General features: G+C 64.7%; 21 protein-coding genes and 1 pseudogene (1 of these 22 cut by a window edge). 11 read left to right on the top strand and 11 right to left on the bottom strand.

What is annotated here, in order from left to right; translation table 11 throughout:
• Positions 1-200: 200 nt before the first annotated feature.
• The 8 genes from LOY67_RS12360 to LOY67_RS12325 all read left to right on the top strand — a co-directional run bounded on the left by LOY67_RS12360 (position 201) and on the right by LOY67_RS12325 (position 38,608).
• Positions 201-1,178, top strand: coding sequence for a TauD/TfdA family dioxygenase (locus tag LOY67_RS12360; protein WP_265067436.1), 978 nt, complete (start codon positions 201-203; stop codon positions 1,176-1,178).
• Positions 1,179-1,185: 7 nt separating this feature from the next.
• On the top strand, positions 1,186-4,596 hold the full coding sequence (locus LOY67_RS12355) for a condensation domain-containing protein (RefSeq protein ID WP_265067435.1): 3,411 nt from the start codon (positions 1,186-1,188) through the stop codon (positions 4,594-4,596).
• A gap of 17 nt (positions 4,597-4,613) precedes the next feature.
• A complete protein-coding gene (locus LOY67_RS12350) occupies positions 4,614-5,660 on the top strand; it encodes a TauD/TfdA family dioxygenase (RefSeq protein ID WP_265067434.1) in 1,047 nt (348 codons plus the stop codon).
• 111 nt (positions 5,661-5,771) lie between these two features.
• Positions 5,772-8,834, top strand: coding sequence for a non-ribosomal peptide synthetase (locus LOY67_RS12345; protein WP_265067433.1), 3,063 nt, complete (start codon positions 5,772-5,774; stop codon positions 8,832-8,834).
• Between the two features lie 58 nt (positions 8,835-8,892).
• On the top strand, positions 8,893-22,842 hold the full coding sequence (locus LOY67_RS12340) for a non-ribosomal peptide synthase/polyketide synthase (protein WP_265067432.1): 13,950 nt from the start codon (positions 8,893-8,895) through the stop codon (positions 22,840-22,842).
• 91 nt (positions 22,843-22,933) lie between these two features.
• The gene (locus tag LOY67_RS12335; protein WP_265067431.1) at positions 22,934-33,136 is read left to right on the top strand and encodes a non-ribosomal peptide synthetase; all 10,203 of its coding nucleotides are present in this window, start codon (positions 22,934-22,936) and stop codon (positions 33,134-33,136) included.
• The gene (locus LOY67_RS12330) at positions 33,133-36,960 is read left to right on the top strand and encodes a non-ribosomal peptide synthetase (RefSeq protein ID WP_265067430.1); all 3,828 of its coding nucleotides are present in this window, start codon (positions 33,133-33,135) and stop codon (positions 36,958-36,960) included. Before LOY67_RS12335 ends, LOY67_RS12330 begins: the two co-directional genes overlap by 4 nt.
• 1 nt (position 36,961) lies before the next feature.
• Positions 36,962-38,608, top strand: a complete 1,647-nt coding sequence (locus LOY67_RS12325) for a cyclic peptide export ABC transporter (RefSeq protein WP_265067429.1) — start codon at positions 36,962-36,964, stop codon at positions 38,606-38,608.
• 147 nt (positions 38,609-38,755) lie between these two features.
• Here the strand turns inward: LOY67_RS12325 and fhuF are convergent, their stop codons facing one another.
• The gene (gene fhuF / locus LOY67_RS12320; protein WP_265067428.1) at positions 38,756-39,445 is read right to left on the bottom strand and encodes a siderophore-iron reductase FhuF; all 690 of its coding nucleotides are present in this window, start codon (positions 39,443-39,445) and stop codon (positions 38,756-38,758) included.
• A gap of 194 nt (positions 39,446-39,639) precedes the next feature.
• Between fhuF and LOY67_RS12315 the strand changes: the two genes are divergently transcribed.
• Positions 39,640-41,355: an ABC transporter ATP-binding protein/permease gene (locus LOY67_RS12315; protein WP_265067427.1), complete on the top strand. Its 1,716-nt coding sequence runs from the start codon at positions 39,640-39,642 to the stop codon at positions 41,353-41,355.
• 161 nt (positions 41,356-41,516) lie between these two features.
• Positions 41,517-41,690, top strand: a pseudogene (locus LOY67_RS12310) (glutathione-dependent formaldehyde dehydrogenase); the annotation flags it as partial.
• A gap of 148 nt (positions 41,691-41,838) precedes the next feature.
• Here LOY67_RS12310 and LOY67_RS12305 read toward each other — a convergent pair.
• From LOY67_RS12305 to LOY67_RS12260, 10 genes are all read right to left on the bottom strand, one after another.
• A complete protein-coding gene (locus LOY67_RS12305; protein WP_265067426.1) occupies positions 41,839-42,999 on the bottom strand; it encodes an alginate O-acetyltransferase AlgX-related protein in 1,161 nt (386 codons plus the stop codon).
• Positions 42,999-44,414 carry an MBOAT family O-acyltransferase gene (locus tag LOY67_RS12300; RefSeq protein WP_265067425.1) on the bottom strand — a complete coding sequence of 472 codons (1,416 nt, stop codon included), beginning with the start codon at positions 44,412-44,414 and terminating at the stop codon, positions 42,999-43,001. Before LOY67_RS12300 ends, LOY67_RS12305 begins: the two co-directional genes overlap by 1 nt.
• 18 nt (positions 44,415-44,432) lie before the next feature.
• Complete coding sequence (locus LOY67_RS12295) at positions 44,433-45,101, bottom strand: alginate O-acetyltransferase AlgF (RefSeq protein ID WP_265067424.1); 669 nt, start codon at positions 45,099-45,101, stop codon at positions 44,433-44,435.
• Positions 45,098-45,766 carry an SGNH/GDSL hydrolase family protein gene (locus tag LOY67_RS12290; protein ID WP_047703416.1) on the bottom strand — a complete coding sequence of 223 codons (669 nt, stop codon included), beginning with the start codon at positions 45,764-45,766 and terminating at the stop codon, positions 45,098-45,100. Before LOY67_RS12290 ends, LOY67_RS12295 begins: the two co-directional genes overlap by 4 nt.
• Positions 45,767-45,781: 15 nt before the next feature.
• A complete protein-coding gene (locus LOY67_RS12285; protein WP_265067423.1) occupies positions 45,782-49,687 on the bottom strand; it encodes a cellulose biosynthesis protein BcsC in 3,906 nt (1,301 codons plus the stop codon).
• A complete protein-coding gene (gene bcsZ / locus LOY67_RS12280; RefSeq protein ID WP_265067757.1) occupies positions 49,663-50,835 on the bottom strand; it encodes a cellulose synthase complex periplasmic endoglucanase BcsZ in 1,173 nt (390 codons plus the stop codon). The genes LOY67_RS12285 and bcsZ overlap by 25 nt, the downstream gene beginning before the upstream one ends.
• Positions 50,836-50,911: 76 nt before the next feature.
• The gene (gene bcsB / locus LOY67_RS12275) at positions 50,912-53,134 is read right to left on the bottom strand and encodes a cellulose biosynthesis cyclic di-GMP-binding regulatory protein BcsB (RefSeq protein ID WP_265067422.1); all 2,223 of its coding nucleotides are present in this window, start codon (positions 53,132-53,134) and stop codon (positions 50,912-50,914) included.
• Complete coding sequence (bcsA, locus tag LOY67_RS12270; protein WP_265067421.1) at positions 53,131-55,353, bottom strand: UDP-forming cellulose synthase catalytic subunit; 2,223 nt, start codon at positions 55,351-55,353, stop codon at positions 53,131-53,133. The genes bcsB and bcsA overlap by 4 nt, the downstream gene beginning before the upstream one ends.
• Complete coding sequence (gene bcsQ / locus LOY67_RS12265; protein WP_265067420.1) at positions 55,350-56,405, bottom strand: cellulose biosynthesis protein BcsQ; 1,056 nt, start codon at positions 56,403-56,405, stop codon at positions 55,350-55,352. Before bcsQ ends, bcsA begins: the two co-directional genes overlap by 4 nt.
• A 361-nt stretch (positions 56,406-56,766) precedes the next feature.
• The gene (locus LOY67_RS12260) at positions 56,767-57,192 is read right to left on the bottom strand and encodes a VOC family protein (protein ID WP_265067419.1); all 426 of its coding nucleotides are present in this window, start codon (positions 57,190-57,192) and stop codon (positions 56,767-56,769) included.
• 104 nt (positions 57,193-57,296) lie between these two features.
• Here LOY67_RS12260 and LOY67_RS12255 point away from each other — a divergent pair, with 104 nt between their 5' ends.
• Positions 57,297-57,671, top strand: partial view of a LysR substrate-binding domain-containing protein gene (locus LOY67_RS12255; RefSeq protein WP_265067418.1) — the beginning only. Its footprint extends 504 nt past the window's final position; 375 of the gene's 879 nt are visible here — the first part of the coding sequence; its start codon is at positions 57,297-57,299; its stop codon lies beyond the right edge, outside the window.

Genomic DNA, 57,671 nt, shown 5'->3' with positions numbered 1-57,671 from the left:
GAATGCTGTTTGGCGCCAGCGGAGCGGAGTCTAATCCAAAAAAAAATTAAATAAATAGTATTGATAATCTATCTCATTTGTACCTAGTATGTCGTCTTGTATTAGATCCAAAACACTACAGACGGGTCCTACATAAGCGTCTATTGCGCCGCTTTCAGGACCTGCAACGGGTCGAAAAAGATAGAAGAGGATGTACACGGATGACCTCAATCGAACACCTGGACAGGCGTTCCGAGCCTTTTTCAATGACTTCCACGGACGGCGGTGAACACTCGTTGCCCGTGTTGGTGCAAGCGGCGCCCGGGCAGTCGATTCACGATCTGGACGCAGCGCTGCGCGACCGCCTGCCCCATGTGCTGAGCACCGTGGGCGGCGTCTTGCTTCGCGGCTTCAACGTGGCGACCCCCATCGATTTCAAGCGCTTCGCCGCCAGCTTCGGCGCGCCGCTGGCCAGCTACGAATTCGGCTCCACGCCACGCAGCAAAGTCTTCGCCGGGGTCTACAGCTCCACGGAATACCCGGCCCATCAGTTCATCCCCCTGCACAACGAGCAGGCCTACACCCGGCCGTGGCCTTCGCGCATCTGGTTCCACTGCATCAAGGCCAGTGAAACCGGCGGCGAGACACCGATTGCCGACAGTCGCCTGATCTACCAGCGCATGCCCGCCGAGATCCGCGAGCTGTTCGCCAGCCGCGAGCTGCTTTATGTACGCAACTACAGCGGTGCCCTGGACCTGCCCTGGGAGAAAGTCTTCAACACCCAGGACCGCGCCCAGGTTGAGCGCTACTGCCAGGACAACGACATAGAGTGGGAATGGAAAGCCGATGGCGACCTGCGCACCCGCCAGCGTTGCGCGGCGGTGCAGCAGCATCCCGAGACCGGCGAGTGGGTCTGGTTCAACCAAGCGCACCTGTTCCATGTGTCGGCCATCGAACCGAGCGTGCGCGCCAGCCTGCTGGCTGCGGTGGGTGAAGAGAACCTGCCGCGCCATGTGTATTTCGGCGACGGCTCGGCCATCCCCGACGACATGCTCGACCGCGTGCGCGAGGTCTATCGCCAGACCGCCGTCAGCTTCCCCTGGCAGCCCGGCGATGTGCTGATGCTCGACAACCGACTGGTCGCACACGGTCGCAATCCTTACACCGGTGACCGCAAGGTCATCGTGGCCATGGCGTGAATTGCAGATGTTTTCATTCAAACAGTGGATCGAAGTGCTGGAAACCAATGCCCGGCGCTTCCCGGAACGTGCTGCCCTGCACTTTTTGCCGGACGGCGTAACGGTCGGCGAAACCCTGACCTTCGCCCAGTTGCACGAACAGTCCCAGTCTCTGGCGGCCGCGTTGCAGTCGCGCTATGCGCCGGGTGATCGCGTGTTGCTGATGCTGCCCAGCAGCCTCGACTACGCCCGGGCGTTCTGCGCCTGCTTATATGCCGGCATGATCGCCGTGCCGTTGTTTCCACCACCGTCGCGCAAACCGCGGCACCTTGAACGCGTGCGTAATGTGGTGGTGGACGCCGAGCCGGCACTGATTCTCGCCCCGGCGGATCATTGCGAAGGCTTGCGGGACCTGGTGGAGGGCCGCGTCGACGTGCTGACCGTCCAGCACCTGGGCACACCACCGGCCAGCCAGTGGCAACGCCCGGCCATCGACGGTTCGACCGTGGCCTTCCTGCAATACACCTCGGGCTCCACCGGTTCGCCCAAAGGCGTCGAGGTGCGTCAGCGCAACCTGATCGCCAACGTCGAGCTGATGCGCCAGGCCTACGGTTTCGATGAACACGGCGCCATGGTCAACTGGCTGCCGCTGTACCACGACATGGGTCTGATCGGCGGCCTGCTGGCGCCGATCTACAGCGGCATGCCCTGCTACCTGATGGCTTCGCAGACCTTCGTCAACGCACCGTCGACCTGGTTGCAGGCGTTGAGTCGCTACCGTGGCACCGTCAGTTTCGCGCCGAATTTCGCCTATGCCCTGTGCAACCGGGTGGTCGGCGACAACCTGATCGCCCAACTGGACCTGAGCGCCTGGAAACACGCGATCAACGGCGCCGAGCCGATCCACCCCGGCACCCTGCAAGCCTTCGCCCAGCGCTTTGCCGCCTGCGGCCTCAATCCGTTGGCGATCAGCCCCGGTTACGGCCAGGCCGAAGCAACGCTGTGTGTCAGTGCCACGCCGGAAGACGCATTGCCGGTGACGCTGCGCCTGGACAAAGCAGTGCTGGAAAGCGGTCGCGTGGCCCTGGCGGCCGCCGATGCCGCCGCCGTCGAATTCGTCGCCTGTGGCTTCCCCCAGGCTTTGCACAGCATTGCCATCGTCGACCCGCAAACCCATGAACGCTGCGCCGCCGATCGTATCGGTGAAGTCTGGCTGAAGGGTCCGAGCAACGCCGAGTCCTATTGGAAAAACCCCGAAGCCACCCGCGAAGCCTTTGAAGCACGCATTGTCGGCTCCACCGAACATTACCTGCGCTCCGGCGACCTGGGTTTCATGCACGAAGGCCAGGTAGTGATCTGCGGGCGGCTCAAGGATCTATTGATCCTCAACGGGCGCAACCTGTATCCCCACGACATCGAATTCGCCATCACCGATGCCGAACCGGGCATCCGCACCGGGCGCATCGCGGCGTTTTCGGAAATGGACCCGGCCCTGGGCCGGGAGAAACTGGTGATCGTCGCCGAGCCGCAGCGCAAGTTCGTCGACCCGGCGCGGCACCCGGCACTGTTTGCCTCGATGCAGAACGCCGTGCGCGAAGCCGCCGACTGTGGCATCGACCAGATCGTGCTGGTGGAAGCCGGCACCATCCCGATGACCACCAGCGGCAAGATCGCCCGCCAAGGCGCGCGCAAGCAACTGGCGGCGGGCACGTTGAGCATCATCGCCCAGAGCGGTGCACAGTTCGCCGCCAGCCGCGAAGCCTTGGACCTCAGCCAGCTCAAGCATCTTGTGCAAGCCTCGGCGCACGACGCCCAGGCCGCTTGCCGGCAATGGCTCGAGCAGACCTTGTACGCTGTGAATCCGTATCTGGCGGCAGACTTCGATCGCAGCCTGATCGGTCAAGGCCTGGACTCCATCAGCGTCGCCGACTTCGCCGCTCGCCTGCACCGGGACCTGGGCTGGAACCTCGACACCCAAAGCCTGTTCGGTGAACAGACCCTGGCGCAATGGGCCCAGGACCTGCTGGATTTCCTCCGTGCGCCATCGACGCCGAACAGCCCTTCGGCCGAGCGTGCGAACGCCAGCGAAAGCCGCCAGTCCTTCGCCCAGCGCCGGCTGTGGTTCCTCCGCCAACTGAACCCGGACGACACCCGCCACAATCTGGTGCTGCACCTGAGCCTGCACGGTCCGTTGGACGTCGAGGGGCTGGCCGGGCGCTTGAACAGCCTCGTCAACCGCCACAGCGTGCTGCGCACGGTCTATCGCGATGGTGTGGACGGCCCGCAACAACAGGTTCTCCCCGCCACGCCGGTGCCGTTGAACTGGCACGGGCAGACCGAGCAGCAAGCACTGCGCGACTGCCTGGCGAGTGAACACGCCACGCCGGTGGATCTGGTCAACGGCCCTCTGCTGCGTGCGCAGTTGCTGAGTCAAGATAACCAACAGCACGACTTGTTGCTGACCCTGCACCACATCGCTTTTGACGGTCGCTCGGCGCAAGTGCTGCTGGCGGAACTGGCCGGCACGGCGGACGCCGGATGGCCGGTGCAATACCTCGATTTCGCCCAATGGGAAGCCACGCACTGGCGCGACCAGCGGATCGCCACCGAACAGGCCTTCTGGCGTGAGCATCTGGCCGGCCTGCCGCAGACGCTCGAACTGGGCGGTAGCGGCCAGACTCCAGGCGAACACAGCCTGGTTTTCAACGTGCCCCAGGCCACCTGCGAGCAGCTTGCAGCGCTGGCCCGCGAACGCGGCATGACCTTGTTCATGCTGTTGCTGGCCAGCTATCAACTGGTGCTCAAGCAACTGGGCGGCCAGCAACGATTCCTGTTGGGCACCGACGTCAGCGGCCGTCCACTGGCGGAGCACAACGACGTCATCGGTTTCTTCGTCAACCAGCTGACGTTGTGCTGCGACCTGCAGGGCGAACCGACATTGGCGGTCTTCCTTGAGCGTGTTCGCGATGAGGCGCGCCTGACCTATGCCCATCAAGGCCTGCCTTTCGACCTGGTGGTCTCGGCCCTGGCGCCGCAGCGCCTGCCCGGTCACTCGCCGCTGTTCCAGGTGAAGCTCAACTATCAGCCGTCACGAGCCACGCCAACCGCCATCGCCGGTGCGCAGTTGCAAGCCCTGGAGGTGGCGCAAGCGCCCGGAGATTTCCACCTGGTGCTCGATCTGGTGCATGGCCCCGAAGGGCTCGACGCGACCCTCAAGTACCGCGGCGAATACTTCGATCAGGACCGCGCCTTGCGCCTGCAACACCTGTGGACGCGCCTGCTGGAAGAAACCCGCCACCTGCTGGACGAGCCGTTGCCGGCGCTGGCCGAGCGCATCGATGCCTGGGACCAGGCCTTCCAGCGCGAGCGCCAACAGGCCCGCACGCTGGCCGGTCGCAGCCAGATGCTGCAAGCCAAACGTCGCTCAATGTCCCTTTAACCGAGTCGGATGCCGTTATGTCTATCGTGCCCCCATCGCCCCGCGCCCTTGGCGCCGTGCGCCGCAAAGCCATGAACGTCTCGGAACAGCAACTGGTCACCGAGCGCCTGCTCAGCCCGGAGCATGCCCTGCCACTGGTAATCGAACCGGCGGTCAGCGGTGTCGATCTGGTCGCCTGGGCCGCTGGCGAACGCGAGTCCCTGGAGAAAAAACTGCTGCAATACGGTGCCCTGCTATTTCGCGGGTTCAACGTGGCGTCCGTCGAACAGTTCGACCAGGTGATCGCCACCCTCTCCCCGGGCGCCCTGGAATATATGTTCCGCGCGTCGCCCCGGACCCGGGTCGGCGGCAACATCTACACCTCGACCGACTACCCGGCCGACCAGATGATTTTCCCCCACAACGAACACTCCTATTCGCCGCGCTTCCCGCTGCGACTGTTCTTCTATTGCCAGCTCCCCTCCGAGACCGGCGGCGAAACCCCGATCGGCTCGACCCGTGCGGTCAAGGCCGGTATCAGCCCGGAGATCGAAGCACGCTTCCGCGACAAAGGCGTGCTGTACGTACGCAACTATGGCGACGGTTTCGGCCTGCCATGGCAGTCCGTATTCCAGTCCGAAGACCGCGGCGAAGTCGAAGCCTACTGCGAAAGCGTCGGCATCGAAGTGGAATGGAAAGACAACAATCGCCTGCGCACCCGCCAACGCGGCCCGGCCGTGGTGCGCCACCCGCGTACCGGTGAAGAGGTCTGGTTCAACCATGCGACCTTCTTCCACATCAGCACCCTGCCGCCGCACATCCGCGATTCGCTGCAGGGCAACTTCAGCGATCTCGACCTGCCCACCAACACCTTTTATGGCGACGGCGAACCCATCGAGCCGCAGGTCCTGGCGGCGCTGCGAGCGGCCTACCTCGACTCGCTGGTGCGCTTCAGCTGGCAACAGGGCGACGTGTTGTTCATCGACAACATGCTCGCGGTCCATGGTCGCGAACCCTTTACCGGCAAGCGCGCAATCATGACCGGCATGGCCGAGGCCCTGCTGTCGAGCGACGTCGCTATTTGATTTCAACGGGCGCACCCGGCGTTCGCGAGCGGCTCCCTTGACGTTCAGTCAGTGAGCCCCGGCGTCGGTGCGGCCCTCCAGATCCAAGCCCCTTTTCCAGTCGAGTTGAACATGAGCGGACTCCAAGGTTTTCGTATCTCGCCGCAACAGGCAGCGCTGTATCCCCACATCAAGGGTGCTGCCGAGCACCCGTTCGGTTGCCACCTGCAATGGTCCCTGTCCGGCCCGACCGACGTCGACGCGCTGAACAGCCGCCTGGGCGCGTTGATGGCCGGCAGTGAAATCCTGCGGACCCGCCTGGTGCCGGTACCAGGCCTGCGCCATCCGGTGCAGGTGATCGACGAGGCCGGTACACTGACGGTGGCCCGGTTGGATCTGCGCCGACACAGCCTCGCCGATCAGGACGCCGAACTGGCACGCCTCGCTGCGCAGCCACGGGACTGGACCACACCGCTGGCCATGACCCTGGTGCAACTGGCGGATGAAGTATCGGTGCTGGACCTGGCCGGCGCCGGCAGCCATTTCGACCTCGCCAGCCTCAGACTGCTAGCCGACGCCCTGCTGCAAGATGCCCAGCCGGATCTGTCCGAAGCCCTGCAATACGCCGACTACGCCGAATGGCGCTGGAACCTGGTGGAAGACGAACCGGACCATCCGGGTGTGAGCTTCTGGAAAACCCTGGACGAGGCCGAGCAGCCCGCCTTGCAGTTGTCCCTCGAAGCGCCCAGCGCTGCCGGCTTCGCGCCCGCCCGTCAAACACTGGCCCTGCCCGCCGACCTCGCCCGGCACCCGGCCCTGACCGCGCAGTTGATGCTCGCCGCCTGGGCTGCGTTGCTCGGTCGACTGGCCGGCCAGCAGCAGGTCCCGCTGACCTTGATCCACGAAAGCCGCGGTCCCGAACTGGACAACGTCCTGGGCGTGTTCGAGCAGTGCCTGCCCCTGAACATCGACCTGGATCCCCAGGCCACCTTGCTCCAGCAAAGCCAACAGTTGGCCGCCTCGGTGGAACGCAGCGCCGGCTGGCAAGACTATTACACCCGGGATCTCACCACGGGCTACGCCTTCGCCTGGCGTTCGGGCGATGCCCGGGAACGCTATGCCGATGCACTGATGAATCCGGTGAAGGCCTGCCTGAACGTGCGCCAATTGCCGGACAGCCTGCACGCCAGCGTCACCTATGATCATCACACCCTGAGCGTCGAAGCCGCACGCAGCCTTGGCGAACAATGGCTGCAACTGCTGCAAGGCGCCCTGGCCGAGCCGCAACAGGCCTGGTCCCACCTGCCGCTCGGCGGACCGTTGCAATCGGCGATTATCGACAACGCGCCAAGCTCGCCCTCCATCGAAGCGCTGACACTGGTGGACTTGATTGCCCGCCAGGTTCGTCAGCAACCGAACGCCATCGCCCTCAGCGACACCGACGGCGACCTGAGCTACGCCCGCCTCGACGCCTGCGCAACCCATCTGGCCCATCAACTGGTGGCCGCCGGCATCAGCCGCGACGTACCGGTCGGCATCCTGTTCCCGCGCAGCAACGCCGCCATCGTCGCCATGCTCGCGGTGTTGAAAGCCGGTGGCGCCTATGTGCCGATTGACCCGAGCTACCCAGCCGATCGTCGCGCCTACATGCTGGCCGACAGCGGCATCGCCCACATTGTGGTCAGTGCCGAACTGGCCGACAGCCTGCCGGTCACCCTGCAACGTTTCGTGCTCGATGACCTGGGCGAAGCAGACGTGAGCGAGCTGCCGCCGCTGCCCCTGCCGGACGCGAACGCCCTCGCCTACCTGATCTACACCTCGGGCTCCACCGGCGCGCCGAAAGCCGTGGAAATCAGCCACGGCGCCCTGAGTTTCTCGACCCAGGTGCGCATGGCCGCCTATGAGGCACCGGTGCGCGCCTACCTGCTGCTGTCGTCGTTTGCCTTCGACAGCTCGGTCGCCGGGATCTTCTGGACCCTGGCCCAAGGTGGCCGGCTGGTACTGCCGGCGCCGGGGGAAGAGCTGGAGATGGCGCGCCTGGCGCAATTGGTTGCCCAGCACAAGGTCAGTCACGGCCTGTCGCTGCCATCGCTCTATCAGGCCCTGCTCGATCAATTGCAGCGCAGTGGCAGCGCCGACAGCCTCGAGTGCTGGATTGTCGCCGGTGAAGCCTGCCCGCCGGCACTGGTCGCGCAACACAGCAAGACCCTGCCCCAGGCCCGCCTGGTGAACGAATACGGCCCTACCGAAGCCACGGTCTGGGCCAGTTACGAGGTGTTGGAGCCGAGCCGCAGCGTCAGCATCGGCCGCCCGATTGCCGGCATGGACCTGCGCCTGCTGAACGAGTTCGACCAGGCCTGCGGCATCGGTGAACCGGGCGAGATCGTTCTCGCCGGGCCGACCCTGGCGCGGGGCTACCGCAACAAACCCGAAGAAACCGCCAAGGCTTTCGTCACCCTGGCCGACGGCACCCGCGCCTACCGCACCGGTGACCTGGCGTGCTGGCTGGCCGACGGACGCCTGGCGTTCCTCGGGCGCAAGGACCACCAGGTCAAAGTGCGCGGCTACCGCATCGAACTCGGCGAAATCGAACGGCAACTGTGCAGCCACAGCGACGTGCGCGAAGCCGCGGTGATCGTCCAGGAACACGCCGCCGGCAAACGCCTGCTCGCCTACGTCCTCGCCGCCCATGGCTATGCGCCGGATTCGGAGGCGATCAAACGCTTCCTCGGCGAGCGCCTGCCGTCGTACATGGTCCCGGCCCGGGTGCTGACCCTGGCGACGTTCCCACGCACGCCCAACGGCAAGCTCGACAGCCGCCAGTTGCCCGACCCGGATCAGTTCGACGAAAGCACCCACGTCGCGCCGCGCAACGCCATGGAAACCACCTTGCAAGCCATCGTCGCCAAGGTCTTGAAGCTGGCGAGCGTGAGCGTCACCGACAACTTCTTCGCCATCGGCGGTGACTCGATCCTGAGCCTGCAAGTGGTGGCCCAGGCCCATGAGCAAGGCATCGCGCTCTCGGCCAAACAAGTCTTCGAACGCCAGACCGTCGCCGCCATGGCTGAGGTCGCGCAACCGCTGGCCGAATCCGCCGCCGAGCCGGTGGCAGACAGTGCCGAGTTCAGCGCCTCGGGCCTGTCCGACGACGAAATGCAAGCGCTGATGGCCGAACTGGACGAGGCCGACCTGTGAGTCGCTGCTCCCACTGCCAAGCCATCACCGTTGCCCCCTTTTACGCAGGACGCTTTCAATGACCACCGAAAAAACCACCGGCAACCCGATCGAAGACGTTTACCCGCTGTCGCCGTTGCAGCAAGGGATGCTCTTCCACTCCCTGCTCCACGAAGACTCCGGCGTCTACCTGATGCAGGACCGCTACCGCATCGGCGGGGCCATCGACGAAGTGGCTTTCCTCGAATCCTGGCGCCAGGTGGTGGCGCTGCACCCGTCCCTGCGCGCCAGTTTCCAATGGAAAAGCCAGAAGCAACCGGTGCAGGTGATTCATCGCGAGGTCAAGGTCCCGCTGGACACCCTCGACCTGCGCGGGCTCGCCGCCCATGAGCAGGAAGCACGCATCCGCAGCCTGCTGGAAGACGAACAGAAAGTCGGCTTCAACCTGTCGAAGCCGCCGCTGATCCGCTTCCGCCTGGTGCGCCTGGCCGATGAATCCTACGAATTCATCCGCAGCTTCCACCACATCCTCATGGACGCCTGGTGCATTTCCCTGGTGACGGTGGACTTCCTCAAAGTCTACGAAGCGCTGTGCAACGACCGCACCCCGGAACTGAAAAGCCCTCGGCCATTCCGCGACTACATCCAATGGCTGCAACGCCAGGATGCGGGCAAGGCCGAGCAATTCTGGCGCGGCCAACTGCAGGGTCTGAATGCGCCGACGCCGCTGACCGTGGACAACGGCGTGGTCCATGATCGCTACACCGACGCGGTGCTGGTGGACGACCAACTGATTCACCTGAGCGAACAGCAGACCCAGGCGCTGGCGGCGTTCTGCCGTAGCCGGCGGATCACCCCGAACACCTTCTTCCAGGGTGTCTGGTCATTGCTGCTCTCACGCTACAGCGGGCAACGGGACGTGGTCTTCGGCGTCACCGTGGCCGGTCGTCCGGCGGACCTGACCGGCGTCGCGGAAATGATCGGCCTGTTCATCAACACCCTGCCGCTGCGGGTGTCGGTGGACCCAGACGCCCCCCTCGGCAGTTGGCTGGGCGCCCTGCAAGGCCTCAACGTCGACATGCGCGACTTTGAGCACACGCCGCTGACCGACATCCAGGGCTGGAGCGACTTCCCCCGGGGCGAAACCCTGTTCGACAGCATCCTGGTGTTCGAGAACGCACCCATCGACGAGCAGATCCTCGAAGGCGGTTTCCAGTTCAGCCTCGAAGGCATGGACCACAGCGTGCACACCCACTACGGCCTGACCGTGGTGATCCTGCCCGGCGAGCAACTGGGCATCCGCGTGTCCTATGACCGCGAACGCTTTGAAGCCGCCACCGTCGAGCGCCTGCTGGGCCATATCGCCAGCCTCGTGGAAGGCATGCTGGCAGCGCCGGACGCGCCGTTGAGCAGTTTTGAGTTGCTGGCCGTCGAGGAGCGTCAACAACTGCTGGGCGACTGGGCGGTCAATCCTCACGATTTCCCGCTGGAGCAAAGCTACGCGCAATTGTTTGCCAGCCAGGTCGCCCAGCGCGGCGGGCAGGTCGCGGCGATCTGTGACGGCAAGTCCCTGACCTACGCCGAGCTGGACCAGCGCTCCACGCGCCTGGCCCACGCCTTGCGCGAAGCCGGCGCCGGCGAAGACCAACTGGTCGCCCTGGCCGCCCCTCGTGGCCTGGCGTTGTTGACCATGATGATTGCCGTGTTCAAGACCGGCGCGGCGATGCTGCCCCTGGAAGTCAATCATCCGCCTGAGCGCCTGCGGGAGATCCTCAGCCTGTCCCGCGCACCGTTGCTGGTCGCCAGTGAAGCTTGCAGCGGCTTGCTCGATCCGTTGCTCAGCGGTCTGGAACAGGCCCCCGTGGCGCTGTTCGCCGAAGCTTGCTGGACATCCGCCAACGACGCGCCGCTGCCACTTCTCGGGCGCCCGGACAACCTCGCCTACGTCCTCTTCACCTCCGGTTCGACCGGTACGCCGAAGGGCGTGATGATCGAGCAACGGGGCATGCTCAACAACATCTTCGGCAAGGTCCCGGCCCTGGGGCTCGGCGCCGAAGACCGGATCCCGCAGACGGCTTCGGTGGCGTTCGACATTTCCGTGTGGCAGTTCCTCGCCGCGCCGGTGCTCGGCGCCACCGTGCACATCCTCCCGGATGAAGTCGCCCATGACCCGCAGCGCCTGCTGCAAGTGCTCGCCAGCGAGCGTCTGAGCGTGCTGGAAATCGTCCCGAGCCTGATGCGCACCCTGCTCGCGCTGTGCCCGTGCGACCTGCAACTGCCGGACCTGCGCTGGGTGCTGCCCACCGGTGAAGCCCTGCCGCCGACCGTGGCCCGAGACTGGTTTGCGCGCTTCCCCGACATCGCCCTGATGAACGCCTACGGACCGGCCGAATGTGCCGACGACGTGGCGTTCCAGCCGATTTTCGAAGCACCAGGAGCCGACGTCAGCCACATGCCCATCGGCCAGCCGACCGCCAATAACCGTCTGTACGTGCTGGACGAGGCCCTGCGTCCGCTGCCCGTGGGTGTGGCTGGGGAAATCTGTGTCGGTGGCGTCGGTGTCGGCCGTGGCTACCTGCACGATCCGCAGCGCACCTTCGAGGCGTTCATCGAGCATCCGCAGCTCGAAGGTCGCCTGTACCGCACCGGTGACCTCGGCCGCTGGCGCGCAGACGGGGTGATCGAATACCTCGGCCGCCGCGACCAGCAGGTGAAGTTGCGCGGCCATCGGATCGAACTGACCGAAATCGAACACCGCCTCGCACAGCACCCGAACGTGCGCGAAGCCGCCGTGCTGCTGCGGGAAAACAGCGTCGGTGAAGCCTGGCTGGTGGCGTACTGGTCGGCCCATGACGACACCCTGGGCAGCGACGGGCTGAGCGAACACCTGCGGGCGCAACTGCCGCCGTACATGGTGCCGGCCGCCTTCGTCTGCCTGGACAGCCTGCCACTGAACAACAACGGCAAGGTCGATCGCAAGACCCTGGCCGCCCGGGAACTGGACTGGCAGGCCGACACCCAACAGAGCATCGCCCCGCGCAACGAACTGGAAGCGGCCACAGCAAAAATCTGGGCCGAGGTCCTGGGGCGCGACTGCGTGGGTGTGGAAGACAACTTCTTCACCCTCGGCGGCCACTCGTTGCTGGCGACTCAGATCGTGGCGCGACTGCGCAGCCATTTCAAACTCGACCTGCCGCTGCGCACGCTGTTCGAACAACCCACGGTGGCCTTGCTGGCGGTGAACATCGCCGCCCGCCAGGCCGACGCTGCCGCGCCACAAGCCGTCGTTCTCAAGGCGCCGAAAGCCCAGCCACGCCCGGCCCTGTTGCCGCTGTCGTTCTCGCAACAGCGCCTGTGGTTCATCGAACAACTGACCCCGGGCACGACGCTGTTCAACATCCCGTTCGCCCTGCACCTCAAGGGCGAACTCAATGTCGAGGCGTTGCATGCCAGCCTGAACGACCTGCTGGCGCGCCATGAAATCCTCCGCACCGGCATCCACAGCACCGATGGCGTGCCTTGCCAACGCATCAGCGCAGCTCTGGACATCGCCTTGCCCTTCGAGGACCTGTCCGGCCTGACCGCCACCGCCCGCGAAGGCGCGCAGTTCACTGCCCTGCAAGACACCTTCGAGCAGCCGTTCGACCTGACCTCCCCGCCATTGCTGCGTGCCCGCCTGCTGCGCCTGGCGCCGGGAGAGCACGTGCTGGGCATCGCCCTGCATCACCTGGTGTCGGACGCCTGGTCGGCCACCATCGCCCTGCGGGAACTGGCCCTGGGCTATGAAGCCCGCTGCAACGGCGCCGCCGCCGAACTGCCGGCGTTGCCGGTGCAATACGCTGACTTCGCCCTCTGGCAGCGCGAACACCTGCAAGGTGCCGAACTCAAGCGCCAACTGGATTACTGGACCACCACCCTGGACCGCCGCGACAGCGAAGGCAGCCCGCTGCTGGCGCTGCCCACCGACCATCCGCGGCCGTCGATGCAGAGCTACCGCGCCGGGATCGTCCAGCGTGAACTCAGCGCCGACCTCAGTGGCCGGGTGCAAGCCTTTGCCAGTCGCCTCGGCACTACCCCGTTCACGGTGCTGTTCGCCGGCTTCGCCGTGCTGATGCACCGCCTGAGCGGCGATGCCACGGTGCTGGTCGGTACCCCGGTGACCCATCGCGAACAACCGGGCACCGAAGGCCTGCTCGGCATTCTGCTGAACAACCTGGCGATCCGCGCCGACTTTGCACCGCAGGCAGATTTCACCGCCCTGGTGCAACAAGTGGCCGAGCGCCTGCGCAGCGGCTTGCAGCACCAGGATCTGCCTTTCGAGCAACTGGTGGACAGCCTGCAACTGCCCCGCAGCCTCAGCCACGCACCGCTGTATCAGGTGATGGTGGCCCAGCAGTTGGCGATGGAGTCGCGGCTGCGCTTCCCTGGGCTCGAGTTCGAAGCGCTGGACACTCCGCTCCGGCATTCGGAATGCGACCTGGACTTGCACGTGTTGTGCCCGGCCAATGCACCGATCCAGCTGGAACTGATGTTCGCCCTGGACCTGTTCGTCGCCGACAGCGCCCGCCAGACCCTGGCCCGCCTGGAGCACCTGCTCGAGCAGATGCTCACCGAACCGCAACGCCCGGTGGCCGCCCTGCCGCTGCTGATGGACGCGGAATGGCAGCGCACGGTGGTGGAATGGAACCGTACCGAAATGGCGGTGCCCACGGACCTGACCTTCGCCCAGCTGTTCGAACAACAGGCCGAGCGCACCCCCGAGCGCGACGCACTGTGCTTCGAGGGCCGCCACCTGAGCTACGCCGAGCTGAACCGGCGGGCCAACCAGGTGGCGCATTACCTGCGCAGCCGTGGCGTGGTCGCCAATCGTCCGGTGGCGCTGTGTGTCGAGCGTTCGCTGGAGCTGTTGGTCGGCCTGCTGGGGATCCTCAAGGCCGGCGGCGCCTATGTGCCGCTGGACCCGACCTACCCGGTGGATCGCCTCGCCTACATGCTCGAAGACGCGCAACCGGCGTTGTTCCTCGGCCAACAGGGCCTGCTGGAACAGTTGGGCGCCGACCTGCCTCGCCTGCGCCTGGACAGCGACGCGGCGCTGTTCGCCGATCAGCCGGACGCCAACCTGCCTGCGCTCGCCGGGCCGCAAGACCTGGCCTACATCATGTACACCTCCGGCTCGACCGGTAAGCCCAAGGGCACCCTGGTCACCAACGGTTCGGTGGTCAACCTGGCCTGGGCGCGGATTCATGGCCTGTACCGTCGCTACACCGACCAACCGCTGCGCACCAGCTTCAACTACTCGTTCGCCTTCGACAGCTCGGTGGCCGAACTCATCCTGTTGCTCGACGGCCACAGCCTGTACCTGACCCCGGAAGACGTGCGCTACGACCCGCAGGCATTGGCGCAGTTCTTCGCCGAAACCCGCCTGGACGCCTTCGAGTGCACCCCGGCGCAACTCAAGGCGTTGCTGGAAAGCGACGGCGTGCGCCGTGGCGAGGTGTACCTGCCGCGCTTCGTGCTGTTCGGTGGCGATGCGGTGGACGCGCAGTTGTGGCAACGCCTGCCGTCGATTGCCGGCAGCCGCTTCTTCAACACCTACGGCCCGACCGAATGCACGGTGGATGCCACCGGTTGCGCGGTCGATGACTTCCCGGCCCGCCCCATCATCGGACGGCCGATTGCCAACGTGCGCACCTACGTCCTCGACGGGTTCCTCAACCCGCTGCCGGTGGGCGTTCCGGGGGAACTGCACATCGGCGGTGCCGGAGTGACCCTGGGCTACCTCAACCGTGCCGAGCAGACCGCCAAGGTGTTCATCGAGGACCCATTCTCGCCGCTGGAAGGCGCGCGGATGTACAAATCCGGCGACCTGGTGCGCTGGCTGCCCGACGGCCAGCTCGAATACCTCGGGCGCATGGACCATCAGGTGAAGATCCGTGGCTTCCGCGTCGAACTGGGGGAAATCGAAAGCCTGATCGGCGCCCAGCCCGGCGTGCGCCAGGCGGTGGTGCTGGCCCGGGAAGACGTGCCCGGCGACAAGCGCCTGGTGGCCTACGTGACCTGCGACGGTCAGGCCGATGTCAACGCTTGGCGCAAGACCATCGGCGCCGCCCTGCCCGATTACATGGTGCCTTCGGCGTTCGTGCTGCTCGATGAACTGCCGCTGACCGACAACGGCAAACTCAACCGCAAGGCCCTGCCGGCCCCGGACATCCAAGCCGCGCCGGACGCCCTCGACCCACCACGCAGCAGCGCCGAACGACAACTCGCCGCGCTGTGGTCGGAGTTGCTGAAGGTGCCGTCGACGCAGATCGGCCGCGACAGCCATTTCTTCTACCTCGGCGGTCATTCGCTGTTGGCGGCGGCGCTGTTTGCCCGCCTGCGCCAACAGTTCGCCACGGTGCCGCCGCTGCGGTCCGTGTTCGAACACCCGACCCTGGAGGCCCTGGCCGCACTGCTGGGCGATCCGCTGCAAGCCCCCGCCGCGACCTTCGTCCCGGCGCCACGCCCGGCGCGCCTGCCGTTGTCGTTCGAACAACAACGCCTGTGGTTCCTCGAACAACTGAGTGCCGGTGGTGGCGAATACAACGTGGTCAGCGCCGTGCAACTGGACGGTGAGCTCGATACCCGGGCCCTGCAAGCGGCCCTGGACAGCGTGGTCCAACGTCACGAAATCCTGCGCAGCCGCATTGTGCGCGAGGGTGACGGCGAGTTGGCACTGGTCATCGAGCCGCAAATCAACATCACCTTGGCGCCGACAGCCCTGGAAGCCACCAGCGACGAACACTGGCAGCAACTGACCGACGACGCCATCCACGCAGAAACCGGGCGCCGTTTCGATCTCGCCGTCGAAGTGCCTGTGCGTGCCACGCTGATACAGCGCAGCGGCCGCGCCCAGTCGTTGCTGTTGCTCACCGTGCACCATTGCGCCACCGACGACGCCTCCAGCCAGAACCTGCTGGATGAACTCGGCCGCTGCTACAGCGCTCACTGCCAGGGCGCGACGGCCAAACTGCCGGAACTGGTCCTGCAATACCCCGACTACGCCCTCTGGCAGCGCGAGCCGGGGCAACAGACCGCGTTCAGCAGCCAGTTGGACTACTGGCGTGGACAGCTGGAAGACGGCGACTACCTGCTGGACCTGCCCACCGAACAGGGCCGCCCCAACCACCTCGCCCCGGCTGCCGGCGCGGTGCAATTGCAGTTGCCGCCGGCCCTGGTGGGACGCCTGCGGCAGTTCGCCCAGCAACGCGGTGCCACCCTGTACATGTTGATGCTCAGTGCCGCGCAATTGCTGCTGGGTCGCTACGCCAACCAGCGTGACGTGCGGGTCGGCAGCCCGGTGGCCCAACGTCCGTTCGCCGAGTTGCAGCCGCTGATCGGTTGCTTCGTCAACACCGTGGTGATGCGCGCCGACCTTGATCCGAACCTGGATTTCGAAGGCCTGCTGAATCAGGTCCGCAACCGCGTACTGGACGCCCAGCAGCATCAGGACGTGCCGTTCGACCAGGTTGTCGACTACCTCAAGCCGGCCCGCAGCCTCGGCCAGACGCCGTTGTTCCAGGTGCTGTTCGCCATGCAGAACGCCGATGCGTCCTGCCAGTACTGGCCGCAATTGCAAGTCAGCGAACGTGCCGTGAGCGCCCAGGCCACCAAGTACGATCTGAACTGGGAAGTGCATGACGGCGAGGTGCTGTCGGTGTTGCTGGAATACCGCGCCGCGCTGTTCAGCGAAACCACCGCTCGGCGTTGGTTGGAACAATGGCAGCAACTGCTTGAGGCCATGCTCGACGCGCCACAGACCCGCCTCGCGGACTGGTCTCCATTGGCCGCGACCGAGCGTCAGCGCCAACTGGTCGAGTGGAACGCCACCGAACGTCATTACAGCGGCCCCACCGACCTGCATACGGCCCTGAGCCAACAAGCTGCCCTCAGCCCCAACGCCCCGGCGCTGGTGTTCGAAGGCCAGCGCCTGAGCTACGCCGAGCTGGATAACCGGGCGCAAACCGTTGCCCGTGCCCTGCGTGCGGCCGGCATCGGCGCCGATGCCATCGTGCCGGTGTGCATGCAGCGCTCTGTCGACATGGTGGTCGCCCTGCTCGGCATCGTCCATGCCGGCGCCGCCTGGCTGCCGCTGGATCCGGAACTGCCCGCCGCGCGCCTGGCCTTCCTGATCGAAGACGCCGACGCCAAGGTCACCTTGACCCAGACCCAGTGGCTGTCGCGCCTGCCAGCCGACCATCAAGCCTGGACCCTCGACACCCTGCCCCCGGCACCGGCGTTCGACCCGATCAGCGTCAGTGCCAGCAACCTGGCCTACGTGCTCTACACCTCCGGCTCCACCGGCCAACCGAAAGGCGTGATGAACGAACACGGCGCCTTGATGAACCGCCTGTATTGGATGCAGGACGCGTTCCCGATTGGTCCGAACGACCGTGTGTTGCAGAAAACCCCGTACAGCTTCGACGTGTCGGTGTGGGAGTTCTTCTGGCCGCTGATCACCGGCGCCACCTTGGTGGTAGCGCGTCCCGACGGTCATCGTGATCCGGCGTACCTCAGCCAGCTGATCCAGCAGGAGCAGGTCACGACGTTGCACTTCGTACCGTCGATGCTCCGTGCCTTTGTCGACGAGCCGAGTCTGGTCGACTGCCGCAGCCTGCGCCAAGTGTTTGCCAGCGGCGAGGCGCTGCCGGTGGATCTGGTACGGCGCTTCATGGGCCAACACCCGGCGGCGCTGGTCAACCTGTACGGCCCGACCGAAGCGGCCATCGACGTGTCGGTATGGCGCTGCTCGGCGGACGATATGATCGTGCCCATCGGCAAACCCATCGCCAACCTGCGCCTGTACATCCTCGACGAAACCATGCAACCGCTGCCTATCGGCAGCATCGGTGAGCTGTACATCGGCGGTGTCGGCGTCGCTCGCGGCTACCTCAAGCGTCCGGATTTGACCGAGGAACGCTTCCTCGCCAGCCCGTTCATCGACGGTGATCGCCTGTACCGCACCGGCGACCGTTGCCGCTTCCTGGCCGATGGCAACATCGAATACCTCGGACGTCTCGATCATCAGGTGAAACTGCGCGGCCAACGCATCGAACTTGGTGAAATCGACGCCGAGCTGCTGGCCCAGAGCGGCGTTCGCGACGCCGCGACCCTGCTGCTGGAGCAACGCTTGGTGAGCTTCTGGTGCGGTGATGCCGACGAGGCTTCCATTCGTAGCGCATTGAGCGACAACCTGCCCTCGCACATGCTGCCGAGCTTCTTTGTCCAGCTCGACAGCCTGCCTCTGAACAGCAACGGCAAACTCGACCGCAAGGCCCTGGCCGCCACCCCGCTGCCGGAAAACCACAGCGACCGGTCGTACACCGCGCCGCGCACCGCCACAGAAAGCACGCTCTGCGAGTTGTTCAGCGAAGTGCTGGAATGCCCGTCGGTTGGCATCGAAGCTCACTTCTTCCAGCTCGGCGGCCATTCCTTGTTGGCGACTCGACTGGTCAGCCGGGTCCGGGAACGCCTGGGGGTTTCCCTGCCATTGGCGCTGGTGTTCGAACGCCCGACGGTCGCGGCCCTGGCCGATTACCTGGGCGTGGCGACAGCGGACGAATCGATCACCGCGCAACCGCGTCCGCCGGCATTGCCATTGGGTCTGGCGCAGAAACGCTTCTGGATGCTCAGCCGTCTGGTGCCGGATTCTCGCGAGTACCACATGCCGTTCGCCCTGACGTTGCGCGGCGAGTTGCAGGTCCGCGTCTTGCGTGAGGCATTCGAACAGGTCAGCCAACGCCACCTGGTGCTGCGCAGCCGGATTGTCGAAGTCCAGGGCGAGCCGCAACTGTTGATTGATGACCATGGGCCTGCGCTCGCGGTCACTGCCGTTGCCACACAGGATTGGAGCGCAACCTGCGCCACGGCCCAAGCCGAGTTAATGGCACCGTTCGACCTGGCTACCGCCGCGCCTTGGCGTGCGCACCTGCTGCAACGCCAGGACAGCGACGAAAACCTCTTGCTGGTGTGCCTGCATCACAGCGCCACCGACGGTTGGGCCATGCAGTTGTTCATCGATGAACTGACCCAGGCCTACGCCGCCGGCCTGAATGGACAGTCGCCGAGCTGGTCGCCGCTGGAGATCGACTATGTCGACTTCGCCCTGTGGCAACAGCACCCGGACACCCAGGCCCGGCGCAATGACAGCCTGGACTACTGGAAAAACCACCTGGGCCAGGACGACTACCAGCTCGACCTGCCCATCGACCATCCACGGGGCGCTGAAGCCGATCGCCGGGCCCAACAGTTGATCGTCAACCTCGGCGCCCAGCGCGCCGAATCGATCCGCCAGTTCGCCCGCCAGCGCGGCACCACCACTTACGTGGTGCTGGCCTCGGCCCTGAGCGCACTGCTGGCGCGTTACAGCGGCCAGCGCGAGATTCGCCTCGGCACCCCGGCGGACCAGCGCGATCAGCCGCAATCCCAGACGTTGCTGGCCTGCCTGGTCAACACCCTGGTGATCCGCAGCGAAGTCGACCAGCGCGCCCCGGCCGAGCAGTTGCTCGCCAGCCTTGAAGCCGACTTGCGCGCGGCCCAGGCTCACGCCGATCTGCCATTCGCCACCCTGGTCGGCGCGGTCGCGCAACACCGCGACCTGAACCGCACGCCGCTGTTCCAGGTGCTGTTCTCGCTCAACTATGGCCGCGTCGACAGCAGTCAATGGCCGGGCCTGAACGTCGAAGAGCAGACGCTGCCGGTGATCGACGCCAAGTTCGAACAGAGCTGGGAAGTCCAGGACGACGGCAGCGACATGACCCTGGCGCTGGAATATCAAGCGGCGCTGTTCGACGCGTCGACCATGCAACGCTGGAGCGCGCAGTGGTGTGCGCTGCTGGATGCCTTGGTCGCAACGCCTGCGCGAACGCTGATCGAGCTGTTCCCGCAGCAGCAGGACCAGCAGCAACTGGACCGCTGGAACGCCACCGAACGTCATTACAGCGGCCCTACTGACCTGCACACCGCCCTGAGCCAACAAGCCGCCCTCAGCCCCAACGCCCCGGCGCTGGTGTTCGAAAGCCAACGCCTGAGCTACGCCGAGCTGGACCAACGGGCGCAAGCCGTTGCCCGGGCCCTGCGTGCGTGCGGCATCGGCACCGATGACATCGTGCCGGTTTGCATGCAGCGCTCGGTGGACATGGTCGTCGCCCTGCTCGGCATCGTCCATGCCGGCGCCGCGTGGCTGCCGCTGGATCCAGAACTACCTGCCGCTCGCCTGGCGTTCCTGATTGAAGACGCCGACGCCAAGGTCACCTTGACCCAGACCCAGTGGCTGTCGCGCCTGCCAGCCGACCATCAAGCCTGGACCCTCGATGCCCTGCCCCAGGCCCCGGCGTTCGACCCGATCAGCGTCGTTGCCAGCGACTTGGCCTACGTGCTCTACACCTCCGGTTCCACCGGCCAACCGAAAGGCGTGATGAACGAACACGGCGCCTTGATGAACCGCCTGTACTGGATGCAGGACGCGTTCCCGATTGGTCCGAACGACCGTGTGCTGCAGAAAACCCCGTACAGCTTCGACGTCTCGGTGTGGGAGTTCTTCTGGCCGCTGATCACTGGCGCGACCCTGGTGGTAGCGCGTCCGGACGGTCATCGCGACCCGGCGTACCTCAGCCAGTTGATCCAGCAGGAACAAGTCACGACGTTGCACTTCGTACCGTCCATGCTCCGCGCCTTTGTCGAGGAGCCAAGCCTGGTTGACTGCCGCAGCCTGCGCCAGGTGTTTGCCAGCGGCGAAGCGCTGCCGGTGGATCTGGTGCGGCGTTTCATGGGTCTGCACCCGGCAGCCCTGGTCAACCTGTACGGCCCGACCGAAGCGGCCATCGACGTGTCGGCATGGCGTTGTTCGGTGGACGACGTGATCGTGCCCATCGGCAAACCCATCGCCAACCTGCGCCTGTATATCCTCGACGAAACCATGCAACCGCAGCCTATCGGCAGCATCGGTGAGCTGTACATTGGCGGTGTCGGCGTCGCTCGCGGTTACCTCAAGCGTCCCGACCTGACCGAGGAACGCTTCCTCGCCAGCCCGTTCATCGACGGTGATCGCCTCTACCGCACCGGCGACCGCTGCCGCTTCCTGGCCGATGGCAACATCGAATACCTCGGACGTCTCGATCATCAGGTGAAGCTGCGCGGCCAGCGCATCGAGCTTGGTGAGATCGACGCAGCCGTGCTGAACCTGCCGGCCATCACCGCTGCCTGCACGCTGGTCATCGACAACCGTCTGGTGGCGTTCTACAGCAGCAGCGCAGCGCAATCGGACCTCGACACCCTACTCGCCGCCGAGTTGCCGGCCTACATGGTGCCGGCGGTCTGGGTGCACGTTCCGACCCTGCCGCTGAACAGCAACGGCAAGATCGACCGCAAGGCCCTGGCGGCCCTGCCCTTGCCGCAAACCCAGAAAGACTACGCCGCACCGCGCAATGCGCTGGAAAGCCTGTTGTGCCGGTTGTTCGGTGAACTGCTCGGTGAAAGCCTGACCGGTGGCCGCGAAGTCGGCACCACGGACAGTTTCTTTGCCCTGGGCGGTGATTCGATTCTCGGTCTGAAGCTGATCTCACGTCTGCGCGAACACGGCTACTCACTGACGCCACGGGACCTGTTCCGCTCGCCCACCCCGGCGGCGCTGGCCCAGGTGACCACGGCCCTGCTGACCCAGGCCGAACAGGGTGAAGTCACCGGTGCGATGCCGCTGATGCCGTTGCACCAGTGGTTCTTCGACCAACAGCAACCCCAGGCCGCGCACTGGAACCAGTCCGTATTGGCTGACAGCGACCGGCGTCTTGAGCCGGCCATCGTGCAGGCGGTATTGGATCGCTTGGTCGCGCACCACGACGCCCTGCGCTTACGCTTCGCCGAAGTCGATGGGCAATGGCAGGCACGGATCGCCCCCGTAGCCCCTGCGCAAATGACCTGCTGCGAGCACCCGGACCAACTGCTGCAGGTCGCGCAAAGCCTGGACCTGCAACACGGCCCAGTGTTTGCCGCGGCCCTGCTGGAAGGCGAACCTCAGCGACTGTACCTGGCGGCTCATCACCTGGTGGTGGACGCAGTGTCCTGGACGCCGCTGCTGGAGGACTTCCAACAGCTGTATGCAGCACTGGAGCGCGGCGAACAGCCGACGTTGCCGGCGAAAACCACCTCCTACCGGCAATGGGCCGAGCACCTGCATGCCCACGCCGCCAAGGTCACGGGCGAGCAACGCTACTGGCACGCCCAGGCCAGCACCAGCCGGCCGCCGGTCGCCACGGTGGCCGAGCGCCGGACGTTGTCGGCCCGCTGGGAAGCGACCCGCACTCACCAATGGCTGACCGAGTCCCACGCAGCGTACCGCACGCAACCGGAAGAACTGCTGATCGCCGCCCTCGCCGCGACCCTGGCGGAGACCGAACGTCGCAGCGACATCGTCGTGGATCTGGAGCGCCACGGCCGCGATGCGCCTTTCGATGGCCTGGACGTCAGCCGCACGGTCGGCTGGTTCACCACGCTGTTCCCGCTGCGCGTCAACGCCAGCGGCGCCCGTGGCGATCAGGTGTGCAACGCCAAGGAGGCCTTGCGTGCAGTGCCGGGCCAGGGCCTTGGCTACGGCTTGCTGCGTCAACGCGGTGAATTGCCGGCCAGCCACGGCGATGTGCTGTTCAACTACCTGGGGCATGAACAAACGCCCGAGGGCTGGTTGCGCGCCAGCAGCCTGACTCCACCGGCAGACGTGTCGCCGGCAAACCGGGTGACCCACGGTCGAGAGGTGGTGGCGTGGCTGGAGGACGGCGTGTTGCGTGTCGAATGGCACAGCGTCACGCCGGATGCCGACAGCCGCTTGCCCGCTCGCCTGTTGGAGCATCTGCAAGCGTTGGTCGAGCACTGCCTCGATCCACAGGCCGGCGCGCTGATGCCCTCGGACTTCCCGCTCGCCAAGGCGCTGAACCAGAAGTCCCTGGACAAGCTGCTGGGCAAGCTCAAGACCAAACCGAACTCCCAAAGCCAGTGAGTGGCGCAGCCGCCGCGGGGTCAGCGCCCGACCACCGCGGCGCCAGCCCGACACTCACTGTTTTCAAGCCTTTGAAATGGACCAAGCCAGCATGAACAACATCGAAGACATCTACTCCCTTTCGCCGACCCAGCACGGCCTGCTGTTCCACAGTGTCTTTGAACCGGATTCGCGGGTGTATTACCAGCAATTGAGCCTGGAAATGCACGGCCCGCTGCAACTGAACGCCTTTCGCGGCGCCTGGCAGGCACTGATGCAGCGCCACGCTGTGCTGCGCAGCGCGTTTCTCTGGGAAGAACTGGACGATGCCTATCAGGTGGTGCAACAGGACGTCGACCTGCCCCTGACCGAACTGGACTGGCAGGACCGTGCCGACCCGCAGGCGGCCCTGGAGCAATTGGCCCTGGAACAACGGGCCCAGCCCCTGGAGCTGAACGAGTCGCCGCTGATGCGCGTGTGCCTGGTGCGCCTGGCCCCCGAGCGCTGGCACCTGAGCTGGACCTTCCATCACATCCTCATGGACGGCTGGAGCGTTGGCATCGCCGTGCAGGAATGGCTGGCGCTCTACTACGAGCAGGCCCACGGCCGCCCTGCCCAGCTGCCACCGACCCGCCCCTACCGCGACTACATCGCCTGGCTGGCGGAGCAGGACATGGCCGCCACCGAAGGCTTCTGGCGCGAGCAGTTGCAGGACCTGAGCGAACCGACCCCGCTGCCCACCTTTGCCGTGCGCCAGACAGCGCCTGCCGGGGCACCTTTCGCCGAGCGGGAAAGCCGGCTGGATGCCAGCGAAACCGAGCAGCTGTCGCAGTTCGCCCGCCGCCACGACCTGACCATCAACACCTTGATCCAGGGCGCCTGGGCATTGCTGCTGGGCCAGCACGCCGGGCGTGACGACGTGGTCTACGGCGTCACCGTCGCCGGCCGCCCGGAGAACCTCGCGGCGGTCGACAGCACCGTCGGCCTGTTCATCAACACCCTGCCGCTGCGGGTGCAGTGGGCCGACAGCCCGGCGCTGGTGGACTGGCTGCAGCAGTTGCAGCACGCCAACAGCGACCTGCGCCACCACGCCTACCTGCCCCTGGGCAAACTCAAGTCGATGACGCGGATTGCCGCCGAACAGGCGCTGTTCGATTCGATCCTGGTGTTCGAGAACTTCCCGGTCACCGATGCACTGAACCAGGACACCGGCGGCTTGAGCTTCAGCGCCCCGGCCAGCGAACAGCAGGCCGACGGCATCACCCTGACCCAGGGCCGCAACCACTTCCCGCTGTCGCTGATCGTGATGCCGGACAAACAGTTGCACTATCTGATCAGCTACGACCGCAGCCGCTTCAGCGATGCCGAGGTGGCGGTGCTGTCCGCGCAACTGCGCTCGATCCTGTTGGCGATGACCGCGCAAGCGCAGTGCCGGGTCAATGAACTCGAATGGCTGAGCGCGGAAGAACGCCAGCAACTGCTGGTGCAGGGTCTCGGTGCGCAACTGTCGGTGCCCCAGGACTGCCTGCACCAGCGGTTCGAACAACAGGTGGCCGCGGACCCCGAGCAACTGGCGGTCCGCGATCGCCAGGTCGCACTGACCTACCGTGAGCTGGACCAGCAGGCCAACCGCCTCAGCCAGTACCTGCGCGCCCGGGGCATCGGCCACGACAGCGTGGTCGCCCTGGCCCTGGAACGCAGCGCCGATTTCGTCGTTGCCCTGCTCGCCACCCTCAAGGCCGGCGCGGCGTATCTGCCGCTGGATATCAAGCAGCCCGCCGGCCGCCTGGTCGACGTGCTGGTGGACAGCCGCGCCGCGCTGCTGATCGGCGCCACGCCTTCGCCGCTGCTCAAGGGCCTGGCCGAACACACGCCGACGCTGTGGCTGACGGAACAGGCACAGGCCATCGCCAGCCAATTGGACACGCCACCGGCCGTGGCCCACAGCCCGAGCGATGCCGCCTACGTGATCTACACCTCGGGCTCCACCGGCACGCCCAAGGGCGTGGTGGTCGAGCACCGCTCCATCGTCGACTACCTGACGGCGGTGCAAGCCGTGCTCAACCCGCCGTCGGCCGCCCGCTACGGCTTGCTGTCGAGCATCGCCGCCGACCTCGGTCACACCCAGCTATTCGGCGCCCTGTGCAGCGGTGCCAGCCTGTTGCTGGTGGATGAAGACAGCGGTTTCAGCCCACTGGCCCTGGCCGAACTTTTCGACCGGCATCCGGTGGATGTGCTGAAGATCACCCCTAGTCATCTCGCCGGCCTGTTGCAGGCGCTGCCCGATGCGCGCCTGCTGCCACGCTCGCTGCTGGTGTTCGGTGGCGACGCTCTCAGCCCGGCGCTGCTGGAGCAGGTCAATCGCCTGGCACCGGGCTTGAAGGTGTTCAACCACTATGGCCCGAGTGAGGCGACTGTCGGCGCCATTGCCACCGAACTGCCTGCGGGCCTGCGCAGCATTGCCCTCGGTCGTCCGCTGCCGAACCGTCAACTGCGGGTGGTCGATGGCAACGGGCGCCTGGCGGCCATCGGCGTGTCCGGTGAACTGCTGATCAGCGGCGCCCTCGCCCGGGGTTACCTGCACCGGGACGACCTCACCGCCGAGCGCTTCCATCTCGATGCGAACGACCAACGCTGGTACCGCACCGGCGACCGCGTGCGCTGGCAAGTCGACGGTCAGGTGGCGTTCCTTGGCCGCGTCGACAGCCAAGTGAAGATCCGTGGCAACCGCCTGGAGCTGGGCGAAGTCGAGGCGCAGATCAAGCGCCTGTCGCCGCTGATCGAGCAGGCCCTGGTGCGCGTCGTCGAACTGGACGGCAGCCCGCGGCTGGTGGCCTGGCTGGTCGCCAGCCAATCGATTTCCCCGGCCAAGCTGCGCAACGACCTCAGCGCCCGGGTGCCGGACTACATGGTGCCGGCGCATTTCATCACCCTCGATGAACTGCCCCTCACCCGTAACGGTAAGGTCGACGTCCAGCGCTTGCCGACGCCGCAAAAAACCACCGCTGACAACGCCAGCCACGTCGCCCCGCGCAATGAAGTCGAAACGCTGCTGGCCGAGATCTGGCAAGACGTCCTCAAGCTTGAGCGGGTTGGCGTGCACGATAACTTCTTCGCCCTGGGCGGCGACTCGATCATCAACTTGCAGATCATCGCCCGCGCCAATCAGCAAGGGCTGAAGCTCACGCCCCGGCAGTTGTTCGAGAACCGCACCATCGCCGATATCGCCCGGGTCCTGGGTGCCGATGCCAGCCAGGGAGTGGCGCAAAGCCTTTCCGATGGCTACGAGTTGCCACTGGGCGCGGGTCAACTGGCGCGCCTGCAACAAGGACCGCTCGACGCCACCTGGCGCTGCGTGGCGCTGGCCCAGGCCATCGACAGCGACCTGCTCGGCCAAGCGCTCACAGCCTTGCAGCAACATCACCAGGCCTTGCGCCTGGCACTCAAAGCGCTGCCGGAAGGTGAATGGCAGCAACGGGTACTGGGCGCGGCCAAGGCGCCGCTGATCAGCCGCGAGACACTGGCCGTGTGCGACCCGGTGCACTTGCAGGCCCTGGCCCAGGCCGGTGTCGACGCCCTTGAACTGGACGCCGGCCAGACCTTGCATGCCTGCCTGCTGGACGTGGCCGGCAAGCCGTCGCTGTTGCTGGCCGCTCACCCTTTGTGCGTGGACGAGGCATCCTGGTCGCTGTTGCTCAGCGACCTCAACCTGGCGCTGGCGCAACTGAAGTATCAACGGCCGGTGCGCCTGTCCTATGCCGGCGGCGATTTCAGCCAGTGGACGCGGCACCAGCAGGCACACGCACAAAGCGATGCCCTGGACGAGGCCTGGGAACATTGGCTGCAATACGCCGGCGCGGAACCGCTGCAACTGCCGGAAAGCGAGCAAACCAGCAGCGTGGTCGAGCACGCCCTGCCAGCCACCACCTCCAGCGAACTCAAGCGCGTGGCCGAGGTGCTGCAGCTGGACTGGAACAGCCTGCTGGCCGCTGCCGTGGTGGAACAATGCCGTGAGCTGGGCGGCGACGGCCTGATCGCACTGAGCATTCAAGGCACCCGCCCCGCCACCGAACGCTTGCCTGTCGATGCGGCCATCGCCGTGGCCGACCTCGAACCGGCACGCATCCTCGGCCCCCTGGATCTGGCGGTGCCGTACTTTCTCCAGACCGAAGGCGACAGCCTCCTGCAACGCGTGCAGACCCTGGTTGCGCAGATGCGCGCCTATCCGCAACACGGCGTCGACTACGGCGCCCTGCGTTACCTGTCGGACAACACTTACCTGCAAGAACCCCTGCGCGATCTGCCAGCGGCAGCGGTCGCCATTCGCTGGCTGGGCAACCTCGACAGCCATCGCGAGGAGCACGGCATCCTCACCGGGGTCGAAGCGGCGAACCCATTGGCGGCGTCTGCCTGCCCCCTGACACTCGACGCCTGGTGGCAGGACGATTGCCTGCACCTGCGCAGCCAGGGCGCCCTCGCCGCCAGTTGGGCGCCACGGCTCATGCAACGCTTGGTCGAACTCGCCGGGCTGCGCACCGCCACCGACCTGCGCCCCGCCAGCCAGGCCTTCCCGCTGTGCCACAAGCAAGCGGCGACCCTGGCGGCCGAGCCCCTGGACTGGTCGAACATCGAAGACGTCTACCCGCTGTCGTCGATGCAACAGGGCATGCTCCTGCACACCCTGCTGCAACCCCACAGCGGCATCTACCTGATGCAGCAACGCTACAGCTGGGACGGCGCGTTGCAGCGCCCGGCCATGGAAGCGGCCTGGCAGTTGTTCCTGCAACGGCATCCGATGATGCGCACCGCGTTCTGGTGGCAGGAAGACCATGAGCCGCTGCAATGCGTCTACCGGCAAACCCATCGGGCCTTCGACTGGCAGGACCTGCGCCATCTCGATGAAGACCAGCAACGCCTGGCGATGGACCAAGCCCTGGAAGCACAACGCGTGCAAGGCTTCGACATGGCCGGTGCGCCGCTGACCCATCTGCGGGTGTTCCAGCTCGATGAGCGCCGCTTCGCCGTGGTGCGCAGCTTCCACCATATCCTCACCGATGCCTGGTGCTTCGGCCTGCTGATGGAGGACTTGCTGGCGATCTATCAGGCCATCGTCCGCCAGGAGCCTGTGGCCCGTCCGCGCCTGCGTTCGTTCCGCGGCTACATGAGCTGGCTGGAGCGTCATGACATGGCCGCCGCGCACGCCTTCTGGCAAGCGCAGATGGCCGGCTTCAGCGAGCCGACGCCGCTGCACGTGGACAGCCCCGTGGCCCGTCCCGAGCAGGCGCCGGAGCAAGTCGGCGATTTCGACCAGACCCTGAGCATCGCCCAGACCCAGCGTTTGCAGCAGCTCTGCCAGCAATACCAGTTGACGCCGAACACCTGGATCCAGGGCGCCTGGGCGTTGTTGCTGGCGCGCTACAGCGGTAATCGCGATGTGCTGTTCGGCGTGACCGTGGCCGGTCGCCCGACCGATCTGGCCGGGGTGGAGGAAATGGTCGGGCTGTTCATCAACAGCCTGCCGCTGCGGGTCGATGTCGACCCCAAAGCGTTGGTCGCCGACTGGCTGCAGGCATTGCTGTCCCACAATGCGCAACTGCGCGAGCACGAAAGCGCGTCGCTGGTGGACATCCAGCGTTGCAGCGAAGTGCCCCGCGGCCAGCAGTTGTTCGACAGCCTGGTGGTGTTCGAGAACGCCCCGCTGGACATCAGCAGCGTGCAACTGGACGCCTTCAGCATCGATATCTATGAAGACCGGGTGCACACCAACTTCCCGATGACCGTGGTGCTCTACCCTGGCGACCGCCTGGGCATCCGCCTGTCCTATGACAGCCAGCGCTTCAGCACCGACACCGTGCAGCGCATGCTCGGCCATCTGGTGCAACTGCTGTCGAGCATGCTCGAGCAGCCGCAAGCGCCACTGGGCAGCCTGCACATGCTCCCCGAAGCGGAGCGCCAGCAGTTGCAGGTCGAATGCAACCGCAGCGCGGTCGAGTTCCCGCTGGAGCGCGGCTACGCGGCGCTGTTCGCCGATCAGGTGCGCCGCCGCCCGCAACACATCGCCGCGGTCTGCCAGGGCCAGTCACTGACCTACGCCGAACTGGACCGCCGCGCCAATGCCATCGCTCACGCCCTGCAAGAGGCCGGCGCCGGTCCGGAAACCCTGGTGGCGCTGTTTGCCGAGCGTGGCCTGGCCTTGCTGACGATGATGATCGCCACGCTCAAGGTCGGCGCCGCGTTCCAGGCCCTGGACATCCAGCAACCGCCGGCGCGCCTGGCGGAACTGCTGAACCTCGGTGAAGCGCCGCTGCTGCTGGTTTGCGAGAACGCGACGGCGACGCTGGACAACGTCCTGCCGCAGATGCACCGGCAACCCACCTGCCTGATCGCCCAGGCGCTCTGGCAAAGCGGCGAACGAGCACCGGTCAGCTACGCCCACACCCCCGACCAACTGGCCTACGTGATCTTCACCTCGGGCTCTACCGGCACACCGAAAGGGGTGATGGTCGAGCAACGGGGCATGCTCAACAACATGTTCGGCAAGGTGCCGAGCCTGGGCCTGGGCGAGCACGACCGGATTGCCCAGACGGCCTCGGCGGCGTTCGATATCTGCGTGTGGCAGTTCCTCGCCGCGCCGCTGTTCGGCGCCACCGTGCACATCCTTGCCGATGCCCAGGCCCACGACCCGGTGGCCCTGCTCGACGCCGTCCAGGAACACGGGCTGACGCTGCTGGAAACCGTGCCGGCGCTGATTCGCGGCATGCTCCAGGAGAGTCAGGCACATCACGACCTGGCGAGCCTGCGCTGGTTGCTGCCCACCGGCGAGGCCCTGCCGCCGGCCCTGGCGCGGGATTGGTTCGGGCGCTTCCCGGCCATCCCGTTGATGAACGCCTACGGCCCGGCGGAATGCTCGGACGACGTTGCGTTCCACCCGATTGCCGAAGCCCCGACCGACGATTGCCTGCACATGCCGATCGGCAAACCGACCGCCAACAACCAGGTGTTCGTGCTGGATTCGGACCTGCGCATGGTGCCCATCGGCGTTCCCGGTGAGTTGTGCATCGGTGGCGTCGGTGTGGGTCGCGGTTACCTGCGCGACCCGCAGCGCACCCGCGAAGCCTTTGTCCCGCACCCGTTCCAGGCGGGTGCGCGGCTGTATCGCAGCGGCGACATCGGGCGGATGCGCGCCGATGGCGTGATCGAGTACCTCGGCCGTCGCGATCAGCAAGTGAAGATCCGTGGTCATCGGATCGAACTGGGTGAAATCGAGAACCGCCTGATGCAGCACCCAGCGGTGGACAGCGCGGCCGTCCTGGCGCTGCCCGACGCCCGGGGTGCCTTGCAACTGGTCGCCTGGTACGTGCTCGACAGCGCTGCCGGTCTGGGTGGCGAGCCTGCGCAACAGCTGTTGAGCGCTTACCTGGCCACGCAACTGGCGAGCTACATGGTCCCGGCCCGCTGGTTGGCCCTTGAACAATTGCCGCTGAACGCCAACGGCAAGGTCGACCGCCGCGCCCTCGCCGCCCAAGGCGTGCCCCAGGCCGAGACGAGCGATGAGCTGTGCGTGGCACCGCGCACCGCCACGGAAAAAGTCCTGGCCGAACTCTGGCAGGAGATCCTCGGCCTGGACAGCGTCGGTGTGCACGATGACTTTTTCGCCATCGGCGGCCATTCGCTGCTGGCGACCCAGGTGCTGTCGCGGATTCGTCGACGCCTGAACGTGAGCCTGCCGCTGCGCACGCTGTTCGAACGCGGCACCCTGGAGCAACTGGCCGAAGCGGTTGATCGCCAGCGCGACGCCCAGGTCGCGTCCGAGGGCGACAACGAAATCGCCCTGGCACCACGTCACCAGCCGCTGCCGTTGTCCTACGCCCAGCAGCGCCTGTGGTTCCTCGATCGCTTCGAAGGTCCGAGCGCCGCCTATAACATGAGTACCGTGGTGAGGTTGCGTGGGGCGTTGGACATCCCGGCGTTGCAAGCAGCGTTGCAGGCTGTGCTGGAGCGTCATGAGTCGTTGCGCACCGCCTTCCACCTCAACGGTGACCAGCCCTGCCAGGTGATCAGCCCGGCGCCACGGGTCGACCTGACGCCGACCGAGTTGGCTCAGCTGACCGACGAGGCGCAGGCAGACACCCTGCAACGCCTGATCGATGAGCAGGCCGGCACCCCGTTCGACTTGCAACAGGCGCCGATGCTGCGCGCCAATCTGCTGCGCCTGGGCACGGATGATCATGTGCTGCAATTGGTACTGCATCACATCGCCACCGACGCCTGGTCCATGGGCATCCTCGTCCAGGAGCTGATCGTCGGCTATCAGGCGTACACCAGCGGTTCGACGCCGGCCCTGCCAGTGCTGCCGATCCAGTACGCCGACTATGCCCACTGGCAACGCAGCGAGGCCCAGCAGCGCCTGCTGGCCCGGGCCATCGATTACTGGCGTCGGCAACTGGACGGCGCGCCGACGCTGATCCCGCTGCCGCTGGATTGCCCGCGTCCGGCGCGTCCCGACTACCAGGGTGCGGCGCTGGAGCAGCGCTTCACGGCGGCCCAGACCCAGGTGCTGAAGGCGTATGCGCAAGCACAACGGGCGACGCTGTTCATGGTCCTGCTCAACGCTTTCAACAGCCTGATGCAGCGCGCCACCGGGGCCAGTGATTTCATCGTCGGCACCGACCTGGCCAACCGCGAACACCCGGCCCTGGAGCACCTGATCGGTTTCTTCGTCAACGTGCTGCCGATCCGCGCGCGCCTGACCGAAGGCGAATCTTTCGACATCCGCCTGCAACGCTTGCGTGAAGATTGCCTGTCGGCCTTCCAGCACCAGCAAGTGCCGTTCGACAAGCTGGTGGAAGAACTGCAACCGCCGCGCACGCCTGGGGTGAACCCGCTGGTGCAGGTGCTGTTCGTCATGCAGAACACGCCGAGCGGCAACGCCAGCCTGCCGGACCTTGCGGTGGAGCACCTGGTGCCGCGCCTGGAGAGCAGCAAGTTCGACCTCGCGGTGTTTGTCGAAGAAGACGAAGAACAGGGCCTGAACGTGCGCTGGGTGTACCGCACCAGCGTGTTGCAGGAAGCGACCGTCAAGCGCCTTGAGCAGGGCTTCGAAAGCCTGGTCGAGCAGATTGCCGCTGCTTCCGGGCAGGCGCTGGACAACTGGTCCTGGCGCCTTGAAGAAGGTCAGGGCAACACCGCGCCGGCCCTGCCCGATTCGCCCGCCGATGACGCCACGGCCCGCAGCGCTCGCAAGCTTTCCAAGCTGAGCAAGCTCAAGCAGACCCGCGCCACCGCCGTCAGCCAGCTGGCCCACGAACAGGTGCGCAGCCGCAGCCTGATCGCCGGACAGCCCCTGCCGTTGGTGATCGAGCCATTGCTGGGCGACCTCGATCCGGTGCACTGGGCGTTGCAAGCCCGCGAGTGGATCAACACACAGTTGCGCACCCACGGCGGCCTGTTGTTCCGGGGCTTCAACCTGCCGGACGCCGCCGCTTTCGAACAGTTCGCCCAGGCCATCGAACCGGACCTCTACGGGACCTACGGTGACCTGCCGAAGAACACCTCCGGCAAGAACATCTACCATTCCACGCCGTACCCGGAACAACACATGATTCTCTTCCACAACGAGAGCTCGCACCTGCCGCAGTGGCCGCGCAAGCAGTGGTTCTATTGCGAAACCCCATCGCCCGTGGGCGGCTGCACGCCCATCGTCGATTGCCGCCAGGTACTGGCGCGGTTGCCGAACGACATCGTCACCCGCCTGAAAACCCACGGCCTGCTCTACGTGCGCCACTTCACCGACAAGCTGGACGTGCGCTGGCAGGATTTCTTCAAGACCGAACAACGCGAGGAAGTCGAACGCCAATGCCTGGCGTCGGGCATGCGTTGGGAATGGCTGGGAGTCGATAACCTGCGTATCGCCCAGCACTGCCCGGCCATCGTCGAACACCCAGAGACCGGCGAGCTGTCGTTCTTCAACCAGGTGCAACTGCACCACACCGCCTGCCTGGAGCCTGAAGTGCGCAGCAACCTGATCAATCTGTTCGGCCCGGAGCACCTGCCGCGCAACGTCTACTACGGCGATGGCAGCGTGATCGAAGACGCGGTGATGGAGGTGATCGGCGCGGCCTATGAAGACTGCGCGGTGCGGTTTACCTGGCAAAAGGGTGACATGGTGATGCTCGACAACATGCTGGTGGCCCACGCCCGGGACCCCTTTGAAGGCGAGCGCAAGATCTGCGTCGCCATGGGCCAGATGATGCGCCGCGAAGAGCTGACGGGGCATCTGCCTGAAGCGCAGCCGGTGGCGGAGGTGCTGGCATGACGGCTTACGAAAAGCGTGAAGAAGCCTTCGCCCTCTCGCCGCAGCAGCGCAGCCAATGGCTGGGCGGGTTGCCGGCGGTGCGGCTGGAGCTGGAGATTCGCGGTGCGTTGGCGCTGGAGCGCTTGCAGCAACGGCTCGCCGCGTTGAGTGCCTGCCACGAGGCCCTGCGCTTGCGGGTGCGGCCGGAGCCGGGGTTGCTGATGCCATTGCAGGTGGTTGAGTCCGCCGCCGACGCGATCGGCATCCAAGTGCAATCGGTGGATGCCGATCGGCATCGGGTGACACTGCAACTGCCGGCCCTGAGCGCGGATCGCGGCACCTTGCTGCGTCTGGCCCAGGCACTGGGTTCGGCGCAGGCACCGTCGTTCGACGACGAAGCCATGACCTACACCCAATACAGCGCCTGGCTCTACGAATTGCAGGCCGATGACGACGCCGAGCATGGCCGGCGCTTCTGGGCAACCCAGGCGCTGGATGAAGCGGCCGCGAGCGGACTGCTCTACCGTCAGGTGCGCAGCGACCGCAGCGATACTCCGGTGACCACCCGCCTGATCGCCAGCCCGCAGTTGGGCATGGCCCTGGAGGGTTTCGCCGCTCGCCAGCAGGCGTCAGCGGAACAGGTATTGATGACCGCCTGGGGCGTACTGTTGCAGCGACTGAGTACCGGTGACAGCCCGGCATTGACCTTGAACTGGGTCCATGATTGCCGCGACGACTACGAAGAACTCGCCGACTGCTGGGGCCTGTTCGCCAAGCCGCTGCCCTTGCGCTGGCAGCCGGCTCCCGACAGTTCCTTTGCCCAGGCGCTGGCCAATCTGCAAACGCTGTGCGAACAAGCCACTGAATGGCAGGAGTATTGCGGCGTCAGCACTGCGCAGACGGTCGAAGCCTCGCCTTACGGTTTCCAATGGGGTGCGAGCCTGCCTGGACCACTCAGCGTCCTCGGTAGCAGCGCAGCGACGCTTGCCGTGCTGGACCTCCAAGCCATCCCGTCGGGCATGGAACTGCTACTGGTAGTCGAAACCATTGGCGGCGACTATCGCCTGAGCCTGTCTCATCCGCCGAGCCGCTACAGCGAACAAGCCGCCACGACGCTGCTGGAGCAGTTGCAGTCGTTGCTGCTCGATGCGCTCGCCAACCCGGGCAAGCCGCTGTCGGAGCTGTCGCTGCAGGCACCGGGCTTCGCCGCGACGCTGGCGGCACTGCATGCCCCGCTTGATGTGCCGTCGGCGTTTGCCTGCGTACCGGCGCGCTTCAGCGCGTGTGCCGCACAGTTCCCCGGACACCTGGCCCTGCGCGACCACAACGGGCAGCTCAGCTACGCCGAACTGGACGCACGCAGCAATCAACTGGCGCATTACCTGCGCGCCCAGGGTGTCGGTCGCGAGGACCGCGTGGCGTTGTACCTGGATCGCTCGGTGCAGATGGTGCTGGCCATGCTCGCGGTGCTCAAGAGTGGCGCGGCGTTCATCCCGCTGGACGTGCAGCAGCCGGCGCAACGCTCCCTGGCGATCCTGCAACAGGCCAAGCCAGTCTTCGTCCTCAGCGGCACGGCTGGCAGCGCTCCCGCCCTGCCCGCTATCGGTAGCCTCGACCTGCGCGATGAAGCGGTTTGGCAGCAAGGACCAACGGGTGCTCCGGACCTTGAGATCCAACCCGAGGACGCGGCCTACGTGCTGTTCACCTCGGGCAGCACCGGCACGCCCAAGGGCGTCATTGTCGAGCACGGACAGCTTGGCAGCTATGTCACCAGCGTCTCCCGACGCCTGGAGCTGGCAGCAAGCGAGCGCAGCGCGGTGGTCACCTCCCTGGCGGCCGACCTCGGCTACACCCTGCTGTTCCCGGCGCTGCTCAGCGGCGGCGAATTGCATCTGCTGGACAAGGAAACCGCCATGGACGCCCAGGCCTGGGGCGCATGGCAGGCGCAGTACCCGATCGATCACCTGAAAGTCGTGCCGTCGCTGCTCGACGCCTGGTTGATCCACGCCCAAAGTGCTGCCGTGCTGCCGCGCAAGCAACTGATCCTCGGCGGTGAAAGCTGCTCGCGACGCCTGTTGCAGAGCATTCGCAGCCATGCGCCGACGCTGAAAATCTTCAACCACTACGGCCCCACCGAAACCACGGTCGGGGTGGTGATGCACGCCGTCGAGCCGGCGCTGGATTATCGTCGCCTGCCCCTCAGCGACCGTCTCGACGGCATGCGCCTGTACCTGCTCGACGACCAGCAGACACTGGCCGCGCCCGGACAAAACGCCGAGCTGTACATCGCAGGCCCGCAACTGGCCCGGGGTTACCTGGACGCGCAACAGAGCGCCGATCGCTTTATCCAACTGCCACAACGGCCCGGCGAGCGTCTGTATCGCACCGGCGACATGGCCCGCTATCTTCATGACGGTAGCGTGGAAATCACCGGGCGTGCGGATCGCCAGGTGAAGATCCGGGGTTTCCGCGTGGAGCTCGACGAGATCCAGGCGCAACTGACCGGCCTGCCCGGTGTTGCCCAGGCTGCGGTGGAATGCATCCCCCGTGGCGAACTCGGCCAGCAACTGTTCGCCTTCATGACCCTGGCGCCCGGGCATTCGACCAGCGTCGCCCGGCTGCACGGCCAGGCCCAGGACTGCCTGCCGGACTACATGCTGCCCTCCCTGCGGATTGTCGAAGCACTGCCGCTGATGGGTAACGGCAAGCTCGACCGCAAGACCTTGCAGCAATGGGCCGACAAGGTCCTCGACACGGTCGGCAGTGCCTTGCCGCGTACACCGCTGGAAGCCCTGCTCGCCGATGTCTGGGCGCAAGTGCTGGGCCTGGAACGGGTGGGCATCGACGATGATTTCTTCGAACTGGGCGGCCACTCCCTGGCGGCGGTGACGCTTGCCAGTCGCCTGCAAACGGCGCTGTCGGCACCGGTGACGGTCAATGCGGTGTTCAACGCCCCCAGCGTGTCGGCGTTTGCGGCGCTGGTGCAGGCCGAGCTCAAGCTCTCGCCGCTGGTCAGGCTGTCGCCGCACAACACCAAGGCCGAGGCGGCCAATCTGTTCTGCTTCCACCCGTCCACCGGCCATGTGCAGGACTACCGCACGCTGTTGGCCCCGCTGCACGCCTGGAATCTCTGGGGCTTGCAGGCGGCCTACCTGGCCGAAGACAGCACCACGCTGGACGGTGACATCGAGAGCCTCGCCGCGCTCTATGTCGAGCACCTGCGCCAGCAGCAACCCCACGGCCCCTATCACTTGCTGGGCTTCTCCCTCGGCGGACTGCTGGCGATTGCCGCTGCCGCGCATCTGGAACGCCAGGGCGAAGCAGTGGCCTTCCTCGGCATCCTCGACTCGCAATACCAGCATCAGGCGCCGGAAGACAGTGTCGAGGCGCTGCTGGAATCGGCGTCGCAGGCGTTGACCCCGGACAGCCAGACGCTGATGCGTCAGTTGCCGCCGCCGGTCATGGCCACGCTGACCGCGCAACTGAGCGCCCTGCCCCCCGGGGCACGCCTGCCGGAACTGGTGCAATGGGCCCGCCAGCAAGGCCTGCAACTCGATGGCGACAGTTGGGAACACCTGCAAACACGGCTGCGCTACCAGCAACACACGCAGCACCTGCTGGCCAGCTTCAAGCCTGCACGGTTAAGCTGCCCGGTTCATGTCTGGTGGGCCAGCGACACCCTGGCCCAGGCCGAGTTCGTCGACCCGCACTGGGAACGCCTGAGCAGCGGGCCACTGACCCGCGACGTCGTCCAGGCGCAGCACCTCACCCTTCTCGAGCAAGGCGCCCTGCATCAGCAATTGGCGGCGCGTCTCGAGACATTGGCGACACACGGAGTGGTTTGAAATGGATCTGTTGTTACTCATGGCCAAACGTTCATGGCGCGCACTGCTGGTGGCGACCCTGACGGGCCTGGTCTGCGGCCTCGCGGCGGCCGGGCTGATCGCCAACATCAACCACAGCCTGGCGGTGTTCGACCAGTTGCGTCCGGTGGACGGCCTGTACTTCGCTGGCCTGGTGGTGCTGGTCGTGGTGTCGCGGGTGATTTCCGATGTCAGCCTGCTGCGCCTGGGCCAGGCGGCGGTCCAGGACATGCGCCTGCACCTGAGCGCCAAGCTGATCGACACGCCTTACGCGCAGTTGCAGCGCCTGGGCAAGCACCGCCTGCTGGCGATGCTGACCGACGATACGCAGACCATCAGCCAGGCCGTGGAGCTGGTGCCGATCCTGTTGGTCAACGCCGGGATCATCGCCGCGTGCCTGGCCTACCTGGGCTGGCTGAGCCTGCCGCTGCTGGGCCTGACGCTGTTGCTGATCGTTCTGGGCAGCCTCAGTTTCAACTGGCCGCAACGCCGGGCACTGACCTCGATTTCCCGCGCACGGGAGCTCAAGGACCAGTTGTTCGACCAATACCGCCTGCTCACCGACGGCAGCAAGGAACTGCAACTCAACCATCCGCGCCGGCAGCACTTCTTCACGCGCCTGCTGATACCGGTGAGCCAGCAATATCGCCGGGACTTTGTGCGGGGCATGAGCATCTATGCCCTGGTACTGAACTGGGGCAATGCGGTGTTCTACCTGCTGATCGGCGTGGTGCTGTTCGCCGCGCCGCAGTTCATCGACCTGAGCGTCAGCCTGATCACCGGCTTTATCCTGGCGATCCTCTACCTGATCACGCCGCTGTCGGAACTGATGCACGCCCTGCCGACCCTGGGCCGGGCCAGCGTCGCGCTGAACAAGATCCGCGCCCTGGAAGGCGAGATGCAGACCGCCGACGAGGCCGACGACAGCCTTTCTCCGACCCAGGTTCGCAGCCTGGTGTGCCGACAGGTCAGCCATACCTACTACCGCGAACGCGAGGACGGGCATTTCACCCTGGGGCCTATCGACCTGACCCTGAATGCTGGTGAAGTGGTGTTCATCACCGGCGGCAACGGCAGCGGCAAGACCACCCTGGCCATGTTGCTGACGGGCCTCTACCGACCGGAAGGCGGCGACATCATGCTCGACGAGCAAGTCTCCTCAAGCAATGACAACCACCATTACCGCCAGCACTTCTCGGCGATCTTCACCGACTTCTGCCTGTTCGAGAACCTGTTCGATGGCGACGATCCGCACCTGGTGAAACAGGCCCAGGACTACCTGATCCACCTGCAACTGGATCACAAGGTGCACATCGAGGACGGCAAGCTGACGACCCTGGCGTTGTCCACCGGACAACGCAAGCGCCTGGCGCTGCTCAGTGCCTATCTGGATGATCGTCCGTGCTATCTGTTCGACGAGTGGGCGGCCGACCAGGATCCGGTGTTCAAGCACTTCTTCTACACCCGGATCCTGCCGGACCTGCGCGAGCGCGGCAAACTGCTGATCGTCATTTCCCACGATGATGGGTATTTTGGCCTGGCTGATCGGTTGATTCGTATCGAGCATGGTCAGGTCAGTGAGATTGCGCCCCAGACCGTTGTGAAGACCCCGGCCATGCTGTCCGTTTAAGGCAGACGATGCGGGGTGGGCTGTGTAGGAGCTGTCGAGCGAAGCGAGGCTGCGATCTTTTGATCTTTCGCTTGAGATTCAAGTGTCTGGGGAAAGATCGCAGCCTCGCTTCGCTCGACAGCTCCTACAGGCTGTGAACGATGAGACTCAACCATCTTCGTAGATGTAATGCAGGTAACTCACCTGCTCCGCCAGGGGCAGGCGATGCAGTTTGGGGCAGGATTCGCAGAGCACCGGCGGCTGGCCTTCGACGGGCTCGTGCAGTTGGTAATGCAGGCAGCAATGCCGGCGCAAGGGCAAGCACGGGCAGATCTGCGGCGCGGGGGATTCGACCATGCGTTGCAGGCCCCGCAGCTTCAGGCGCCCGTCATTCACCGTGACCGGCTCCAGCCACTGGTGCGCCTCGGCGAATCCGTCCCGGGACAGGTCGGGGTCCATTCGCGCGAACGCACCATCCCAGATGGCAACCATGTTGCCCCACAGTATCTTCGGTGCCAGGCCCCCGGCGGCGGCCAGGGTCGCGAACAGCGGTGCCAGGTGCTCGTGGATCAGCCGCGACCAGTAGGCTGCACGCTCATCCGCGCCCAGGGCCGGTAGCCGGGTCGCCAGGCCCAGTGCCGAGGGCTGGCCGTCATCGTGCAGCAGCAGCGCCTCTTCGCCCCAGAAATCGATGGCGCTCTGACGGGTCAGCACACAGGCAAGGGTCGCCGGCAGGACGATGCTCATGTAGTTCATCGACCACTGCGACGCCACCGCGGCGCGGTTCACCCCCGGATAACGCAGGGCGAAGCGGGCCAGCAAGGGTTGCAGCACCTCAGGATCGGCAAGCCGGCTCAACGCGATGGAAGGCTGATCACCAGTCCCCTGCCGGATAACCCGCTGTATCGGCGGCCAGGCCTGGTTGAGCCATTCTGGAAATTCGATGACGGGTCTCCCTTTCCCTAATGAATGCAAACGATTAGCATTGGCTGATCCTATCCTTCCTCATCTGCAAACTCAACGTCGTCAGCGACCGGGCTCACCAAGATCACATGCACACACTCCGCACTTTCTGGCGTCTCGCCCGGCCGTTCTGGACATCCGAGGAAAAATACCCGGCCCTGTTGCTGCTGTCGGGCACCGTGCTGATGACCCTGTGCCTGGTGGGCGTCAACATCCTCAACAACTTCTGGAACCTGCATTTCTACAACGCGTTGCAGGCCCTGGACTATCACGGTTTCCTGGTCGGCAGCCTGCAATTCATCCTGCTACAGGTCGGCATGGCCGGGTTTACCGTGGGCGCGTTCCACTTCCAGCAGAAGCTGACCATCCGCTGGCGCCGTTGGGCCACCCGCAACATGCTCGACCAATGGCTGGGCAGCCAGCGCTACCAGAAGCTGAAACTGAGCGAAACCGAGGTCGATAACCCCGACCAGCGGATCGCCGAAGACATCGACCTGTTCATCGTCAAGTCGCTGAAATTGAGCCTGGGGCTGTTGACGTCGGTGGTGTCGCTGTTCTCCTTCCTGAATATTCTCTGGCAGGCGTCGAACCTGGTCAGCGTGCCGTTCAACGATCAGTCGGTGGTCATTCCGGGGCTGCTGGTGTGGATCGCGCTGGTGTACGCGCTGCTGGGCACCGGCCTGGCCTTCTGGCTGGGGCGCGCATTGCCAAGCCTCAACTTCATGCAGCAGCGGCGTGAAGCGGACTTTCGTTTCGCCCTCATCCGCCTGCGGGAAAACGCCGATTCGGTGGCCCAATACCGCGGCGAAGCGGTGGAGAACGAACGCTTCAACCAGCGCCTGGAAGCGGCGCTGGAAAACTTCTGGGCGCTGGTCAAGAAGCAGAAGCTGATCATGGGCTACTCAACCTTCTACCTGCGCAGCGCCACGGTCATTCCCATGTTCATCATGGCGCCGCAGTTCTTCGCCGGAGCGTTCCCCCTGGGTCGCCTGACGCAGATCAGCGCGGCCTTCGGCGAAGTCCACGCGGCCATCGCCTACCTGGTCAGCGTGTTTCCGGAACTGTCGGAATGGAAGTCGGTGATCGACCGTCTGAACGGCTTCCAGGAGCGCCTGGATCACCTCGAGGTCAAGTCCCAGGTCCGGCTCGAACAGCAGGCCAATGGCCTCGAGATCAAGGACCTGGACGTCTGGCTGCCCAGCGGCCGGCAATTGTTCAAAGGCTTCAACCTGTCACTCAAGCCCGGCGACAGCCTGATGATCAGCGCGCCGTCCGGCTACGGCAAATCGACCCTGCTGCGCACCATCAGCGGGCTTTGGCCCCATGCCAGCGGCACCAGCAGCTATGACCGTGAACAAGCACTGACCCTGTCGCAAAAACCCTACCTGCCCCTGGGCAGCCTGCGCGAGGCGCTCTGGTACCCCAACCCGCCACGGCGCGAAGAAGATGCCGCCCTGCTCCAGGTGATGGAGCAAGTCGGCCTGCAGCACCTGAGCGATCAACTGGACCAGGAACGAGACTGGGCCCAGACCCTCAGCGTCGGCGAGCAGCAACGCTGTGCCTTCGTCCGCGCCCTGCTGGCCCGCCCGGCGGTGCTGTTCCTCGACGAAAGCAGCTCGGCACTGGATGCGGCCAACGAGCTGCGCTGCTATCAGTTGCTCAAGCAGACGCTGCCGGAGACGATCCTGATCAGCGTCGGGCACAACGCCTCGCTGGAGCAGATTCACTGGCAGGTGCTTGAACTCAAGGATGAGGCGCAGTGGGTGCATCGCAAGGTTCAGCAGGCGGCCATGCCAATCAGTTAACCGGGCTACCGTCATCGCGAGCAGGCTCGCTCCCACATGGGATCTGTGCTGACCACAGATCTTGCAGCCACCCGAAAACCCTGTGGGAGCGAGCCTGCTCGCGATGACGCCGGCACACACAACACCAACCCAAACTGACCCACCGCTTGCGCGATGACCGCCAGTCCCAGGGCATGCGCGGTGTCGACGGCGTGGTCGATGCGGTGGGTTTCGAAGCCAAAGGCAGCACCACCGAGACGGTGCTTGCCACGCTCAAGCTTGAAGGCAGCAGCGGCAAAGCCCTGCGCCAGTGCATCGCGGCCGTCCGCCGTGGTGGGGTCGTGAGCGTGCAGGGGGACTCAGCCATTGCGTTGCCGGAGGGGGATGGCCCGGCGTTGGTGCTGGGGACTTGAGCTTGGCAGCTAACTCCCTCTAAATGGGGCTTAGACGGACAATTGGTCAGTTAAAAACCAATATATTGGAATTAAAGACCTACAACCCGACTCACTCCTTCCCACTCAACATCCCGATCACCTCATACGGCGTCTGCAAATCACGCTCGGGAATCTCCCAGATCAGCAGTTTCGGCGGGGTCTCCCGAAAAGCCGGGTTGCTGAAGTACTGGTTGGCACCGCCGGAGAACTCGCCACCGTCCTTGGCGAAACTGCCGACCGGGGCCCCCAGTGCCAACTCGAGGAAACCCACGAAACTGGAGTTGCGCGAGAACGAGGTGCCGATCAGCGCGACGTTGGGCAGGCCGGCATCGCCAAACAGATCGTCGAGGTTGTCACCGCCGTCCTGGGCAGCTTGCGGCTGCTCGCTGACTTGGGTGGCCGCGACGGTTTCCGGCGTGGGTTGCCAGCTCAGCGGCAGCCAGTCGATGCCGGCCAGGTGCACGAGATCACCTGCACGCAGGGCCGCCGGGTTGGTGTGGGTTGCAAAGGTCTTTTGTGGCGTGGCGCGAATACCCATTGCCTGGACCTGTTGCGCAATCGCCCGTGCCGCCGCATTGGCGCCGGTCTCGTTCCAGTGTGTGTCGGTACGCAGGTAAGCCGACGCGCCCAATGGTTGCAACGTCGGCGCCAGGTTCAGCGCCGATACCCCGGCCTGGTTCAGTGTCGTGGTCCACGCCTCAGCCCGCCGGGCCAGTTCGGCCGGGCGATCCAGGCCACACAACTGATCGGCGGCGATGCGGCTCTTGTCCGGCACCACCGCCACCAGCAGTTGAATGCCGCGTTGGCTCAGTCGCCGTTGGACGTCGATCACGGCTTTCGCCTTGGTCTCGGCGTTGGCCCGGGCGTGGTGGTTGATGCGCATTTCGTCGGTCAGAAACAGCCAGCCCTGGCAACCCGGACGCACCCGCGGCCCGGTGTCATGGAACAGCAGCCAACTGGCGCCGCGCTCCAGGTTGGCGGCCTGTTCCGGGAACCAGGCGTTGGACAGCTGCTTGGCGATGCCGTGGGTGACGTTGCCGTGCACCACCGCATCGCGGGTCAGGTTGGGCGGCAGCATTTGCACCTTGCCGCTGAACAGCAGCCAGCCACAGGAGATCAAGCCGACACCGAGCAAGCCGATCAGTGTGTAGCCGGAGACTTTGCTGGTTCGGGTGACCAGGTCGCTGGGGGGTGGCGGTGCGCTGGGCGCAGACTTCTTTGGCGTCGTCATCAGAACTGAAAGTACAGGAAAGGCACAGCTTCACGGCTGGCGATCAGAGCGAACGACAGCAGGAAACCGGCCACGGGCCAAAGGGCGACAGCCAATGCGAACCACGCATTGCCCGCCAGTCGTGTTTCACAGCGTTCCTGCCAGATCGGCAGGATCACGCACAGCACACCCAGCAGCGCCGCCAAGCCATGCACCGGCCGCAACGTCACCGCCAGCGCGTCACCGAGGGCAAACCCGTGCAGGCCGAACTGCCCGGCGTACAAGGTCATGGCCGAGTGGAAATCCGGGGCGCGGAACAGTGTCCAAGCCAGGCAAACGAACAACAGCGTCAACACATGGGACAGCACACGCGGCACGCCAGGCAGGTTCGAGCGCGACCAGGCCCGGTCGACACACAACGCCACGCCATGGGCCGAACCCCACAACAGGTAGTTCCAGCTATCACCGCCATGCCACAGCCCGGCAATGGCCATGGTCAGGAACAGGTTGCGATAGGTTTTCCAGACGCCGTGACGGTTACCGCCCAGGCCGATGTACAGGTAATCGCGCAACCAGCTGGACAGTGACAAGTGCCAGCGCCGCCAGAAGTCCTGGATGCTGCTGGCGAGGTACGGCCGGTTGAAGTTTTCCGGGAAGTGAAAACCCAGCATCAACCCCAGGCCGATGGCCATGGCGCTGTACCCGGCAAAGTCGAAGAACAGTTGCAGCGAGTACGCCAGGCAGCCGATCCAGGCGTCCACAAAGGAAGGGTTTTCCAGATGGAAAGCCACGTCCACCAAGGGCGACAGGGTGTCGGCCACCAGCACCTTCATGCACATGCCGACCATGAAGCGGCGGGCACCGAGGGTGAAGTTCTGCCAGTTGAACCAGCGCTGCACCAGCTCGCGGCGGACCCAGTCATAACGAATGATCGGGCCGGCAATCGAGTGGCCGAACATGGAAATGTAGGTGGCGTAGTTGAGGAAACTGCGCTCCACCGGCACCGTATGGCGGTGCACATCCACCAGGTAGGAAATCGCCTGCAACACGATGAACGACAGCCCGGCCGGCAACGCGACCTTCTGCCATTCCAGCGGCATCGCGCCATAGCTGGTGATCAGCTCGTTCCAGGTGCCGGCGACGATGTTCGCGTACTTGTACCAGCACAGCACGGCGGTGTTGAACACGATCAGCGCGATCAGCAGGCGCATGCGCCCGCGGGCGTCCTCGCGGGAACGGTCGACCAGCAGGCCGCCGACCCAGGCGACGATGGTCAGCACGATGTGCAACGACAGGAACAGCGGGCTCAGCCAGCCGTAGAACAACCAACTGCCCGCCAGCAGCACCCCGTTGCGCCAGCCGTGGGGGACCAGGGCGTAGATCAACAGGAAGGCCGGCAGGAACAGCGTCAGGAACTCGAGCGAGGCGAAAACCATGGCGACAGCGCAATCCGATCAGTGGGACAACGTGTCCGTGGCAGCCAGGAGTCGAGGTCCGGTAGCGGTCGGCAGCAGCAACACGCTGTAGCGCTCGCCCGCCTTCAGTTCACCCAGGTCCAGTGCAGGGCCGACATTCGCATTGGCGCAGACCAGTTGCACCGACAGCTTCACCGGGTTGATCGAACGACGTTGCAGATTGCCTTCGGTTACGCCCTTGAACAGATCGGCGGTGCGACCTGCCGGGCGCAGGCTGGCATCGACGCAACTGCTGTCCAGGTTGAAGAAACCCAGCGAGGCTTTGAGGCCGTTGAAGTCGTCCGGGATGTCATGCACGGTCACTTGCTTGAGCCCCTTGCCGTCCGGAAGCGCGACCACGGTCGCGAATTCGCCGGGCTCGGCTTTTACTTCCAGCGCCAGGCGCTGCTGGCCGCTGACCAGGGTGCCCTTGATGGCGCTGCTGGCCGTGACCGGGAAAAACAGCGAAGCCGGTTGCGCCGCGTCCAGCTTCAGCGGCGGTTGGCCTTCCTGGGCAATGACCTGCATCGGCTCGGCGCTGCCGTTGACGAAGCGAATGAACGCCGCATCTTCGGCAGGACCGGTCGGGTACAACGGGATGTCCGCCGCCACCACGCTCAAGCTCGACAACAGCAGCGCAGCCGCACTCAGGACCTTGGCGTTGGTCATTTTTTCGCCCCTTTGCTGCTCAGCGCTTCAGGCGGCAGCTTGCCCAATGCAGCGCCGATTGCGGTGCCCCAGGCCTTGTAACCGGCCACGGTGAAATGCTGGCCGTCGGTGGTGACCCATTGGCCCGGCTTGGAGAACGTCAGCGAATCGATATAGGTGCAGGGTGCGACGTTGCTGGCCAGAAATTGCGACATCAATTGGGTACGCGCATCGTTCTTCTGGTACATGCCGCCGGCCTTGCCCCACGCCGGGCCGACCCAGGCGCACTTGGTGCCGGTAGCCGCGATGGCCTTGGTCAGGCTGGTCACGCTCTGCCAGGCCCAGGCCTTGGGAAATGCCGGTTTGTCGTAGGACGCCATGGTATCGCCGATGACCAGTACCACCAGGTCGGGCTTGTCCTTGGCGATCAGCTCGGCGATAGGCGTGGTGGTCGCATCACGGCCTTTGATCTCGATCTTGGCGGTGCCTTTTTGCTCGGCGCCACAATCGACTTTCTTGCTGATCAGCCAGTCGCCGGCGCTGGCGCCACAGGCGCCGATGGAGTGAACGATCGCTCCCTGGCGGGTCAGATCGGCGTTGAGCGGTTCCATCAAGTGGTCCGCAAGGCTCATATGGCTTTCGCCAAGCACCAGAAGGGTCAGGCCGGCAAGGGCAGAGGCTGGCATAGGTATCTCCGGGAATCAGTTCGAATAAGGTGAGCGGTAAGGGCTGACCGGAAGCGCCATCGGGCTGCCTGTCATGTCCTCGAACATGTAGCGCGCATACAGGCCACCGTTGAATTGCTGATAGTCACTGGCGTTATCCAGGCCGATCGTTGCGCCCAGGAAGAAGCGCGAACCGAACTTGTACTCGCCGGCGGCGGCCAGGCTGTAGCCCACGCCGGTTTTGCTCTGGCCGGAGTAGCGCGAATCGTTGGCCGCCTGGCGGTCGCTGTCGTTCGGGAAGAAATCGGCGCCGTCCTGCTGGAAGTGCTGGACGCCCACCGAACCCTTGACCTGATAGGTAAAGCGCTCGGTGCGCTGCTGCCAGGTCACCGGCACGCCCAGGGCGAAATAGCTCTGGGGGCTGAAGTAGCCGCCATGCCCATAGGTGAAGAAGTCCTGGTTGTTTTCGTAGCCCAGCGCGGTGGCGCTCAGGCCAACGGTGAGCGAGTGGTCCTGCATGTTGTCCAGGTACCAGTAGACGCCACCGCCCAGCTCGCCACGGGTGTTGGACTCGACATTGTGGCCCACCAGTTCGTGCACGGAACCGTAGCCGTATGCACCGACCTGCGAGTTGTCGTAGCTCATTTCGCCACGCACACCGTTGGCGGTCACCCCGCCCCACGATCCACCGCCAGCACGCTTGTCGGTGGTGCCGGCAAACGACGTCAGGCTGTCGGTGACCGCGCGACGCGACGCAGCGACGCGGTAACGGAAATTGCCGTTACTGCTCATTGGCCGATCAATACTCACGCCCCCCACCGCCGTCGCGTATTTGAAGCCAAGCGGCGTGCTACCGATGTCGGCCTTGATGCCTTCATCGGGACGCTCGTACGCCACCCCGATGCCGACGCCCTCGGCACGTTGTGAACCGATACCGGAGGTTGCGCTGGAGCCAGTGCCGAAGCGAGTGGCGGCCTCGCCCTTGACACTGCCGGCAGTCAGCGCAACGGGGGTGATGCGCACGGCGACGCGGTTGTCGCCAGCCGGCACGTTCACTTCGATTGGATTTTCAATGTCGGTCAGTTTGCTCAGGCCCGATTCGCTGTTGTTGCTGCGAACGCTCAAACCTTCGGTAACGTAACCGCTGCGCTCCTGAAGAATATCGTTGAGGGCGCGCTGGGCCGAGCTTGTCGAATCGACGACGGTCAGTACCGTCCGGGGCTGTGGCTGAGCATTGAAGGGATTGCTCTGCGCGACCGTGGTACCCCTGCCGCTTCGCGGCTGGACGGGATAAGCGTCAGCAGGCACACCCTCGGCACTGGCAACCATGACGCCGTCGTTGAGAATGGCCTCTGCCGGCGGCGGAATGGCCGACGCCGATCCACGCAGAACCTGCCGGCGCTGCCCCGCCGCGCCAGCGAATGGGTTCGCCGCCACGCTCATCGCGCCAGGCTGGGCAGCCAGGCTGCGTTGCTTCTCGGTCTGCTCGATGGCGACCGCTTTACGCAGCACTTCAGTCGCCTTGCCGCTGTTGCCCATCGCCCGATAGATGCGCGCGACTTCGGTCAATGATTGCGGATCATAGTTCTGCAACGCCATGAACTGCTCCAAGGCATTTTCCGCGTAGCCGTTGTCATGGGCGAGCACGGCGGCATCGGCCGCGTTCAACAGCACCAACGGGTCGTTCGGGTTGCGCTTGAGCAGGGGTTTGTACAGGTCGAATGCCTTGGCGTTTTCACCATTGGCGGTGTACATCCTGGCCAGGGCCGAGGTCGCGGCGACATCGCCCGGACGCTGGGCCAACGCCGGCGCCAAGGTGTCGTAGGCCGCGGCCAGGTCACCGCCTTCACGCAGCCGGTCGGCCTGACGGATACGGTACAGGTACAGCACATCGTCATAACGCTTGCGGGTCGCGACGCTCAGCGGCTGGTTCTGCAAACTGTTCAGGATGGAATTGACCTGGGCATCGTCACCGGTCTTGAGCAGCAAGGAGGCGTATTGCAGCATCAGGTCCGCCGACGGCGCACTGCTTTGGGTCAGCAACGAACGCATCATCGACAGCGCCTGCTCGACATCCCCGGCGTCGACATAAGCCGAAGCCAACGTCGCCGTGCGCTCGGGACTGCGAGCGGCCATCGGTTGCAGGCGATCCAGCAAAGCCAGGGCTTCCTGACGCTGCCCGCGCTTGGCCATGGCCGCCGCCAGATTGATCTGCGTGGTCAAGGTGATCCGATCCGCCAGTTCGTTCATGTCGGCGCTGCGACGGTCGACGGGAATCCGGTTGATGCTGGCCTGGGCGTCTTTCCACTGCTCCATTTCCACCGACAGCAAGGCACTGGTGTACAGCGCATCAACGTTGTCCGGGTGGCTTTTGAGGAAGGCGTCGATCAGGTCACGGGCCTTTTTCGATTCGCCGGTCTTCAGGTACAGCCGCGCCAGGCTGAAGCGGGTCCAGACGTTGTCCGGGTCGCTGTTCACGGCATCGACCAGCGCATTCTGGGCACTGCGGATATCGCCACGTTGCTCGGCCACGCTGGCCATCTGGGTGGAGCGCAAGGCACGCAGTTGGCCGGTGTTGCCGAGCTTGGCCTGTTCAGCGGCAGGCAGGCTGTCCAGCAGGCTCAAGGCTTCATCGGCCTGTCCGGTTTGCGACAGCACATTGACCAGGCCGCGTATGGCTTGCGGGTTGCCAGGCTGGCTCGCCAGTACCTGGCGGTAGTTGGCGGCTGCGCTGTCGAATTGGCCGGCCTGGGCCTGGATGTCGGCCAGGGTCAGGCGAGCGTCCAGGCCATTGGGATTCATGCGCATGGCCTGGGCGACGGCATCGGTCGCCTTGGCGGTCTGCCCTTTGGCCTGCAGGTCACGGCCTTGTTGCAACAGCGCCCAATAGCGAACGCCGTTCAGTGCCGGTTTCCAGCGGCTGCCACCGGTGCTGATCGCCCGGGTCAGCAATTGCTCGGCTTCCGGGAAACGGCCCTGCTGCTGACGGACCACACCCAGGCCGCCCAAGGCATCGCTATCATCCGGACGGGCCTTGAGGCGCGCCTGGAAGGCCTTTTCCGCGCCGGCCTGATCGCCCTTCTCCAAGGCGCGCAAGCCGCTCGCCACCAACGGATCCTGTTGCCAGGTGGAACCACCGGCGGCGGCTGCCTTCTGGTGCCCCTTGTTCATCTGGTCACGGATTTCCTGATCGTCCGGGTGAACCTTCAGGAACTCCTCGAACAACGGCACCTGGGCAGCCGTCGGCGGGCCGATCCAGACCAACGCCAAACGCCAGCTTTCATCGGCATCACCGGCGATTTCCACGCGTTTGGTCAGCCTGGCGAGCACGCGAGCGCCCTCGGCCCGGCTGTCTTCGTGACGAATCAGTTGCTTGCCATAGAACAGCGCCAGGATCGCATCACCGGGGGTTTCACGTAGCAGGCGCTCCATGCCCTGGCGAGCTTCGGGCCAGCCGGCGGCATTGAAGGCCAGGTTGTTGTAATACTCACGCCCCACCGTGCCTTCCGGGGTCAGGCCGTTGAACATCTTGCGAAACACTTCGGTCGCCTTGTCGCGCTCACCGGCGTCGACCAGTCGACGGGCCTCATCCAGCCGTGCCTTGTTGTCCGGCCTGGCCAGTGCAATGTCCTGCTCCAGTTGGCGAGCCATCCAGGGTTGCGGCGACAACGCCTGCAGGCGCGTCAGGTATTCCTGGGCCTGTTGCGGTTTGTTCTGCTTGACGCCGATCAAACCCATGCCATAGAGGGCATCGACCTGATTCGGATCGAGGCGCAGGACCTTTTGCCAGATCTCGGCAGAACGCGAAGCATTCGATCGCGCTTGCCAATACTGGCCCTGTTCAACCAGTTGAGCCTGGATGTCCGTGCCTTCGGCATGCGCGCCGGCGGCAATCAGCGCGATGAAAACTGCAACAGCTAGCGTAGAGCGGCGCGAGCGCATGACGTCTCCCAGGACAAATTGAGCGTTCCGTCATCGCGGAACTGGTAACGCTTCTCTGCCCAACCCAACCCGAACAGGCTTAGCATGACGTTGTAATAAAGAGGATCGGCACCTTGGTCGCTGCCTTTAGCGAACGCCGCAGCAATACCGTCCTGGGCGCGACGTTGTTGTTGCTCGGCCAACCATGGGTGGCCCTTGGCGATGAAGTACGGCACCAGCGCCGCCGAATAGCCGAACGGCCCCGTGCCATCGACCACAGCGGAAGCCACCTGGGCTTTTTCTGGCGGGACACCGCTGGAAGCCGTGCTCTGCGCCATACCATCCAGTGCTTCCAAAAGCTTTGGATAGGCAGGATCGGTCTTGGGCGTCATCCCCGCCCACAGGTAGACGCGGATCGCGTCGTAGCTGCCCAATCCACCTTTGATCGGATCGACCACGACCAGGCCGGACTGCGCGGACGTGCCCCGATAGCCAACCCAATCGGCGACAAAGCCCTTGGGGCTGGCACTGCGGATCAGCTTGACGGTGTTGTCGGCAATCTCTTTCCACGGCCCCTTCGGTTGCTCCTTGGCCAGGCGCTGGAGCAAAGGCCGGGGCAGATAACTCGGGTTCAAGCGCCACAGATGGTCTGGCTGGACAAAACCTTCAGGGCCCGGCAGCAGCATTTTCCCGAGGCCCGGCAAGGTAACGACCAGTTTTGACTCGATGGTCTTGAGCAATTGCAGTGCTTCGACACGGTACTCGGGACGCTGCCACAGACGCGCCGCTTCGAGCAGCGAATAGACAATCCACAGGTCGGCATCGGACGCCGAGTTGGCATCCTGAAGCTGCCACCGCCCGTCCTTGCCCTGCCCCCACAGCCAGCCCGGCAGGCGGGTCGAGGGGTCCGAGCCGAGCATGTTGGCGCGGGTCCAGGTCCACAAATGCTCGAAGCGCGCTTGGTCGTTACCGATCAGCGCGAAGAGCATGCCGTAGGACTGCCCTTCCGAGGTGCTGTGGTTGGCCTCCATGCTGGAGGACAACATCCGGCCATCGTCCTGGACATAGCGCGTGGCCCAGGACTCCCACAGAGGCCAAGCATTGGCGGCACACGTCGACTCCGACGCGAACGAAGGCATGGACGCCAACGAAGCGACAGTCGCCAACATTGCCCAGGCAGTTCCCAGCAGCCAACCGCAGGGTGCAGTGCGACGCACGTTCATCGATAAAATCTCATCGTCGCGCTCAGACACTCAGCCGTTTCCTGGCTTTGGAACGCAGCCCCAGATAGGCCAGGCCGCTCAGCAACAGCACGCCCAGTGCAGTCATCAACAACGTCCAGCCCACATGACGCGACATCAGCCACTGCACGTACTTGATCGGCGACAGGCTGCCGACGAAATACTGCTCGTCAGCCACCAGCGGCTCGATGGCCTTGCCACGGATGACCACCAGGCTGCCCTGAATGGCACCGGCGTCCTGGTCCGTGCGGCTCAATGCTTCAGTGGCCTGGGCCAGACCGACAGCGTCGCCGCCGGCAACGACCACGACACTGCGCCCAGTCTTGAGCGGCGATTCGAAGCCGGTCAGGTAAGTGCTTGGCTGGCCGCCGGAGAACGCCATGGCCAGGCGGCTCTTGCGCAGGTTCGCTTCAGGATCGGAGCTGAGCCAGTCCTGAATCCGCAACGTCAGGTCAGACACTTCGAAACGTTGCTGCTGACCGGTACCGGCCGCCGGCAAACGATCCGCCCACTGGGTCAGCAAAGGCTGGTTGTCGCCGGACGCCATCACCAGCAGGTCCTTGTCGGCAACGGTCGGGGCCTGTGCCGCCTGGATGACCGTCACGCCGGTGGCGGGATAACCGGTGGAGTCACCGAAGCGACCCAGTACGGTCAGGTAAGCGCTCACGTCACCCGTGCCGGCGTGATCCGGCAGCACCACGGCGGTCTGCGACAGGTCAGCCATACGGGTGAACGGGAAGCCGGCGTCCTTGAACACACCCAGGTTGGGCATGGCCATGAAATGGTCGTAATCGGTCAGGTCCAGCGTCGACTCAGGGTCGATGCTGCCGCGCATGTTGTCGATGATGATGTCGCGGCATTCGCCTTCCTTGATGTAGTCATACATGTAGCGCAGTTGCAGGCGCGACTTCAGTGCCACGGCATTGAGCGGCAGCAACACGCGCATGTCGCGCACCAGGGTCTCGTCCTTGATCGCGCTCAACAGACTCTTGTCCAGACGCTCCACCGAAGGCAGGGTCTCGGACTTGATCAAGCCATCGTTGAAGCTGACGATGAACGACGAATTGACCGATTTTGGCTGCGGCGTATAGCGATACTTCAGGTTCAGCGGTGCGCCATCCTGGTGCCAGTTGAACAGATCCGGCGGGAAGTTCAGCGGTACGGTGATGTCGCCCGGGTTGTACCCGGACACATTCAGTTGTTTGCTCGCGATCAGCTCACCCAGCTTGACCGGACGGTCGGTGGGCAGCCAGTTCGGTGCATCGTATGGCTTGCGCGGCGTGAGGACATCGAGCTTATTGATGACCACCGAACTGCCCGACAGCGCCTGGCCGCCGACCGACAACGCGATGGCGGCCCGTTTGAGCTCTTCGCTGTTGCGGCCCGCCACCACCAGCAACTTGCCGTTGGCGTCGTTCGGATTGCTCAGGATGCTCAGGGTCGGCCCCTTCGGCGCCGGAATCGACAGCCCACCCACCTGAGCAGCCGCGTCGCCGCTGAGCAAAATCACACCGTTGCCCTGGGCGGGCAGCGTATTGAGCTGGGCGCGGAAGGTCGCCCCGCGATAGCTCGCCAGGGCCCCGAACCAGGACGACAGCGCACCCGCGGCCTCTAGGGTGCCGTTGTCCGGCGCGGCGCTGAAGATGAACGGCAGATCCAGCGGGCGGGCATCGCGTCGATCAAAGAATGGCACGGGCATCAGCGAGAGATCGTTCGGCAACGCCAGCGGCGAGGTCTGGATCTGCAGCAAAGAGTCATTGCTGACCTTGGCCCACAGGCTTGAATGCTGGGGATCCTCACAGGTCATGGTGTAGTGGCCGATGAACTGCACGCTCAGGCGATTGAACTCGGTGATCAACTGCGGCGGGATCTCCACCGTCTGCTTCTGCAGCGTGCCGGCGTTTTCCTTGGGCAGCGGCACACTCGCCGCCACTTCATCGTTGACCATGATGTTGATCTGGGACAGATCGGGCAGCAGCGCCGGCGAGTAACTGTATTGCAGCGTCAGATGAGCGCCGGTCACCACCTGATCGGCACGCACGTCAAAGTTGACGCTGTCGGTCGCTTCAACCCCGTGCAGGTTCATCGGATAGGCGCGCCCCAACTGCTTGAGGGTCAGGTTGTAGCCATTGCCTGCGTCCGCCGGCGCGGTATCGGCGAATACCGCACCACCACTCAAAGCCAGCAACGTTGAAGCCAAAATGCCTGAAAAATGCTTAGCGCTCATTGCTTGTCCATAAGGTTTTCGAGTGGTTGGGAAGACGGTCGACGGGCAGAGAGAAATTTTTGCAGCTCAGCGAGCGTTGCCTTGAGCAGTTCGTAGATACCGCCCATGCCGATGAACGCGACGTCGCGCAATGCAGCCAAGGGGGTGTCCACTTGTCGGCTGCCCCAGTTCGACGCCCAGGTGTCCGCGCGGGAGAAGGTCAGGCGCACCAGCTCGCTTTGCTGGCGCAGGCTCAAACGGTCGAACTGGGCGCCCAGCAGACCACCGCGACTGAACATCACCGTCCCGGGGAACACGCTGGCCTGGTGGTTGCGGAACAAGGTCATGCGCAGGCGCTCGCCCTGGGCGATTTCCACACCTTCCGGCAGGCGGAAACCAAGCCCCTTCTGCGAGAAGTCCTGGGTGATGCCGTCAAACGTGCGCCCATCCGCCAGCTCAATGCGTACCGGCAGTTCGGCGGCAACCCGCGGCTCGCTGCGGACCTGGCGCGTTTCACTGGCCACCGCCACCGATGCACTGGTAATGACGACGTTGTAGAGCGTCCAGGCCATGTTGATGAGGATCGTGGTCATCGCGCCCTCCTCGCCCTGGAACAACTGCCAGAGGCCGAAGGCAATACCCGCGACGTTGAGGGTCAACAGCACGATGTAGGGACGCGCCAGTTTCCACTCGAAAAACTTCTGGTCGATGATCCCGCCCTTGTCGGTCACGTTGAAACCGCCGAACTTGGGGTTCACCAGGGCCATGAGCACCGGGCCCATGATGTACCAGGCCAGTACCGTCTCGTAGACCTCGTTCCAGAACGAGTGCCGGAAACGCCCCTGGATCCGCGAGTTGGTCAGGCTGGCGTGCAGGATGTGCGGCAGCACGTAGGCGGTGATCATCAACGCCGAGGCATGGAAAATCTGCGCCCCGAAGAACAGATAGGCCAGTGGCGCCGTCAGGAAGGCCAGGCGCGGCAGACCGTAGAAGAAGTGCAACATGGCGTTGAGGTAGCACAGCCGCTGCCCCAGTTTCAGGCCGCGGCCCACCAACGGGTTGTCGGTACGGAAAATCTGCGCCATGCCCCGCGCCCAGCGAATACGCTGGCTGATGTGGCGCGACAGGCTTTCGGTAGCCAGGCCTGCTGCCTGGGGAATGGCCAGGTAGGCGGTGTTGTAGCCGGCGCGGTTCATCTTCAGGGCGGTGTGAGCGTCCTCGGTCACGGTTTCCACCGCGACGCCGCCCACTTCCATCAGCGCGGTACGGCGCATCACGGCGCAGGAACCGCAGAAGAACGTGGCATTCCACAAGTCGTTGCCGTCCTGGACCAGGCCATAGAACAGCTCGCCTTCGTTCGGCACGGAGCGGAACGTATTGAGGTTCTTCTCGAACGGGTCCGGCGAGAAAAAGAAGTGCGGCGTCTGCAACATCGCCAGGTTTGCATCCTTGGCGAACCAGCCGATGCAGATTTGCAGGAAAGAACGGGTCGGCACGTGGTCGGCATCGAAGATCGCGACGAACTCACCCTCAGTGACTTTCAGCGCTTCATTGAGGTTACCGGCCTTGGCGTGACGATTGTTGTCACGGGCCAGATAGTTCACGCCGATGCTGTCGCAAAAGATTCGGAAATCTTCACGACGTCCATCGTCCAGCACATGCACGCGCAGCTTGTCTTTCGGCCAGTCGATCGCCTGGGCGGCGAAGATCGTCACCTTCACGATATCCAGCGCTTCGTTGTACGTCGGAATGAACACGTCCACCACCGGCCATTCGGACGGCGGCGTGCTCAACAGCACCGGTTGGCGCCGCAGCGGCCAGGCGGTTTGCAGGTAACCGAAGATCAGCACGACCAACGCGTACAGCTCAGCCGCCAGCAGGCCATAACCGAACAGGATGTCGAGCCAATCGTCGAAGCCCAGGGTCGAGGTGATCCGCCAGTACATGTAGCGCAGCGAAGCCGTCAGCGACAGGCCGATCAGCAGCACCACCGGGAACCGGCCGGATTGCTTGCGCAGAATCAGCGCGACGACAAAACAGCCGGCGGCGAAATAGCATTGTGAATAGAGATCGAACGGCACCGTGATAATGAACAGCGCCAAAAGCGCCGAGAGCAGCAGGATACTGATCTGTACGGCGCGACGAACACCTTGGGAAAGGCCTTCAAACCCGTCTGCAACGGTTTGCGCCCAGTGCTGCAGGCGGCCGGGAGCTTCATCTTGCTGGTGGGGCTGGCTCATGATGCGCGACTACCTGCCAATGCAGAGGTCCGGACAGGCGACTTCAGCGCATCGGCAATGGCCAGGACTTCCTGGCGCGCCGATGAGTGTTCGTCTTCCAGTAATGGGTTGACGCCAAAGGCGAGGCCTTCGCTGATCGCGTGATCGAGCGGCAGGACACCGATTAGCTGTTTGCCGAAGCGGCGCTTGAACACTTCCAGCATGTCCTGGCAGAACGTGCGCGAGGCATCGAACTGGTTGACCACATAGTGACAGTCACGTTGCCAAGCCTGATTGGCAGGCCCTTCGAGCAAACGATCGATCGGGTCCAGGGTCATGAACGAAGCCGCGTCCGGCGTGATGACGACAATCACCTGATCGGCGACATCGAGCACCTGCTCCAGATACAGGGTGCGGCCAGGGGGCGTATCGAGAATCACCACATCGTCGGCCGTCAGGTCCATGCGCGCCAACTGCCGTGCCAGCCAATGGGCGTCATCCTCGAGGAAACGCTCGAGTGCGCGGCGCTCCTGCCCGCAGACCAGGCCGAACGGCAGCACCCGCGTTGCGCCGAGACCATTGAGCAGCAAGCCGTTCCAGCACTCGCCGGTCAGGCTTGCGCTGGCCATACCGGCGACATCCGGGCTGACACCCAGGTGATACTGCAAAGCGTTTTGCGGATCCAGATCAATGGCCAGCCGGCGTCCCTTGGCACCCAGCGCGCCGGCCAGCGCCGCGCAGAGCGTACTTTTGCCTACGCCGCCTTTTGGCGAAACCACCGCAATGACCCGGGCCGGGGTGACCGCCGCCGGGCCGTTCGGGATCGATCGGCGTAGCGCCTCGGCATTCTGTGCTCGTGCCTCGGCCTGGCGCTCAAGCGCGACTTCAGCCAGCAGTGAGCGCAGGGAACCCGCATTGGCGGGGGCTGATACAGGTACGGATAGCGCATCGCCGGTCGGCGCGGTTTCAGGCAAGTCATCCAGCACCGGCTCGATGCGTCGCTCCAGCGGATGAACGGTCTTCGCCATCGTCGCAGGCAGCGGGTCCGGGATATCGACCGACTCAGCAAGCACAGCCGCTGTCGATTTATCCGTTTCCGGGGGAATGACAGATACCGAAGAAAATAGCGGAGCTTCGGGCAATTCCTTGTAATCAAAGGAATTTTCCATCTCGATATAACTGCCCGCGCTTTCTCCGAACCTGCTCATCAGGTTGGCAATATCATTTGTCCGATTCATAAGCCCTTCACTGCGCGGGTAGGAAGCATTCGGGCTCGTATAACGGCAAGCGACTGCATTCGCGTGGCCAAATGATATCGTCAATATTTTGTTAACAACAAGCGATTTTATTGGATCCAATATAAAACAGACGGACGGACGCCAAACTATTGGCGCCTGCTGTTTCACAGGCTTATCAACACCCGGCAAAGGCTGATTATTTGGCGAAGAGTTGGCTCATATCCTTGAACGCCTTGAACTCCAGAGCGTTACCGCACGGGTCAAACAGGAACATGGTGGCCTGCTCGCCCACCTGCCCTTTGAAACGAATGTACGGTTCGATCACAAATTCAATGCCAAAGGATTTCAAGCGCTCAGCCAGCGCCTCCCACTCGTCCCAGTCCAGGACGATGCCGAAATGCGGGACGGGCACGTCGTGTCCGTCGACCGGGTTGCTGTGAACGTCCGCTTGCGAAGCTGTTTTTGGATGCTCGTGAATGACCAGTTGGTGACCATAGAAATTGAAGTCGACCCACTGGTTGCTGGAACGCCCCTCTTCCAGGCCAAAGACTTCACCATAAAAGGTGCGTGCTGCGGCCAGGTCGTAGACGGGAATTGCGAGGTGGAAAGGCGAAAGGCTCATCGGCACTCCAATACTGATATGTGTAGGTGAACGTGGAGCGTAAGCCGGAAAATCATCAAGAAAAATCAATATATATTTTTCAGAAGCACAACTAATATTTGTGAATGATCAAAGAACTCAAGACCCTTATCGCCGTCGCCCGGGAAGGTACGTTCGCTGCTGCCGGGAACAGGGTCGGCCTCACCCAGGCCGCGGTCAGTGCCCAGATGCAGCGTCTGGAGGCAGAGCTCGGCTTCGAGATTTTCGACAGAAAAGGCCGCTCGGCCCACCTCAACCGGATGGGTCACCAGACACTCCAGCAAGCGCAAGAGCTGCTGCGCCTTTACGACAACCTGGGCTCCGCCAGTGTGGGACTTGCGGCCAGCACCCTGGTCAATATCGGCGCTATCGCTTCGGTCCAGCGCTCCTATCTGCCCGACGCCCTCGCCCGCTTCCACCAACAATGCCCGCAGTGCCGGACACGGGTAATCCCCGGCTTG

It is taken from the genome of Pseudomonas sp. B21-056 (assembly GCF_026016325.1).
Lineage (GTDB): Bacteria > Pseudomonadota > Gammaproteobacteria > Pseudomonadales > Pseudomonadaceae > Aquipseudomonas.
The sequence above is the reverse complement of the archived record's forward strand: the minus strand, read 5'-3'. Positions and strand labels throughout refer to the sequence as shown.

Coding starts and splice junctions, on each gene's coding strand:
- LOY67_RS12360 (WP_265067436.1), top strand. CDS start 201: ATGACCTCAATCGAACACCTGGACAGGCGTTCCGAGCCTTTTTCAATG.
- LOY67_RS12355 (WP_265067435.1), top strand. CDS start 1,186: ATGTTTTCATTCAAACAGTGGATCGAAGTGCTGGAAACCAATGCCCGG.
- LOY67_RS12350 (WP_265067434.1), top strand. CDS start 4,614: ATGTCTATCGTGCCCCCATCGCCCCGCGCCCTTGGCGCCGTGCGCCGC.
- LOY67_RS12345 (WP_265067433.1), top strand. CDS start 5,772: ATGAGCGGACTCCAAGGTTTTCGTATCTCGCCGCAACAGGCAGCGCTG.
- LOY67_RS12340 (WP_265067432.1), top strand. CDS start 8,893: ATGACCACCGAAAAAACCACCGGCAACCCGATCGAAGACGTTTACCCG.
- LOY67_RS12335 (WP_265067431.1), top strand. CDS start 22,934: ATGAACAACATCGAAGACATCTACTCCCTTTCGCCGACCCAGCACGGC.
- LOY67_RS12330 (WP_265067430.1), top strand. CDS start 33,133: ATGACGGCTTACGAAAAGCGTGAAGAAGCCTTCGCCCTCTCGCCGCAG.
- LOY67_RS12325 (WP_265067429.1), top strand. CDS start 36,962: ATGGATCTGTTGTTACTCATGGCCAAACGTTCATGGCGCGCACTGCTG.
- LOY67_RS12315 (WP_265067427.1), top strand. CDS start 39,640: ATGCACACACTCCGCACTTTCTGGCGTCTCGCCCGGCCGTTCTGGACA.
- LOY67_RS12305 (WP_265067426.1), bottom strand. CDS start 42,999: ATGACGACGCCAAAGAAGTCTGCGCCCAGCGCACCGCCACCCCCCAGC.
- LOY67_RS12300 (WP_265067425.1), bottom strand. CDS start 44,414: ATGGTTTTCGCCTCGCTCGAGTTCCTGACGCTGTTCCTGCCGGCCTTC.
- LOY67_RS12295 (WP_265067424.1), bottom strand. CDS start 45,101: ATGACCAACGCCAAGGTCCTGAGTGCGGCTGCGCTGCTGTTGTCGAGC.
- LOY67_RS12290 (WP_047703416.1), bottom strand. CDS start 45,766: ATGCCAGCCTCTGCCCTTGCCGGCCTGACCCTTCTGGTGCTTGGCGAA.
- LOY67_RS12285 (WP_265067423.1), bottom strand. CDS start 49,687: ATGCGCTCGCGCCGCTCTACGCTAGCTGTTGCAGTTTTCATCGCGCTG.
- bcsZ (WP_265067757.1), bottom strand. CDS start 50,835: ATGTTGGCGACTGTCGCTTCGTTGGCGTCCATGCCTTCGTTCGCGTCG.
- bcsB (WP_265067422.1), bottom strand. CDS start 53,134: ATGAGCGCTAAGCATTTTTCAGGCATTTTGGCTTCAACGTTGCTGGCT.
- bcsA (WP_265067421.1), bottom strand. CDS start 55,353: ATGAGCCAGCCCCACCAGCAAGATGAAGCTCCCGGCCGCCTGCAGCAC.
- LOY67_RS12260 (WP_265067419.1), bottom strand. CDS start 57,192: ATGAGCCTTTCGCCTTTCCACCTCGCAATTCCCGTCTACGACCTGGCC.